This window comes from Streptomyces cinereospinus, assembly GCF_042430725.1.
GTDB classification, from domain to species: domain Bacteria; phylum Actinomycetota; class Actinomycetes; order Streptomycetales; family Streptomycetaceae; genus Streptomyces; species Streptomyces cinereospinus.
Genome location: NZ_JBHMCY010000073.1, coordinates 1 through 40909, shown reverse-complemented (window position 1 = coordinate 40909; position 40909 = coordinate 1). Strand labels below are relative to the sequence as shown.

Sequence of the window (40909 nt, the reverse complement as noted above, 5' to 3'; positions counted from 1 at the left end):
GGGGGACGGGGCCGCCCGGTACGTGCTGGCGGTGGTGCGGCCGTGATCGTACGAGTTCTGGACGAGCTCCACGTGGGGGAGTGCGCCGGGGAAACTGGCCGACTTGCTGGCCGGTGCGGTCGACAGCGGCGCGTCGGTGGCCGGCTGGACGGACCGGCCTGTGCGTCCTCGACCTGCTCGCCGGCGGCTCGTCACCATCGACGACACGGGCCGGGCCGCCCGCCGCGTCAACGTCGGACCGGTGCCCGCCATGGCCCGCAGCACCCCCGGCCATGGCCGACGAGTCGCATGCGAAGATGTCGCTCGTGACCAAATCGCCTTCCTCGCCTGTCGACGAGGCTTGCCACCACGGCCTGGGGTCCCGTGCCGCTGCGGTGATCGTGTTCGGGTCCTCGGCTTCAGTCCTGGTGGTCGAGATCGTCGCTTTGCGGCTGCTGGCTCCCTACCTCGGCCTCACCCTCGAGACCAGCACCATGGTGATCGGCATCGCCCTCACCGCGATCGCCCTCGGCTCGTGGCTGGGCGGGCGCATCGCCGACCAGATCAGTCCGCGCCGGCTCATAGGCCCCGCGCTCGGGGTGTCGGGAGTGGTCGTGGCGCTCACCCCTGTCCTGCTGCGCACCACAGCCGAGTGGGCACCGGTGGCGCTCATGTTGATCGCTTCGCTGACCATCCTCGTGCCGGGTGCGCTCCTCTCCGCGGTGACGCCGATCGTGACCAAGGCACGTCTTACCAGCCTCGCCGAGACCGGAACGGTTGTCGGCCGACTGTCCGGCACCGGCACCGTCGGCGCCATCGTCGGCACGGTACTCACCGGCTTCGTCCTCGTCTCGCGCTTGCCGGTCAGTGGCATCCTGATCGGCCTCGGAGCACTGCTGCTGGCCGGCTCGGCGCTGGTCGAGTGGCGAACGCGCGGGTGGAGCGGCGCCCCTGCCCTCACCCTCGTGGTCCTTGCCGGCGGCCTCGCCACCCTGGTCGCGCCCGGTGGCTGCGACGTGGAGACCAGGTACCACTGCGCGCGGATTGTCGCAGATCCCGACCGCAACGGTGGTCGCACTCTCGTACTCGACGGTCTGCGGCATTCCTACGTCGACATCGACGACCCGACCTACCTGGAGTTCACGTACGTGCGCGCCATCGCGTCGGTGGTCGATGCCGCCTTTCCCGAAGGTGAGCCACTTGCCGCCCACCACGTGGGCGGCGGCGGGCTCACCATCCCCCGTTACCTCGCGGCCACGCGGCCCGGGACCCGCAGCATCGTGTCCGAGATCGACAGCGGAGTCCTGCGCATCAACCGCGACCAACTCGGTCTGAGATCAGAAGCCGGTATGGACCTGCGTGTCGAGGACGGCAGGCTCGGTCTGGGACGACTGGACACCGGCAGTCGTGACCTCGTCGTCGGTGACGCCTTCGGAGGTGTCAGCGTGCCGTGGCACCTCACCACGGTGGAAGCGATGGCTGACGTACGGCGGGTACTCAACCGGGACGGCCTGTACGTCGCCAACCTCATCGATCACGGTGAACTGGCCTTCGCACGCGCCGAAGTAGCCACCCTCAGCGAAACCTTCGAGCACGTCGCCCTCATCGGCGAACCCGTCGATATCGGCCTCGACCCCAGCGCCACCCCCCGGGGCGGCAATCTGGTGGTACTCGCCTCCCACCGGCCGGTCGACCTGCACGCGACGCAGGAAAGGCTGGACGCCCGGCAGACCGGCTGGGAGATCGTCACCGGCGAGGACCTCACCGCCTGGACCGGCGATGCCCAACTCCTCACCGACGACTACGCGCCCGTCGACCAGCTCCTCCAGCCATACAGCCCACGGAGCAGCCAGTGACAAGACACGTGTTGTTGCGGCTCTCTCGGAGGTGAGCAGTTCTCACTCGCCGGCCAGCTGTGGTACTCCAGTTGCAGTTCGCTATCTCTGCTGGTCAGGAGCCGCCTTGATTCTCTTCGGCTGCCGTGGTGTCAGGCGCCGGAAGTTCCTAACCTCCGCCGTGGCGGTCCGTTGTGATTGTCATGCAGGATGTGCGGCCCGAGATCTGGTCGGCAGTCGCGCCCTCGTCCGTGAGAAAGGCCATGAGGACACCGAGTCTGTTTCCGGCCAGTCGGCAGGAACCGTCAAACCTGTGACCTGAACTTCGCACGCCAGCGGTGGAGTCGTCCCGGTCGGCGCCTACCAGCGGGGGTTGCCGTGGGTCCAAGTAAGCGCAACCCACGACCGGGCACGTCAGATGGAAGATGACCGGCCCGGGCCGAGCGGTCACCGTGGTCCCCGAGCAGGCGTGGGCCGCGCCGGAGGAGCCCGTCTGCACCGACGGGACATCGTGCCATCGTGATCACCTTCGGCGTCCTGGCCTGCCGTTCCTGTCCCTTCCAGGAACAGTGCACCACCTGCGAGCTCGGTCGGCGCATGCTCACCCTGCGTCCCGACGAACCCCAGGAGGCCCTCGCCCAGGCCCGCGCCGAGCAGAAGACCGACACATGGAAGAGCAGGTACGCCCTCCGCGCCGGCATCGAGGGCACCATCAACCAGGCCCTCGACATCACCGGTATCCGCCACGCCCGCTACCGTGGCCTGTCGAAAATCCGCCTCCAGCACGCCTTCTCCGCCGCCGCGATCAATCCTGTCCGACTCGACGCCCACTGGGCCGACGGCCCACTCGACCGCCCCCGCAGCAGCAACCTCGAACGACTCCGCTACCGACTCACCGCCCGACGGAATTGAGCAACAGAGTCGAGGGGTCCACAAAACCGTTCAGGCCCTGGAGAAGGACATCCGTGCCTGGATCGCCGCATGGAATACCGATCCCAAGCCCTACGTCTGGACGAAGACCGCGGACGAGATCCTCGAACGCCTTGCCAGTTATCTGAACAGAGTTCCTGACTCAGGACCCTCATCTAGGAGTCGCGTCGATGCCGAGCGCCAGGCCCGCCCAGGTCCGTACCATCCCGGCGGGTGCCAGATCTGCGCTTCGCGAAAGCTACTCCTTACGACTCGACATACAGGGATTACGCGCGGTCGCCGTCGGGCTCGTGGTGCTCTCCCATGCCGGAGTGCCGCAGGTCAGCGGCGGTTACATCGGGGTCGACGTGTTCTTCGTGATCTCCGGCTTCCTCATCACGTCCCTGCTGCTGCGCGAACTCGCCGCCACCGGCCGCTTGTCGGTCCGCGCCTTCTACGCCCGCCGCGCGCTGCGCCTGCTGCCGGCGTCGTCCCTGGTCATCACCGTCACGCTGGTCGGATCCTGGCTGTTCCTGTCCAAGGCGAGACTCGCCGAGTACGCGGGCGACGCCCTCGGCAGCGCGCTGTACGTGGTCAACTTCCGGCTGGCGGCGACGGATACGGACTATCTCGCCCAGGACAGTCCGCCGTCACCGTTCCAGCACTTCTGGTCGCTCGCCGTGGAGGAGCAGTTCTACCTGGTGTGGCCGCTGCTCCTGCTGCTCTGCTGGCGGGCCGCCCGCGGTAGGCGCATATGGGTCGCGATACCGCTCGGAGCGCTGTGCCTCGGATCCTTCGTGTTCAGCGTCCTTCTGACGAACCACTCCGCGCCCTGGGCGTACTTCGGCTCCCCCGGCCGCGGCTGGGAACTCGGCACCGGGGCACTGCTCGCACTGGCCACGACCCGGCTGGAACGCCTGCCCGCCTTTCTCGCGGCCCCGCTGACCTGGATCGGCCTGGCCTGCGTCACGCTGGCGGCGTTCTGGTACGACGACCGGACACCCTTTCCGGGCCACCACGCCCTCCTGCCGGTCCTCGGCACCGCCCTCGTCCTGGCCGGCGGCTGCGCACCCGCCCCGCACGGTGTGGGACGGCTGCTCGGACTGCGGCCGCTGGTGCGCCTCGTCGAGAATCCCGTGCGCTTCCACCGTATATTCAGAGGACGGACCCGCCGGGCCCTGGGCCTCGGAGCCGCGCTGTCGGCAGGAGCCACGGTGCTGTCGCTCACGGCGGCAGCGGTCCCGCCGACGATCGAGGTCGGCGCGCCCGCACCTGAACTGACGGAGGAACTGGCCGGAGCGCCGGATCCTCAGGCGCGGTTGAAGGAACTTCTGCAGTCGCCCGCCGCCGGCCTGCCGAGCAACCTCAGTCCGGCCCTGCCGAAGGTGAAGTCCTCCCGGTCCGCGGTCTACCGGGACGGTTGCCATGTCGACTACGAGAGCACCCGGCCTCGGCTCTGCGTCTACGGGAAGCGTGCGTCCTCCCGGACCGTGGTGCTCTTCGGCGACTCCCACGCGGCCCAGTGGTTCCCGGCTTTGGAGCGGCTCGCGACCACGCGTGGCTGGAGGCTGGTCTCGATGACGAAGGCCTCCTGCAAGGTCGCCGCAGTGACCATCATCCGGGATCACCAGCCGTACACGGCCTGCGACGACTGGCGTTCCCAGGCCATCGCGAAGATCAACGCTCTGCGACCGGCCCTGGTCGTCGTCTCCTCCTCCGACGCCGGAGACCCCGCTCACCCCACCGGCGACCCCCTTGGGCAGTGGACCACCGGCTTCGAGACCACCTTCCGTGGCCTCACCGCCTCCGGCGCCCACGTGGCCGCCCTGCTGGACACCCCCTGGCCGAAGGGTGACGCCGTCGACTGTGCGGCGGAGAACTCGCTGCAGCTGCAGACCTGTGCGAACCATCTGTCGGACGGGAAGCCCGACACCACTCGCCACACAGCCGTCCGCAGGGCCGCGGGCGCCACCGGCGTATCGGTCATCGACCCCGCCCCCTGGCTCTGCGCCGCCCGCACCGGCATCTGCCCCGTCGTCGTCGGCAACACCATGGTCCATCGCGACGACAGCCACCTCTCCGAGGCCTACGCCAAGGCCCTCACCCCGGTTCTGGCCCCCACCCTGACCGGGCTCCTCGGCCGGGGATGACCAGGCCGGCTCGGTCTCGATCGCGCGGAGGCGTGCGGTGCCGGTGTGTGCCGCCTTGAGGTGGGTCGATTCACCCGTGGACATCGTGATCACCATGCCTCCCTGGATGCCCGCCGGCAGCGCGGCGGCCGTCCGGTCCACAGCAAGGGCCAGTGACGCCAGGCCGTTCTCAGGCTGGGGCGGGGCGGGCGGGTCGGTGGTGGCGAAACGCTGCCAGCCCTGACAGGTGGTCAGGGGCCAGGACGGCTCGGCCGCATCACTGTCGTCGGCGCCGACTGGTGTGCTGCCCGCACTCTGTGGGTTCGGGTTCACCATCTGTCGGCTCCTCGTGTGCGTCGTAGAGTCCGAATCCGGTGGCAGGGGCGGGGCTGAAGTCGCCGTCGGGCGCGTCGTCGGGATCGTCGATGCTGTCGTCCTCGCCGTGCTGCGCCGACTCGCCGGTGGTGGGGTCGGTGTCGTGCTGCGGATGTCGGGCGGCGGGGACCGGAGCTGTGGTGGCGCGGGCGACGAGAGCTTGTTCGCCTTGGTGGCGTGACCGGTGGTCACGCGGCGCATGAGCTGGTCGAGGGCGTCGGCCAGGCCGGCTTCGTGCTGCTGGCTGTCGTCGTGGTTGCTGTGCTGGGCGTGGGTGCGGATGTGCTGCCGGGTGTGGTCGTTGAACGGCTGGTGGACGTGGTCGCGGTGGATCCAGGGGATCTCGGTGAGGTCATCGTCGGGGAGGCGGATCCAGATCTGGCGGACGTCGTGGGGGTTGTAGTGGATCTCCCATTTGCCGCCCCGGCCGGCGACGGGGGAGGGCTGGCCGCGGTAGGGGGGCGAGGAGGTACGCGTCGTAGGTGCGGTGGTGGATGCGGATGCGGATGCGGATGCGGATGCGGTGATGGCCTGCGCGCACGGGCAGCAGTTCGAGGTGGTCGCGGCCGGCGAGCGGTACCGGCCAGTAGACCATCACCTCCGCGCTGGTGGTGCGCCGCTCGAAGTCGCGCACCAGGCGACGGCTTCGCATCAGATGGGCGAAGAACCGCTCGACGATCCACCGCTTGGGCAGCGCCACGCACCCTTTCTGGTCGTCGCTGCGTTTGACGATCGCCAGGACCAGGACGGACGTTGCCAGGCAGTACTCGACGAGGTTGCCGGTGTAGCCGCCGTCGGCCCAAACGAGGGCAAGGCGATGGTGTGCCTCGGCCACCTGCTCAGGCAGGACCCGGGCAGCGGTGCGGTCGCCGACATCCGCGGCGGTGACCATCACGCCCAGCAGCAGGCCGAGGGTGTCGACCACGACGTGCCGCTTGCGGCCGTTGACGAGCTTGCCGCCGTCGAAGCCGCGGCTGTCCGCACCGACGACGGCGTCCGCCTTGACGGACCGCGAGTCGATCACCCCGGCTGTCGGCTGCGCCTCCCGCCCCAGCTCCTCGCGGACCCTCGCGTGCAACCGGTCGTGGAACTCCTTGACCAGGGCGGTGTCGCGCCAACCCGTATGCCACCGCCACCCTCGTCAACTCCTCCGGCACGATCGCCGGCATCTCCCAGGAGACCCCCTCTACACCTACCTCGCCGGGCCGCACCATGCGGTGGTTTGGCGCCCCTAGTGTCCTGAGTTGGGAATTCGTTCAGATATCCGGCGAGGCGTTCGAGGATCTCGTCCGCGGTCTTCGTCCAGCCGAAGGGTTCAGGGTCTTCGTTTCAGGTCTTGATCCAGGTGCGGATTGTCCTTCTCCAGGGCCTGGACGTTCTTGTGGACGCCTCGTCGTATCTGCTTGTCGGTGAGGAGGCCGAGCCACCGCTCGACCTGGTTGAGCCAGGAGCTGCTGGTGGGGGTGACGTACACGTGGAAGCGCGGGTGTGCGGCCAGCCACCGCTGAATGGCGGGCGTCCTGTGCGTGGAGGCGTTGTCGCAGATCAGATGCACCTCCAGACCGGCTGGCACCTCCTTGTCGATCCGGATCGGAACTTCCTGAACTCCACGGCACGATGCCGGCGTCTCAGCGCGCGATGGTGGCACTGGTGTACGTGCGCGAGCACACCACCCTGGCGAAGATCGCTGCAGGGTTCGGGATCAGCGAGTCCACCGCCCACACCCACACCAGCGCGGTCATCCGCCTGCTCGCCCAGCGCGCGCCGGGTCTGCTGAAGGTCCTGCGAGGCCGGCCCCGACTTCGTTCTGCTGGACGGCACCCTCGCCGAGTGCGACCGGGTCGGCGACTCACGCGCTGACTACTCCCACAAGCGCCGCCGGCACGGAGTGAACGTGCAGGTGGTCACCGATCCGGACGGCCGACTGCTGTGGCTCTCACCCGCCCTGCCGGGCCGATCTCATGACCTGACCGCCGCCCGCACCCACCGGATCATCCGCATCTGCGAGCGCCAGGGCGTCCCCATCCTGGCCGAGCTCGCCTACCAGGGCGGCGGCCCCTGGCTGACCGTGGGCATCAAGCAGTGTTGCTCTGCCGGTGGCCCACCGCGGTGCAAAAGGTGGAGTTGGTCCACGACGTCCTCGTCTTCGCCGGCGACTCGACGAGCGCGACCTGGTCACGGCGCGGCGCACCTACCCAGGCCGCCGTCCGGTGCTCAATGCCGACGGTGGCCTGGCGGTCCACCCAGCCGCCCGGGTGTAGCCGCCGATCTCCAGCGGTAGGACCAGGCGTGCGCCCTCGGCCAGCTGCTCTCGCCGGGCTGGGGCGATGTCCCGGCAGCTGTAGGTGACCAGGCTGCCGTCGAAGCCGCCGCGGGGCACGAGGTGGGCGGGTGCTCCGAGGGCCGCGTCGGCCTCGATCACGGTGACGCGTCCGCTGCCGGCCTCCGTGAGGAACCGGTGGATGCGGCGCACGACCCACGGATCGATGTCGACCGTGACCACACGACCGTCGGGTGCGGTGACCTGGGTGATCAGCTCGGCGTTATAGCCGCCGGATCCCGCCTCGAACACGACCGCGCCGGCTTCAGAGGCAGGTGCTCGATCATGTCGGCCTGGAGCCACGCCGCGGACACGGAGCTGAGCGCCGCTCCGGTCTCGTCGCGCCGGGTGACAACCGCCCGGTCCCCGCCGTGGTACGCGGCCGCGAGGTGCACCTCCGGGGCAAAGTGGTGACGTGGCACAGTCCGCAGCGTGTCGCTGACCGGCTCGGACGGGGCCCAGCCGCCTGCCCCTGCCGCGCTCCGGCGCCGCTCGGTATGCCTGGGCGAGCTGTGCGTAGGGCTCCTTGACCTGACCCAGGAACCACCGTCCGTGTTCGGTGAGCTGCACGCGCCGGCTGGTACGGGTGAAGAGCTGGCCGCCGGCGGTCTGCTCCAGCGCGGTGATGGCCTCACTGACGGTCGAGGGGCTGCGGTGCAGGCGCATGGCCGCGCGACCGAAGTGGAGCTCCTCGGCCACGGCGAGAAAGCACTCCAGGTGGGTGAGGTTCACGGCCGCGCCCTCCGTCCCGATCGTTCGGCCTGACCGAACAACAGTATCGGGGAACGCCTCTTGATCAGAGTCCCCGCACGGCACAAGCTGCACTTGCGCCGCAAGCGCGTAGGGGGACAGCGCACTCGCGCGAGAACACTTTCTAGGAGCGTCATGAGCAGGTACGTCGAGCCGTCCCAGGTCACCGGCCATGTGGTGGTCCAGGACGTCACCGTGGTCGACCCGCTGGACGGGAGCCGCACCCGGGGCCAGGACGTGGTGGTCGACGACGGACGGATCGTGTCCGTGACGGCGACCGGCGCGCCGGTCGCGGGCGCGCGCACGGTCGAGGGACAGGGCCGCTTCCTCGTCCCGGCGTTCATGGACATGCACACGCACGCCCTCAACACTCCCGAGGACATCGACGGGACCTACGCGCTGATGCTCGCCAACGGCGTCGTCGGCTTCCGCCAGATGTCGGGCGACAAGGCCCTGCTGAAGTCCCGGCGCGAAGGCACGCTGCCGCGGCCGACCGGTGCTCCCGCGCTCCTGGCCACCCCCGGTGACCTGCTGACCCCCCTGAACGCGAGCACGGTGGACGGAGCCGTGCGGGCCGTACGGGAACAGCACCGGGACGGTGCGGACTTCATCAAGGCGGGCGCCACCACCCGCGTCACCTTCCTCGCCGCCCTGGAGGAGGCGAACCGGCTCGGCATCCTGCTGGGCGGACACCTGCCCCACGACCTCGATCCCCGGGAAGCGGCGCGGAACGGGGTGTGGTCCATCGAGCACCTCGGCCCGGGCGTCACCGTGTTCGCGGCGGCCTCCTCCCGCGAGAGCGAGGTCCGCGCCAAGAACGCCACCCGCAAGCTGCCGCCCATTCCGAAGGTGAAGTTCCCCGGTGCCGACAAGCTGATGATGAAGATGATCAAGGGGATGGCGGTGAACCCCGCGACGGGCACCTCCGAGATGGAGGCGCACGCCTACGAGCTCGCGGACGGGTCGTACGACCAGCGGAAGGCGGCCGAGCTGGCGGCCCTCTTCGTGGAGCACACCACCTGGAACTGTCCCACCCTCATCCGGGTGCACACACAGCAGTTCGGCGACTCGCCCGAGCACACCGAGGACCTGCGACGGCGGTACATGGCCCCCGTGGAACTGCGTGCCTGGGACAAGTCCGCGAAGAAGTTCTCCAAGCTCCCCGACGCCACCCGCAACGCCTTGCGCAGCCACTGGGACGCCCAGCTCCGGATGACCAAGACCTTCGCCGACGCGGGGGTGCCGATGATCGCGGGCACCGACTCGTGCGGCGCCGCGGGCATCATCCCGGGTTTCGCCCTCCACGACGAGTTCGACTACCTCGCCGAGGCCGGACTCGAACCGCTGACCATCTTGCGGATGACGACCACCGAGCCGGCCCGGTTCCTGGGCCGGGAGGGCGAGCTCGGCCGTATCGCCGCCGGGATGCCCGCCGACCTGGTGCTCCTGGACGAGGACCCGGTGGCGGACCACACCGCCCTGCACAGGATCGCCGGTGTGATGCGTGAGGGCGCCTGGTGGACCCGCGCCGACCTAGACGCCATCCTGGAGCGAGTCGCGGCCGAGCCCGGCGCCCACTGACCAGGCGGCGGCGCGACGCGGGCGGGCCCCGCTGCGCATCCTGCACGGGGCCTTCTCACCCTTACCCCTGCATCGATCCTGGAGTACGCCATGGCCTCACCCCTACGCCGACGACCGGTGCCGGCCGTCCTCACAGCGGTCCTCGCGGCCACCGCGCTCGCCGGGGCGTGGGCCCGGCGCGACTACCGCGCCTGGAGGGCCCTCGGCCCCGGAGGGCTCCCGTCCACACCCCGGGGCTGGCTGACCACCACCCGGCTCCGCCTCCGCAAGGCCGCTCCCCTCGACGTCACGGGGTACGGGGAACATAAACCTACGACCCCGCTGCTGTCGGGCCTCCCACGCCGCCACGGCCCGCGCCCGAGGATCGGCCCCTGGCCCATTCCCCACCGGCCGGTCGACCAGAGGATCAGCACCGCCATGCACACCGCGCTCGACGCCGCGTTCGCGGACCTGGTGTCCGCCCATCCCGCTTTCCTGACCACCCGCCGAAGCGTCCTGGAGGGCCACTGCGACGCGATGGCCCTGAGGGACCACGCGACCGCGCCCGTGGACCTGCGGACCACACAGGGCGAGATCGCGCACGTGCACCCCGGTGACGGCTCCCTGCACATGATCCTCGCGGCCTCCGACGCCCGCGCCGTGATCGAGGGGGCATGGGGTGAGCGTCACCCTCTTGCCGGGGTCGTACCGCAACTCCCGTCCACGTACCTGCTGGTCTACCCACCCCGCGACGAGGAGGAGCTGAAGATCGTGACCGGCATCCTCGAAGCCGCCGTACGCAACGCGGCCCCTGTCGAGCGCTGAGCGCACCCGGCGCACTGCGGGATCCTTCGGCACCGCCGAAGAGTGGTGTCGCCGCCGGATGCTCATCGATCGGCCACGTGCCGCACGCAAGCTGGAAACACGCCCCACGCAGCAGGTGACGCACGCACCGCCCTCGATCCTGTCCCGGGCGGACACCGGCGGCCGGGCGCCGCTGCGGACCCACACCCCGGTCCGGCGCGAGCCCGCGCCGGACCGGGCAGTGGCCTTCCCGTACGGTCACCTCTCGCGAACACCCGGGGGTGAGCCTCGTCTTCGCGCCTACCGGGCTGAGCGGCGGTGGAGCAGCCGTGCGGTGGTACAGGCCGCCCTCGCAGGCCATCAGGTCCTCGTGCGTGCCGTCTTCGACGACGCGCCCCTGGTCGAGGACATAGATGTGGTCGGCGTGGTTCAGCAGCAGGGCCGTGGGTGAGCGACCCCGACCGCGGCCCGAACGAACACGCGGATCAGGCAGCGCCTCGAAGACGTCAGTTGACCTGGCACTCGTGGGCCCGAAGTCCAGGTTCGACCGTCAGACGAACTCCGCGGTACGACCTCCATGTCACTGACCACCGACGTCAGCCGACGACGCTGTCGAGTTTGTCGGCGAGGGCACCGGCCTCGTCTGGGGTTAGTTCGACGACGAGTCGACCGCCGCCTTCGAGCGGCAGGCGCATGACCATGCTCTGCCCCTCCTCGGTGACTTCGAGCGGGCCGTCGCCCGTCCGCGGCCTGATCCCGGCCCTGACGCTCAACGACTGAGTAACTTCACTGTCGTTGACGGGGTTTCTAAGTTGCTCGGAGAGGGCGCCGGCCTCGTCCGTGGTCAGTTCCACCACGAGCCGACCGCCGACGTCGAGCGGCACCCGCATGACGACGCTGTACGGCTCGATGCCCTCCTTCTCGGTGACTTGGAGTGGGCCGTCGCCCGCCCGCGGCTTGATCCTGGCGCGCGGCTGTAGGAATCCAACGTCGTTGAGGGACAGTGCCCGCGTCAGGTTGCTTCCGGTATTGACTGCGCACGTCCCCAGAGCGGGTGTCGCGGTGGCAGAAGGCGCTAAGACAAGCGTGGCCCCCAGGACCAACGATGAAGCGATGAGCGAGGTGACGGCATTGAGCCGGATGCGCCGGGCCATGATGGATGTCCTCCCTCGCGATGAATGGAGTGCGCTGCGGAAACACGGAGGCAAGTCGCTGCGCTAGCGCTCGGGGATCCTTCCAGCCGCAACGCGACAACGGATGTACGGCTGTTGCGCCGCTGCGGCGCCGAGCTGATCGGAAAGGCGCCGCTCCAATCATCCTCACCCCCTCCGGCTCGGGTGTCGACCGGACGGCCAGGTGAGCCAGCCTGACGGGCTGTGCGGGGCGTCCTCACAGAGCGCGCACGGCGCGGCCGCTGCTGGGCGAACAGGTCTTCCAGGCAGGCCCGGCGCCGCCGGTGGGGCCACCTGGTCGTGACGGTGCCCGCCAGGCGCAGCAGGTCGACGGCGGAAGTGTGCAGGCCGCTCATCAGCCAGCCGGCCAGACTCCCACACGACCAGTTCCCCGTCGAGCGCGGTCGCGTCCGGAAGCTGCGCGGCCCCGGCGCGGACCTCCGGAAACGAGCCGGCGAGGTCGGTGCCGTTGCGGGAGCGCAGCACCAGGCGCCTGGCGTTTCAGGCGGGTTCCGGCGATCGGCGTGCACCGGTCCGAGCGCCCGAAGGCCGGAGCAGCTTGACCGGGCTCGCGGGGTTGCGACAGCGCCATGTGAGCTCGCTGTTCGCCGAGGAGGGTTCGCCTCACGTGCCCCGCCCTGCAGTCCTTGGCCGGCGGTGGGGTACGTCAGGCGGCGATGACCGCGACGGTGGTGCGGCCGCCGTCGACGTCGAGCACGGTGCCGTGTACGAACGACGACTCGTCGCTACCGAGGTACACCGCGGCCTGGCCGATGGCGTCCGGCGTGCCCGTGCTGCCGTACGGGGTGCCCTTCATCATCACGCCGGCCGGGTGGCTGCCTGCCTCTTCGGGGTCGATGTCCAGGACGACGCCGGGCGAGATGGCGTTTACGCGCACTCCGCGGGGGCCGAACTCGGCAGACCACGCGCGGGTGAGGGTCTCCAGAGAACCCTTGGAGGCGCTGTAGGCCACTCCCTGCGGGAGCCCCTGGCGGACGGCCCACGAACCGAGGTTGATCACTGCACCTCCGCCGGCTTCGACCATGCCGGGCACGAGGGCCGCGGTGAGGAAGAACGGCGCCTTGACGTTGACCGCGAAGACGCGGTCGAACGTGGCCTCATCGGTGGCCAGGGTGCCCTGCGCGGGGAAGATGCCAGCGTTGTTGACCAGAATGTCCACCTGCCCGCCCAGAACAGCGCGGGCGTCGTCAGCCAGGGCCTGAGAAGCGGCAGCCGAGCCGTCGAGGTCGGCGGCGACGAAGTCCGCACGGCCGCCGGCCGCCCGGATCTCCTCCACGACCTGCGCGCCTCGCTCGGCGCTGCGGCCCGAGACGACGACGTGCGCGCTCTCCCGGGCATACGCGAGGGCGACTCCGCGGCCGATGTTGCTCGTGGATCCGGTGATCAGTGCCGTCTTGCCCTGCAGGCGGTAACCCATGACTCGGTTCTCCTCAGTCGGTGCGCAGTCGGTGGGAGTGGCTGGACGCGGTGCTCGCGGCCGCCGGGATGCGGCTGCACCCCAAGGGAAGAGCGGCAGTTCCCACCAAGCTGACCATGCGGTCATCTTTACTGTAGGAAAACATGACTCTGCGGTCAAGTTGAGGATGGACCGCCTTCCCGCAGGTCGCGCCGATCGCCGCACCGGCGATCGGCAAGAACATGACCAAATGGTCATGTTGAGGTACGCTTCCGAGGGGATGAATGGAGAGAGATGACCAACGCGCCCACGACACGGCCCTTGCGCAGCGATGCCGTGCGCACCAGGAAGCTGCTCCATGACGCGGCGACGTCGGCCTTCGCCGAGCTGGGGACCAACGTCTCCATCGCCGAGATCGCGGAACGAGCCGGCATCGCGAAGGGAACCGTGTTCCGCCACTTCGCCACCAAGGAAGACCTGGTCGCAGCGATCGTCTGCGAGAACATCGACACCCTGGTGGCCACCGGCGAGCAGCTTGCCCAGGAAGCTGACGCTGGCGAGGCGCTGCGCGCGTTCATGACCGCGATCATCGAGATCGAGGCGAGCGACCGGGCCTTTTGCGAGATAGCGAGCGGTGCCATTCACGACCAGCCGTCGATCCAAGCCGGCACCAACCGGCTGCGGGCCATCGCCGAGACCCTCGTCGACCGCGCCCGCGAGCAGGGCGCCATCCGTCCCGAGATCACCGGACAGGACATCATTCTGCTGGTCAGCGGCATCTACCAGACTGCTGCTCCGCTGGCGTCCGCGCAACCGGACCTGTGGCGCCGCTACCTCGGCCTGGTCCTTGACGGCATGCAGGCGCACAGCGTCCCGGAGTTGCCGCATCCCGCTCCGGCCGGCTGATCGCCCACGTGGAGCCAGGTGGAGTGCTCTGCTCGGGCCCCGTGTGCGCCGGGAGCGCCGGTGCGGATTGAACCGTCCACCCGATGTCGCCGTGAACCATGACGGCACCCCGCCCGGCCACCCGTAACGGCCAGTCAGCGGTGCGCGGACCGCGGCCCTGGCCTCGAGCGGCGGCGCGGTGCCCCGGCGGCGCCGGGCCGTCAGCTGCGCTGGCAGCTCACCGTCGACGACACCCTCGCGCACCACCCTCCCCCAGGCCACCGCCGGCTGCCCGAACATCCTCGGTACAGGTCACCTTCGCCCGGTAGTTGCACCGGCCGCACGGCACTTCTCAGGAGGCGGCAGTCGACCCGGGCGCGGACCTTTCGGTGGGATGCATCGTGTTCCTCTCACCGGGCCGGAATTCGGCCTGGCCGTGCTCGCGGCGGTGCGGGATGACCAGGCCGGTGCCGCGGTAGCCCCCGTCCGCGATCACCGTGGTGCGGCCGACGGCGTCCTTGGCGCCGGACAGTTCCCACGCCGTGCAGTCGTTGCGGTTATCGGGCAGCGGCCGGCCGACGGCGACGACGAGCCGGGTGTCGGCGTCGATGACGACCTGGTGGTTGGTCGAGTACCGGTAGTTCTTCGACTGCTCGGCGATGCTGTGGTCACGGGTGGGGACCAGGGTTCCGTCCACGATCAGCACGGTGTCCTTGCGGAACCGCCTGCGCTGTTGCAGGCCAGCGCGGGCCCGAGGTGGTCGACGATGCGGTCGGCGGCCGACTTCGACACCCCGCACAGGGGCGCCAGCTGCCGCAGGGTGAGGTTGGTGCGCCAGTACGCGGCGACCAGCAGGACCCGGTCCTCCAGCGGCAGGCTCCAGGGCCAGACCGTGCGGACCGGGTCCGCACCCTCGCGCCGCAACGCGGAGATCAACTTGCTGAACTGACGCGGGCTCAGCGTGGTGGACGGCCCTGTCCAGGATGGCTCGGACGCCGTGATCACATCAGCCACACCAAGATCATCTCACTCGCGACCAGCTGTTACGGGACAGCCCCAGACGTCGTTTCTGATGGTGTGATCGCTCGTTGAGCCGTGCATGACGGATCTGGTTGAGCGGTTGGTGCCGGACGAGTTGTGGACGCTGTTCCGGCGGGTGGTTCCGCCGTCGCAGGTCATACGCCCACAGGGCGGGGGGCGACGGCGGGCCGGTGACCGTGAGTGCCTTGCGGCGATCATCTTCGTGGCCACATCGGGCTGTTCCTGGCGGCAACTGCCCCCGGTGTCCGGGCCGGCCTGGCCGACGGTCTACCGGCGCTTCGCCCAGTGGAGCCAGGCCCGGGTGTGGGCCCGGCTCCACCGCGTCATCCTGGACGAACTCGGAGCCGGAGGTGAGCTGGACTGGTCGCGGCGCGCCATCGACTCCGTCAGCGTCCGTGCGGCAAAAGGGGGCCACTGACCGGACCGAATCCGACCGATCGCGGCAAGAACGGATCGAAGATCCATCTCATCACCGACCGCAACGGACTGCCGCTCTCGCTGGGCATCTCCGGCGCCAACCTGCACGACAGCCTCGGCCTCAAGCCGCTTGTGCAGGGCATCCCGCCCATCCGCTCCCGGCGCGGACCGCGCCGGCGGCGACCGGCCAAGCTGCACGCCGACAAGGGATACGACTACGACTGCCTGCGGAAATGGCTTCGCGAGCGTCACATCCGCCGTCGCATCGCCCGCAAGGGCATCGAGTCCTCCCAGCGGCTCGGTCGCCACCGGTGGGTCGTCGAGCGGACGGTGTCCTGGCTCGCCGGTTGCCGACGCCTGCACCGCCGCTACGAGTGCAAGGCCGAGCACTTCCTCGCCTTCGCCGGCATAGCCGCAGCCCTCATCAGTTACCGCCGCCTCACCAAGTGACACGACGTCTCAATGCGGCGATGTGCGGGAGCCACCGTAAAATCACGCGAGCCAAGTGTCAACACTTTGCCAGAGCGCTGTGCCATGTGTCTACGTGAGCCAGGGGGCGCTGACCGGTCACCGTCGCCGCCGCTCGTGGCGTTCGAAGCCTTGCACCTGCAGAGAAACGCCATGGCACGACTGTCGATGCGGGTGCTGGCCTTGCTCCACATCCTGACCGGACCGCATCCCGTTCCCTTCGAGGCGACGAGAAGTGTTGACAGGTTACCGAGGTGCCCCGAGTATGGCGCCTATGTCCGCCACCCCTTCGGCTGCGAGCGCCGATGATCCACTCGCCTACGGCGATGAGAATGAGCGCCTGCCAGGAGACGGCACCGGGCTGGCATGCCGTCGGAAAGGGAACGGCCGCGGGTTAGCAGCCGATGCCTCGTCGACTTCCGTACGGTCCGACGGCGAAGCGCTTTGATGGCGCCGTAGCTCTCCCGTCCAGTGTTTATCCGAGTACACCGACACGGTTCATATGGGACAGTCAATGAGAAGCCCTGACGGAGATGCGATGAGTGGCATCCCTATTCCCGAGTTCCTTATTGAGCAAGCGTGGACCCGGCACGTGCAGAGCGGCAACGCGGCCATCGCCGAGATGCGCGCACCCATGGGCGGACTGCCTGTCGAGAGCCGACTTCGGCACCCGGGAGGTGTCAGCACATAGGTGGTGACACCTCCCGGGTGCCGAAGAGCACAGCGACTCGCGCTCACAACTCATGCCCGACAACGCGCTTTACGCCACCGGCGCGACCTGTTCCTGTCGCACACCATTCGCATGCACCGGAAGCTCCGAGCTGCGGGCGGGCAAGCAATCAGGTCAACTCCCATCGGTGAGCGCAGGATTGCCTTGAGGCTCCGGTCGAGGTCGCTGGTGCCGGCCGTTGCGATGGCATCGGCGGTCGAGACGATGACGGCCCGACAGCACCATCCCGGCTCGGGTCGACCAATGCCTTGAAAGCACCGGTTTGCTCATGACGGCGCGAGCGGCAACCCCACATCGCGCCTTGACCCCGAGTAACCGCGCTCCCGGAACACGCCCATCACGGCTACGGGATCGCGCCTTTCCCACTCGCCGTTGTGCCGTCGGGCTGCGCTCACAAAATCCTCACTGGATACGTTGCGCTTCTCCGGGAATGCGTTTACCGTCCTGCTGAAGACAAGGTTCTTATCTCACGCAAGGCCTATGGCAAGACCTCTCGACAGGTCGGGCAGCGTAGAGAAAACCCTCGGAAGTTTCGGATCAGATCTCTTGGCAGTCATGGACGTCACTGCCAGTGTCATTACCTCCCTGGACCGCGTCGTAGCCCCGATGCTCCAGATATCAATGCCGAAGTAACTCCCCCACAGTGCCACATCACGCCGCCATCCCCCGATGGCAGTGCTACGTCACAAGCCCTTGAACAAGATGGGGATTCATGAGAGTTCGTAGAGCCGCCCTATACCCCGCCCTGGCTGTTCTGATCGCCCTGAGTGGCACGGCCTGCGGTTCCTCCGAGGGGAAGAAGACCGGGGCCGACGGCCTCGCCAAGGTCAACATCGCCGTGATGGCGATCGGGCAGACCGCCCCGATAGTCGTGGGCAAGGAGAAGGGCATCTTCAAGAAGCACGGTATCGACCTGCAGATCTCCTACGTCGAGCCGGCTGCTCTGGTGCCCACCCTCATGAGCGGAGAGGCCGACTTCATCTGGTCCAACCCGCCCGCGTTGCTCGCCGCCCGTGCCAACAAGGTGCCGATCAAGTCTGTCACCGCGGTCTCGGTCGCCGGCACCTCCCCCCGCACCTTCCCGATCCAGGTGATGGTCCCCGTGGGCAGCAACATCAAGTCGCTCAAGGATCTCCGGGGCAAGTCGGTGGCGACGGCATCGCTGTTCCAGCTCAACGACCTTGCACTGATGCAGTCGCTCGACAAGGCAGGTGTCGACGCTCAGTCGGTCAAGTTCATCGAGGTCCCCTTCCCGAACATGGGGGAGGCGCTGGCGGCCCACCGCGCGGACGCCGTCATCTCGACCGAGCCCTTCGTCACCATCATGAAGTCCGAAGGCAAAACGGTCCCCTTGGTCTCCGTCTCGGAGGGCCTGGCGCCGAAGTCGCCCATCTCGGCCATCGCGTCCTCGGAGAAGTTCATCGGCGCCAACCCCGAGGTGATCGAGGACTTCCGTGCCGCGGTCGACGAGACCGCGAAGTACGCGGTGGCCCACGACGACGAGGTCCGCGCGAAGATTCCGACGATCACCGACCTCACGCCCGCACTCGCCGACGTCATCTCCCTCGCGCCGACCGACACCACGGACGACCCGGCCGCATGGACCGCCTGGGCTGACCTGCTGGTCCAGGTCGGCGTGCTCGACGAGAAGGTGGACGCCGCAGATGCCTTCCTTGCCGACTGAGCTCTCGACGGGCGCGCGGCGGACGTTCAAGGCGCTGGCAGGGCTCGCGTTGCTCGTGGCCACCTTCGAGGTGCTGCGGGCCACGGGAGTGATGCCCTCGACCAGCGTGCCCTCGACCACAGCGATCTTCGACGCACTGATGACCTCCGTGAGCGAGGGCGACATGGGGCCGGCAATCGGCAACACCGCACTCGCCTGGTTCGGTGGACTCCTGCTGGCCTGCGCCATCGGCATCCCCCTCGGTATCCTCGTCGGCCTGTCCGACTGGGCGGACAGCGCGACCCGGCGAGCCGTCGAGGCCCTCCGTCCCGTGCCCGCCGTAGCGCTGGTGCCGATGGCCATCGTGCTGTTCGGCATCGAGCTCGAAATGCAGATGTTCCTCATCGCGATCGCCTGCGTATGGCCGTTGCTGCTCGGCACCCGTGGCGGAGTGCGCGCCGTCGACCCGCAGCAGATCGACACGGCCCGATCCTTCGGCCTCGGCCCCGTCGCCACCGTGCGGCGGGTGGTGCTGCCGGCGGCAATCCCCGCGATCGCGACCGCCCTTCGGCTCAGCGCGAGCCTCGGCCTGGTGGTCGCGGTGGGGGCACAGCTGATCTCGGGCAGTCCCGGACTGGGCAACCTGCTCGTCACCAGCCAGAACGCCGGCCGGAACGACGTGGTGTGGGCCTGCCTGCTCGTGACCGGGGTGTTCGGGGTGACCATCAATCTTCTGCTCGCGGCTGCCGAACGTGGTGTCGCCGGCTGGCAGCAACTCTCCACGGAGGGCCGGCGATGAAGCGCATGACAGCGCGATCGTTCTCGCGACAAGTCCTGGGCTGGGCATGCGTCATCGCCTTGCTCGGGCTGTGGGAGGCGGTCGGACGGCGCGACACCAGCGGACTGTTTCCGCCGTTCTCCGACGCGATGGTCGAGACCGTGGACCTGCTGCGCTCTGATGCGCTGACCGACGACATCCTGCCCTCAGTGGTCAGGGCGCTCATCGGCTTCGTGATGGGCTCCGCCGTGGCGATCGCGCTGGGAACGGCGCTCGGCTGGTGGCGGGCACTCCATCCCTGGACCACGGCCGCGTTGGAGTTCCTCCGGGCAGTCCCGGTGCCGGCGCTGGTCCCGCTGGCGGTCGTCCTCTACGGCTCGACCGACGTCATGAAGGTCGCCATCATCGCACTCGGCGCGTTCTGGCCGGTCCTGCTCAATACGGCCGACGGCGTCCGCCGCGTGGAACCGGGCTACATCGAGAGCGCTCGCATCTACACCTCCGGATCCAGCCTGGCAGTGCTGCGCCGTGTTGTGCTGCCGGCAGCCACACCGCAGATCATGGTCGGTCTGCGGATCGGCCTGGCGGTCTCCTTGATCCTGATGGTGGTCAGCGAGATGTTCGGGGCCTCCTCAGGTCTGGGCTACCTGATCCTGCAGTCCCAACGGCTCTACGCGCTCACGTCGATGTACGCCGGTGTCGTGATCCTGGCTCTCATCGGGCTGCTGCTCACCGGACTCTTCTCGGCGATCGAGAAGCGCGCCATGTTCTGGTTCGACGGAATGAAGGGCCGCACGCCATGAACCACCCCACCACTTCCGAACTGCTTCGAGCCGACGGCATCGGCAAGACCTACACCGGCGAGAAGGGAACCCGGACCGAGGCGATCGGCTCGGTGTCCTTCACGGTCGGCGACGGGGAGTTCGTCGCCATCGTGGGCCCCTCCGGCTGCGGCAAGACCACCCTCTTGCGCACCATCGCCGGCCTGCTGAAGCCCAGCCGCGGCGAGCTCACCTTCGACGGGCAGCCCATCCGCAAGGTGCCCGACGGGTTCGGGATCGTCTTCCAGGAGTACAACCGCAGCCTGTTCCCTTGGCTCAGCGTGCGCAAGAACGTCGAGTTCGGGCTGCACGGACTGTCACGGCAGGAACGCCACGAGCGTGCTACCGAGAGCCTTGAGCAGGTCCAACTCAGCGATGTCGAGGGTCACTATCCCTGGCAGCTGTCGGGCGGCATGCAGCAGAGGGTCGCGATCGCGCGGGCGCTCGCCACGCACCCTCGGGTGCTCCTGATGGACGAGCCGTTCGCGTCGGTCGACGCCCAGACCAGGATCAAGCTGGAGCTGATGACCGCCAAGATCTCGAGCAAGCTCGGGCTCACGACCCTTCTGATCACCCACGACATCGACGAGGCCATCTTCCTGGCCGATCGCGTGATCGTGCTCAGCGCACGACCCAGTCACGTGGTTACCGAGGTCGCGATCGACCTTCCACGTCCGCGGGACGAGCTGGGCGCGAAGGCCGACCCGCGGTTCCTGGAGTACCGCCGCATCATCTACGACGCGATCGTTCACCCGGACGAAAGTGGAGCAGTCGTCGAGCACGCCTCTGCCGTGGGTACCTGACGGATCCTCTCTCATACGGGAGCCTGACTGGCGCCCCTCGGAATGGCAGCCTGACCTGGACCTGTTCAACGGCCGAAGTGACAGTCCGGCGACCCGGGTCCGGGAGTGCAGCATCGTGGGCTGCTCCGGGCTGTGCACCACCGAGGCGACCTGCTGCTCAACCCGCGCCAACGCCTTCACCGCCGGCGGCCCAGGCTGGGAGGAGTTCCTGATCTCCCACACGCCCCGGGCCGGGCCGGCGGATGTCGGCGGAAGAGCGGTGCGTGATCGAGCGGGACGGCATAGCCTGCGGCCGGCAGCGCCACTGCCAACGGCTGTGTCTCTCGCATTACTCGCTCTGGAAGAGCGTGACCTGGCGTGACATGACGCTGCCCGAGTGGATCCTTCTACAGAAGCCGTATGCCGCGCTGCCAGCCTGTGCGCGTCGCGGCTGCGAACACGACAAAACGCCGTCGACGCCCCTGTGCCGCAAGCGCCGAATCGAGTGGGCCAGGTACGCCAAGGCGAATCGTCTCGTCGGCACCGAGGGAGAACACGAGGTAAGGGGCATCAGCTGGCTCTGCCCCCTACCTGACGCAAATTCACTTCTCCTTGGCACCGCTGAGACCAGTGGCACGATGGGAGATTCCTTTCGTCCCCCAGCAGAGGGATGCGCGGGGCCAGTCTCTCAAAATCCCTCATTGGTCCGATGACCGGTGAGGCAGCTGACCGGCCTGCCCAGTATCACCCTGGCCGAGGGGGCACTTCCCGCTGCGGAGACACTCAGCCGCGGGCCGAACCTGGTCGCCTTCATGCGCGGCACACGCTCGACACTGAAGACCGCTCGGGACGACTTCCGCGGGATCGACCCGAAGGACAAAACCGTCTGGGACCTGGCCGCGGCGGGGAACCCTTCTCGATTCACGGCTATGGGACGGCGTCGGGCAGCGGGCACGGCCGACTTCGAGCCGATCAGACGTCCTTGGCTAGGGAGAGGTGCCTTGGAGTGGGCCCGCGCGACAGACCCGGACAGCATCGTGCTGATGGGTGGGCTCGGGGCCTGCGTCGTCGCCTCGGAAGCCTTGTCCCTGCGGTCTGCGGGAGGCCACGACGTGATCTCAGGCTCATGTCCCTCGGAGCCAAGGCGCTCTTCGGCGAAGTTGGCCAGGTGCGCGGCGTCGTCGTCGCTGTAGAGGAGCTTGGAGACCAGGGCCTGGAGGTCCTTGCCGGCACGCTCCAAAATGATCGGGAACTGTCCGTCGGGGGCGAGCCGGTGCCGAACATGAGGGTGACGGTGACCTCGCGTACGACTTCCCGCTTCCGGTCGGCGACGTCGTCGTCGGTGAACGGGTCGGGTAGGGCGGCCTGCGCCAAGAGGTCGTGGATGCTGTGCGGCAGAGCCGGGTGACGTGGCGAATGAGACCGAATGAAGCAGCGTGGTTGTCACGAATGAGGCACGCGGCTTGTCACCACTGCTCATTCAGCAGCCTTGCTGTCACCAGTCCCGCGACCAGCGGCTGGAGGAGTACGTGGCCGTAGACGTTCTCCCTGAGGCCCGAACATGATCAGATACTCGACCGGTCGGTCGGATCCGGCGTTCGCGACTCCATGGGGGATGCGGGTGTCGAACTCGGCGGCGTCCCCGGCAGCCAGGACGAGGTCCTGGTCACCGAGTGCCAGCCACAGCCGCCCGTACAGGACGCACAGCCACTCGTAGCCCTCGTGGGAGACCTGACGGGGCCGCGCGGGCGGCCCCTCAATGGTGGGCAGGACATGCTTGTGGGCGTGCAGGCCGCCGACGTACCGGGTGAGCGGCAGCACCACCTTGCCGTCGCCGAAGCTCAGCGGCGCCGAGGCGCGCGGCTCGGCCGCTGGGACGGTTGCGGTACCGGCCAGCTCGTCCAGGGAGACGCCGTACTCCTTCGCCAGCCGCAGCACCACCTCCAGGGTGGGCTTGCGCCGGCCGGTCTCGATCCGCGACAACGTGCTCGGCGAAATGCCGGTCGCACAGCTGATACCGGCGAGCGTGGCGCCGTGCTGCTCGCGCGCGGCTCGCAGCCTGGGCCCCATGGCCGCCAACGTGCCGTCCACCTCGTCGACTGCCACCGTGACCGTTCCTTCCGACCGCGCCGCTCCACCGCCCATCCTGCGAGTTTGCCAGGCTGGCAAGGCTGATCGCGTCGGGCGGGCGTCGCACCGCATGATCGATGGGTAGCCGCGTCCGCCCGCGAACCGAGGAGAAGCCCCCATGCAATCCGAGCCGACCGCCGCGCTCCGCCACCGCATCGTCGAGGCCCCGGCCGGACGCCTGCACCTGGTCGAGCAGGGCACCGGTCCGCTGGTCCTGCTCGTGCACGGCTTCCCCGAGTCCTGGTACTCCTGGCGCCGCCAACTCCCGGCCCTCGCCGCCGCCGGGTACCGGGCAGTGGCGATCGACGTACGCGGCTACGGCCGCTCCTCCAAGCCCGCCGCGACCGACGCCTACCGAATGCTCGACCTGGTGGAGGACAACGTCGCCGTCGTGCGCGCCCTCGGCGAGGAAAGCGCGGTGATCGTCGGCCACGACTGGGGCTCCAACATCGCTTCCGCCTCCGCCCTGATCCACCCGGAGATCGTCCGCGCCGTCGGCCTGCTGAGCGTCCCCTACGCGCCGCCCGGCGGGCCCCGGCCCACCGACATCTTCGGCCAGATCGGCGGCCCCGAGCAGGAGTTGTACGTCTCCTACTTCCAGGAACCCGGCCGCGCCGAAACAGAGATCGAGCCCGACGTACGGAGCTGGCTCGCCGGTTTCTACGCCGCGTTGTCCGCTGACACCATGCCTGCCCATGACGAGCCCGACCCTCACTTCGTCGCCCTGGGCTGCCAGCTGCGCGACCGCTTCCCCGCTGGCCCGCTCCCAGCTTGGCTGACCGAGGACGACCTCGACGTCTACGCCGGGGAATTCGAACGCACTGGCCTGACCGGCGCCCTCAACCGCTACCGGAACATGGACCGCGACTGGGAAGACCTCGCCCCCCACCGCGGAGCCCCGATCACACAGCCCGCCTTGTTCGTCGGCGGCGCACTGGATGCCTCCACCACCTGGATGGCCGACGCCATCGACGCCTACCCCACCACCCTCCCCGCCTTGTCCGCCTCCCACCTCCTGGACGGCTGCGGCCACTGGATCCAGCAGGAACGCCCCGACGAGGTCAACAGCCTGCTGACCGACTGGCTCGCCACCGTCCAGGATTGAACCGGGCGGACTGCCTGGGCAACTTGACGGTTCGATCGGGTGGCAGGCGCTTTCGGCCGCTGCGTGAAGATGCGGTCTCGAGCCGTCGCCGGGCGCGCCGGCCGGGACGGTGCGGATGGTCACCCGCACCCGGGGCGCGGCAGGTGAGCGACCAGGAGGCCCGCGACTTCGGGATCTCCACCGACCGGGTGTGCCTGGAGATCGAGCAGAACCTCTTCGACGCCGACGACGTGCTGCGGCACACGGCCACCGTCGACTTCAGCGGCCAGCTCTGTACCTCACCCGGCACGTGCCCACCCCCGAGGAACTCGCGCGCCGCGAGTAGGCCGGCCCCTCCTGCCCGGCCGCTGCTGCTGATCGGCGGGTCCGGCTGGGCGCGGCCGGCGCGGTGCCCACGACGACGTCGACAGCAGCAGGGGAGAGCGTGGTAAAAGTTCGAGACCGTGGCGAGGTGCTGGGCTTCGGGGTACCAGCCGCGCTCTTCCTGCCCGGGGTCGCCTACCTCGGTATCACCAACGGCCACCAGTTCATCGCCAACGACTTCTTCGCCTTCATGTACTGCCTGGCCAGTGTCGGCTCCGCCTCGGTCCCGCTGATGGCATGGCGCCGGGGCGGAGGCCGCTGCGCCGACCCGGGCTTCGTCCGCTCCGCCTGGTTCCCGTGGCTGTTCACCACCGGGCAGGGCGTCGCCTACAGCGCCCCACGCGGCGACGCGATCGTCTTCCCGCTGATCGTGGGCTGGGGCGCCTTCACCTACGCCGGGACCGTCGCCCTGTACTTCCTCGCCCGCGCGCTCTGGGCCGTTGACGACGACCAGGCCGCCTCAGTGCGGCGTACCTGTTGCCCAGGCTGAATGATTTTGGTTGTGACCTGCTGTCGCTCAGCTGTACTGAGTGGTACGTCTGCATCCCGGGGGAGGCTTACGCCGGGCCGAAGCGTTGACGATGGGCGATACGTGGGTTGAGCTGGCCGTTTTGCTCTGCGCAGTGAGCTGAGCGTCATGCCGGCTTTTGCGCAGTGTGGTCGGTACGCCTTTGGGCAGGGGGAGTTGGCGGCTGTTCCCGGCTGGTGCAAGCGAGTTGTTCAGCGGGCGTGCAGGCGTCGCCAGAGCAGGTCGTGGTCGGCGGGTGCGAGGCGGGGCGGCCGGAGGCGGCCGGCGAGGCGGTGGAGGAAGGCGGTCTGCTGCGCGCGTGTCAGGGGGTGCGGGGGCAGATTCCGCTCGACGGCACCCTTGGCGGCCGGCGAGCGCGGCGGGGCGGGCTGCACACTGACGCCCAGGGTCTCGCAGGCGGCCAGGAACGCGGCGGAGACGAACACCCGCCCCCGGTCGATGACGATCGTCTCGGGCACCACCACCGGCCGCGCCGCCGCCTGCTCCAGGCGCGTATCGAGGGCGAACAGCCGGTCGTAGGGGATGGCCGCATGGGCCAGGCGCAGTTGGCCGGGCCAGCCGGGCCGCGCCGGGTGGGGCACGGCCATCTCCGCCAGCAGCAGGGCTGCGTCGACGGCCTTCGTGCTCTCCTCGCGCAGCACGGCCGCCACCACCGAACCGCGTCGCCACGTCCAGGGCGATGGACAGCTCCGGGCGCACCGGGCGGCCGTCCTCGCCCACGGCCATCACATCCAGGAGGGTGGTGTCGACCTGCACCAGTTCGCCCGGCCGCAGCGCCACCGTCGGCGTGAACGGCCGCACCGGCGTGGCGGTGGCGGTGCGGGCGGTGCGGCCGGGATGCTCCAGCGGGTCGGCCAGTACCCGCACCAGCCGGTTGAACGTCGACGGCGCAGGCAAGGCCACCACGCCCGGACCATGGGTGTCGGCGAGGATCTGCCCGGTCAGCTCCCGTAATCCCTTCAGCGTGCCCTTGGAGCGGCCACGCCGGCGGCGCAGCGCCTCCAGCACGGCGGCCACCACCCGCTGATCGGCCCGCCCCGTCGCACGCGACGGCTTGCGCTGCGGGACCAGCCCCATCAGGCCGCCCGCGTGGTAGCGGGCACGCATGCGGCGCACGGTGGCCCCGGCTGACCTGCGGCCAGCCCAGCCGTGCGAGTTCGTCGGCCTTGGCCTGCTCCCGCTCGGCCATCGACTTCCGCTCGGGGTCGTAATCGGGCCGGGGCATCCCGCTGCTTGCCGGACCGCCGGGCGGCCCGGTCTCGATCTCGCGGATGTGCCGCTGCCAGGCCAGAGCCCGCTCCCGCACGGGCACCGACTTCATGAGCCCCCACGGCACCACCCCGGGTGCGGGGGAGTCCACCACCGCGAACGTGGGATCGGCGAACAGGAACGAGGCCCGCACCGACGCCGTCTGCCCGTCCTCGTCGACCCCGAACGGCCTCGAGATGGAGAACATAGAGGCACCTGCCGTTGACGGAGGGGTACACGGCTGGGGTTCGGGCGGTATACACGGACTCCCATCGGGTGCGGTGCGGTACAGGATGGCGGGTCGTGATCCGGGGCGAGGGGCGCCTGCAATCAGGCGATGGTGAGCGGCCCGTCGGCCAGGTACGCCGCCAGCGGACCGGTCATCTGGGAACGTGCCGGCGGATGCAGGATCAGCCCGTTGGCGCAGGCGGCGAGGTGGCCGACCTCATCGGACGCCATGACGTCGAGGTCACCGGGCAGTTCGACCGCACGCGGGACCACCCGGGAGAGGATGTCCTGCACGCAGTACCGGACGTACAGCGAGTCGGCGAGCGTCGACTCGTCCGGGCTGCCGTCGTCGATCCGGCGGGCGACGCCCTCCGCGGCCGACATCGCGCCCTCAATCTTCACCAGCAGCCGGACCCGCTCGGACTCGGGTATCCGGTTGTCGAGCAGCACCCGCTCGACCAGTGCGCTGGCGGCCCCGAGGTAGCTGCCCGTCATCAGTAGCTGGAACCAGGCGAAGCCCGCGGTCAGCAGTACGTCCAGCTGCCCGTCGACGTCCGCTGTGCGCACCAGCAGCTCCGGCGGCACCAGTACGTCGTCGAGGGTGACCTGCTCGTTCCCCGCCCCCTCCCCGCTGACGCTCAAACCCTCGCTTTCCGCGGGCACCAGCGCCACCGCCAGTTCCTCGCCCCGGCCGTCCACGCGGGGGACCATGACACTGGTGATGAGCAGGTCCATTGACCGGGCCAGACTGTACGGGCGCGTCACCCCGCTGATCCCCACCCCGTCGGATCCCTGCGCGGCGGTCATCGAGGGGGAGAGGAGTCCAGCGCCGGGGCGCCCCTCGGCGAAGCCGGACGCCATGAGGCGGTTGCTGGAGGCCACACCCTCGACAAGCATCCACTCCGGGCCATCGTTGCTGGCGGAGACCAGACCGACCAGAGTGGCCATCGAGAAGTGGTGGATGGTGGCGGCCACGGCCAGCGACGGTGACCTGCTGCCCAGTGCGCGCTGCACCCGCAGGGCGTCCACGGCGGTGGCTCCCTGACCCTGGTAGGAGGTCGGCGCCAGCAGCCCGGGGCCGCCGCTGTCGCGGAAGAGCCGGATGCCGGGGGTACTCGGGCCCTCCAGCTCCATGAGGGGTACCTCCCGCAGGCTCTCGTCCAGCCCCGGCAGCAGCTTCTTCATAGTGGCGCGTTCCCGCTCCAGAAATCGCATGTCCTCCCCTGTCTTCCCCGGGATGACCACCGGTCGGTGGCCCAAGGCGGCTCACAGCACCCGGGGGCGCGCAGCAGCTGCCACACCGCCCCGGGACCGGACCGGACTTGGAAGGCAATGTACTCGGGCAGCACCGCGTGCGGCGCCCACTGCTGCTTGTCATCAAGCTGCGTAGCGGCCGGACAGATCCGTTCGCCGTGCCACTAACGCAGTGCCGGGATGAACGGAAGCGTCCAGGCCGCGCCCAAAGAGTCCTGGTGGAGGCGAGTGCCGATCTTGCTGGCCCGGATAGCCTCCAACCGCGGGAGCGGATCCATGCCGACGGTGTCCATGGTCCCCGGAAGGGGCGACGATGCCGTGGACGGCGTAGCCCTTCGACACGAGCAGGTCGGTCAGGTACGAGCCGTCCTGGCCCGTGATCCCGTTCAGGAGTGCGGTCTTGGTCGTCATCGCCTCTCCCATGTACTGCCGGCCTTCGCAGCCCGGCGAGACGTAGGCACACCACCGGCCCGCCTTCCCCGGCCCGGTCCCGGCGCGGCTGCGCGATAGACGTAGCCGCTGTCGGATACGGTGGAAGTCGAAGCCCGCGAGGACGGTCGACGACCGTGGCCCGTACCCCGTTGGACCTGGACGGCCTGGTCGAGCACTGGACGCTGCTGAAGGACGAGCAGCAGATCGTGTCCGGCAAGCGCGGTACTACGCGACTGAGGTCGCCGTGCTGCTGAAGTTCTCCACGCAGTACGGACGGTTTCCCGGGGCAGATTCGAGTTGCCGGGCGAGGCGGTGGAGTTCGTCGCCCGGCATGTTGATACAGGGGCCCGCCGCCCGTAGCGCGCGTCTGGTGCGGTGCGCCGGCACCGATGGCGCGCACCGCGATGGACAGCGCGGTGCGGTGGTGCGCGCCGCGCGGGAGTGGCTCGAAGACTCCGGGCGCGCGCCGTACACCTTCACTCGGAGGCCGGCGCGGAAGGCCCTGGCGCGGAGGTCGTCGACGAAGGCCGCCACGGTCTGGCGGCAGCGGCGGCGCTGTTCTGGGGTGAGGCGGTCCAGGTCGGTGGTGAAGCGGGGGAGGGTCTCGTAGGTCGGCACGTCGGTCCTCCAGGCAGCACGAAGCCCCCGGCGTTGCCGGGGGCGGAGAGTCGGTGACGTGGTGCAGGGCGTGGCGTCTTTGGCCGTCGGGTGGGGGAGCGGTCCGTAGATGTGTGCTCGTTGACGGTGGAGTCGTCTGCTGGCGGTTTCCGGGGCGTGTGAGGCACGTGTGACCGGGCGCCGCGCAGTATTTACATGGCCCGGGTGGTGTCCGCCGGGCGGGCACGACGGTGCCGAAAGCGCCCGCCGTACGGGTTCGGCCGTGAAGTTCCGGTGAACTATCCCGCCCCACGGGATTGGGCTTTCTTGCAGGCCAGAGCGGGTTTTCCCTGTGGGGATGCTGAGTGTCGCGAAGGTTCAGACGCGTAACGCGTGGCGGTACTACGAGCGCGGAGTCGCGTTCGGAGACGGCCGCCGTCCGGTCGGCCAGTCGTTGAAGGACGCCCAGGAGATGGTCAACCTCCCGCCGGGGAGGTGGTCGGGGCGCGGCCTGGACGCGCTCGGGCTCATCGAGGGCGCGGAAGTGTCCGAGCGGCAGATGGGGCTCGTCTTCGAGCAGGGCCGGCACCCGGACGCCGACCGCATCGAGCGCGACCTCCTGGACGACGGCGCCGACCGGGCCACCGCGCGCCGGGCGACCGTGCTCGGGCAGCCGATCGAGGAGATCGAGGCGCGCAAGCAGACCCCGCTGCTCGCCCTCGACTTCACCTTCCAGCCGCAGGCGTCCCTGATCGTGCTGTGGGCGCTGGGAGACGCCAGGACGCGCCGGATCATCGAGCGGGCTATCGCCAAGGTGCTGCGCTGGCTGGAGGATGAGGTCGCGGAGACCCGGTGGTCCTCGGGGCGCGGCCGCGCGAAGACCCCGGCCCTCGTGGTCGCCGCCTTCCGGCATCTCGACAACCGGGACGGATTCCCGCTCCTGCACGACCACTGCCCTTCAGCAACAGGGCGTGCCTGTAGGCGTCCATGATGCCGGCGAGCGACTGCTCGGCCGTGCGCAGCCGCTCGGCCACGTACTCCTCGCGCCGCTCCAGCATCCGCTCGGACAGGGCGGTGATCAGTTGTTCCTTGTCCTCGAAGCGGCGATAGATCGTGCCGACCGAGACGCGGCGCGTTCGCGACACCGGCGATCGTCATCTCCTCCAGGCCGGCCGAGGAGGCGATCTCCTTGGCCGCCCGCAGTACGCGGGCCAGGGTCGCGGCACTGCGTGCCTGCCGGGGTTGCCGGCAGGGCGCCTGGCGGTCCGGCTCGTCGGGCATGTGCCGCACGGTAGCGGCGGCGGCCTCAGAAGGTCTTGTTGACAAGTGGTGCACTCTTCGGCGTAGCATTATGCGAACGTAAATTCACATTCACATTTTACGGAGGTTCGACCATGCCCGACAACCCGACGCGCCCGCCCGTCACCGTGACGCTTGAGGCCGGGCCCACGGGCACCGGGAGCATCGACGACTTCGAGCTCTTCTACGCCCGCCGCGTCCTGGACCGCCTCCGGGCGCGGCTGGGGCGCCAGGGCCTGCTCGACCTGCTGGCCGCGGACATCGAGAAGGGAAACGCCTTCCTGCGGGAGAGCGCCCTCACCTCCGACGGCGGCTTCACGGCCGGCACGACGGTGCTGACGACGCGGGGCCTCACGTCGGGTCAGTTCCTGGCCTGGATGGAGAAGACCTTCGCGAACGACGAGAACGCGCGGCTGGCCGCGCACCCCGAGCACTACGCGATGTTCCCTGGGGTCGACGGAACGTTCACCGTGGTGGAGAACATCGGCCCCCACGTCTGCTCCTTCTTCATGGGCGGCTGGGGAACGGACGCGATGGCCTGGGCCTCGAACGCGGACGAACTGCTCCCGGAGTCGGAGTTTCCGCACAAGATGTCCTCGAACCTCTTCCTGGCCGACGGCACCGTCGTGGGGCGGGTGCTGACCCAGTTCGGTGACACCGCCGACGGCTTCACGGCCAACCTGACGGTCTACTTCCCTCTCACGTGCCCGGACGAGGTCCTGGACCACCACCTGCGGCATTTCGCCGTCGAGTTCAGGAACTGGATCGTCGCCGCCGCGGCCGCCCGCGCCTGACTGCCTCCCGCCGGACGCCGGGGCAGCCCCGGAGTCCGGCGGGCAAGCCGCGCGGGCCGCCCATCCGCGCGCACCGTATCCGGCTCGCGGCACCGTGCGGCCTTCTCACCCACCCCTCCGGCAACGGGCTCCGCCACTCCTCGCGCGCGGTCCGGAGCCTCCGTGTTCGGCCCATCTCATTCATCGGAGACCACGATGCCATCGACCCATCAAAACCGTGTCGCTGTTGTGACCGGAGCCGCTGGCGGAATCGGGCAGGCCGTCTGCCGCCGGCTCGCCGATCGCGGTGCCCGCGTCGTCGCCGTCGACCTGGAGGAACCCGCCGAGACACTGCGTCTGCTCGAAGCGGCCGGGCATGGCTGCATCGGCCTGCGAGCGGATGTCTCCGACCCCGACCAGACGCGCCGCGTCGGTGAGGAGGTCCGCAACCGCCACGGACGCTGCGACATCCTGGTCAACAACGCCGGTATCTACCCCCGCTATGACATCGACGCGCTGGACTATGCGACCTGGCGCCGGGTCCTCGCCGTCAACCTGGACTCCCAGTTCCTGATGGTGAAGGCAGTGCTTCCGCTGATGAAGGAGGGCGGCTGGGGACGCATCGTCAACCTCACATCGAACTCGATAGGCCTGGCCAGCCCGGGAGTGTCCCATTACATGGCGAGCAAAATGGGCGCGATCGGTTTCACCCGAGGACTGGCCAACGACGTGGCCGCCTTCGGAATCACGGTCAACGCCGTCGGCCCGACCATGACGCGCACCCCTGGCATCGTCTCCGCGGTCCCCGACGCGGCGCAGCAGCAGATCGCTCAGCTCCAGGCCATCAAGAGAGTCGCCGAGCCGGACGACGTGGTCGGCACGATCGCCTTTCTCACCGGCGAGGACTCCTCGTTCGTCACCGGGCAGACGATCATGGCCGACGGCGGCCTCACGCGCATGTGACAGCAACGTTCATGGCGAGCGGGCCGAGACCGCGAGGTCAGTCGGTCCGGTCTCCGCAGCCTGACCGCACACGATTTCGCGGCACGGTCAAGACGACCGGACATCCCTATGACTGCGAGGAACAGCAATGCCAGAGTTCGATGACAAGGTGGTCCTGATCTCCGGGACCGGCGGGCGCCAGGGCAGGGTCGCTGGGCTGATGTTCGCCAAAGCGGGCGCGAAGGTGCTGGGCAGTGACATCGCCGCCGACAGGTCGGCGCAGACCACTGAGCTCGTGCGGGAAGCCGGTGGAGAGATGGCGTCCCTGGAATCTCTGGATCTGGCCGATCCGAGTCACGCGGAGCGCTGGGCAGATGAGGCGATTTCTCGATGGGGGAAGATCGATGTCCTCTACAACAACGCCGCAGGCGTCGGCTTCGCACCTTTTGAGGATGCGTCGATCGACCATTGGGACTTCACGATACGCAATGAACTGACCATTGCGTACGTCGCTGCCCGCGCAGTCTGGCCGCACATGGTCAAACGTAAGTCCGGAGTCATCGTCAGCGTGGCCTCGGTGGCCGGGCATCGCGAACTCTCAGGTTTCCCCTGCGTGGCGCACGGTGCGGCCAACGCAGGGGTCCAGGCCCTGGCCAGGATGCTTGCCGCTCAGGGCGCGCCACACGGTATCCGCTCGGTGAGTATCAGTCCCGGCATCGTCCCGCTCGCTACCGCACCTCAGAACCCTGACGTGCCGGCGAGCAGCGAGGACGTACCGAAGGTCCGGGCGTCGGGGGCGCGCCCGTTCTGGCAGTACGCTGCGCTGGGCCGGTCGGCCGAACCGGAGGAGATCATCGAGGCCGCCCTCTTCCTCGCATCGGACAGGGCTTCCTACATCACCGGCACCGACATCGCGGTGGACGGTGGAATGTCAGGCATCATGTGGTCCGGCGATCGGTGACTGAGTCCGGGCCTCGGAATTTCGTGAGGGTGAACCGTTCCGGGTTTGATCGAGACTCTAGGTCGTGACTGTGACCTGGGGTCCGTGGTTGCGCGGTAGTACTTGGCTTCGTATTCGGCGGGTGGGATGTCGTGGCAGTATCAGTCGACCCATTCGGCGGTAGCGACTTCGACCTGCGAAAGCGTCTTCCAGGGCCGGCGGGGCTCGACCAACTCGGTCTCGAACACGCCGGTCATGGACTCCATCAGGGCGTTGTCGTAGGCGTCGCCGACCGAGCCGATCGACGCGGCGATGCCCGCCCGGTCGAGGTGCTCGGCGAGTGCGACGATGTGTACTGCGGGCCGGCGTCGGAGTGGTGTATCAACTCGCCTTTTGCGTGTGGGTGTTGGTTTCGGTCCCGCTGCCACAAGGCCATCTCGAGGGCGTCCAGGCCGAGCCTTGTCTCCTTCGATGGAGCTTCCCCTTGATCGTGGACGCCTGGAGACTGGGATCTTGAGGTTCCAGAGGAAGTAGCACCAGGTGGGAAGCAAGTACACGAAGCGGTACACCGAGGAGTTCAAGCGGGACGTGATCGCGCTCGTCGATTTCTCGGGCAAGACGGTCACCGCCGTCGCCCGGGAACTCGGCATCAGCTCCGAGTCCCTTCGCAGCTGGTACCGCCGGGCGAAGGCAGACCGGGGCGAGAGCGGATCCGGTGAGCTGACCAGCGCCGAGCGCGAGGAGCTCAAGCGGCTGCGCAAGGAGGTCCGCGAACAGCAGCAGACGATCGAGATCATGAAGAAAGCGACGGCCTTCTTCGTGAAGGAGAACGACCGGTGAGCGAGCTGTACCGGTTGATCCATGCGGAGAAGGCGACCTGTCCGATCGTCCTGCCGTGCCGGGTGCTGAAGGTCGTCCGCTCCTCCTGCTACGCCCGGCGCGAGGGCGGGGCGGCCCGCCGTGCCCGGCAGGCCGCCGACGACGCGATCGCTCACGAGATCCCCATTGTGCACATCGCTTCCCGGCACACCTACGGTGTCCCGCGCGTCCACGCCGAACTGCGCCGTCTGGGGCGGCGGGTGAACCGCAAGCGCGTCGCCCGCCTGATGCGTGAGCGCGACATCCGCGGCGTCACCCGGCGCAGGCGGCGTTCGTTGACCCGGCCTGATGGGAAGGCGAAGCCGGCCCCGGACCTGATCGGCCGCGACTTCCATGCCGAGCGCCCCGGGATCAGGCTGGTCGGCGACATCACCTGCCTGCCCACCGCCGAGCGCTGGCTCTATCTCGCCTGCTGGCTGGACCTGGCCACCCGCGAGGTCGTCGGCTATGCCATGGCCGACCGCCACCGCGCCGAGCTCGTCGTCGACGCTCTCGACATGGCCCACGGCCGGGGCGGACTGGAGCCCGGCTGTGTGGTTCACAGCGATCGCGGCGGCGAATACACGTCCACCCAGTTCCGGGAACGAAGAGGGAAGTCCGGGCTGCGGCAGAGCTGCGGACGCACCGGATCATGCTTCGACAACGCTGCCGCGAGAGCTTCTGGGCCCTGCTCAAGGAGGAGATCGGCACCCGTACCTGGCCCGACCGGGCCACTGCCCGCACGGAGGTCTTCTCCTTCATCGAGACCTTCTACAACCGCCGCCGACTGCGCAAGCACAAGACCTTCGGCTACCTCACCCCGGCCGAGACCAGGCAGCGGCATCAGCACGCCCTCGCGGCACAACGATCACGTGTCCGAGATCACGGGAAACTTCAATGGGCACGTCGGCCTGGCGCAGCGAGCGCAGTGTGGTGCCTTCGGCGACCTCGACGGCCACCGGCCCGCCCTCCTGGCCGTCCACGATGCCGTCGACGACGGCATCACCTACCGGGCGGAGCTGCCGGTCCGCGTCGATGACCCGGTCCTGTCCGACGACCCGGTCCTCCAGCACGAGGCCCAGCTGCCGGACTCCTGGTGGAACGACCTCGCCGGGACGCTGGAGAAGTGGCGGCCACAGGCACCGGCCGCGTCGCCGTGCGGCAGCAGTACATGGAGCGGGCCATCCCCGAGTTCGTGGGCATCCCGGCCCCGGCCGTCTCCTGCTGGACCACAGCCCACGCGGATGTCCACCGGGCGAACCTCACCGAACCGCTGCGCCTGCTGGACCGGGAAGGATGGGGCATGGCCCCGGAGGGGTTCGACGCCACCACTCTCAACGCCTACTCGCTGCTCCAGCCGGACACTGCCGCCCGAGTCCGCGCCGCCTTCCCCGTGCTGGGCAGTCCGGCTGGCCTCGCCGCCGAAGCGACCTTGTGCGCCCAGCTGCTCCAGACCGTGGCCCGCGGAGACAACCTGGTCCTCGAAGGACCGCTTCGGAACTGGGCTGAGGAACTCCGTCGCCGCTGAGCCAGCGTGGTCGCCCCTACCATGGAGCACGACCTCGACGTGAGCTCGCCCCCGACCTGTGACTGAGCGCTTCAGTTGGCCCCATCGGCCATGTAGAGCGCTCAGCTCGCGAGGCTCTGCCCAGGGAAGCGCCCAGCGGCGCATCCATATCCGGAAGATGGATCTTCGCGGAGACTGCGGCCTGGGAGGGCGTACGTGGACTGACCTGCGACGGTTCGGAGCCAGGTGGGCCGGGCGTCCTGACGTTGGCCGTTCGCCTCCCCTACTAAGGTGTCGCTCCGCGCCCGTCGGCGCCGGCCTGGTTTTGTCCAGACCGGCGGACGGGGCGACGTCATGCAGGGACGCCGAGCGGCGGGTGTTCGAGCACGCGGGGCTTGTACTCGACCAGCTGGATGCGGCCGTCGAAGGTGCGGTGTTCGATCATCTCCAGGGCAACGTCCGGATAGCCGTCGTAGATGCGTTCTTCCCCCGTGGCCCCGGTGATCACCGGGAACATCACGACCCGGAAGCGGTCGACGAGTCCTGCTCGTAGCAGGGACCGGCACAGGCTGAGGCTGCCGATCGTGCTGAGGAGCCCCGAGCCACTCGACTTCATGGCGCGGACCGCCTCGACGGCGTCGTCGCGGACGAGCGTGGAGTTGGCCCACGTCAGTGGCGCCTTGAGTGAGGCGGAGAACACCACCTTGGGCGCTTGCGTGAGCTCGTCGACGGACGCCTCTTCTTCGGGCCTGAACTCGTCTTGGCCATTCGGGACCTCGCCTGCGGCGAAGCCCGACATCAGGCGGTAGGTGTTCGCTCCCATCAGGTACGTGGCCTTGGGCTGCTCGCCGAGCCATGCGAGGTACTCCGGGCCCTCGAGGCCCCAGAAGCCGGGCCATCCCTTTCCCGATGCATGGCCGTCGAGGGAGGTGATGAAGTCGACAAGAAGCTCCGACATGGTGGTGTCCTTTCATGGGGTGTCGCGAGCTTGGACCGACCGGGAGCAACAAACTCATCGGCCGCGCTGTGGAGTAACGAGGAAACGGCTTGGGCCAACCATCACGCTCAGCCGGGCCAAGTACGACACTCAGGGGCCAACTGAAACGCTCAGTCACACGACCACGGCGCCGGTCGGGGCGTGTCCGAAGTGACACGAGTTTCGAACAAGTAATCTAATGCCGGTATGGACGTGACCGACTTCCCCGACGATCTGGTGCAGACGCAAGCCGCCTGGAACGCCACCTACGACGCGCTCGCCGCACCCAAGCCCCCGCGACACCGCCGCCCTGCGCCGCCGCCTGCTGCGCCAGTCCGTACGGCTGTGGTGCCACCTCTACTGGGAAACCGTCCCCTCGGTGCCGGCGGCACGCTCCGAGCTGCGCCACCTCGCCCGCGTCCACGGAGCCGTCCGAGCCGCGTGACCGGCCGCCCCGGTCGACCAGGAGCACGAGTTGTGCCAAGGGGTGCGCCTACTGTTGCGCACCGCGCAGGAGCGCCCTCGCGTCCGTGCAGGTCACCACGCGGTTTCGCCGTGGTCGGCCCGCTGACATCCCCGTTGCGGCCGCTCTGCCCATGTCCCCTGGCAGGAGTGAAGGAGTATGGGACGGGAGGGGCGGGCGGCGCTGCCGCGGCCGGGGGCTGGGGTGCGCTCAGCCGGTTGCGCGTCGGCCGTGCCGCCGCTCCGCGGCGCCGTCAGCGCGGCGGCGTCAGGCGGGGGAGAGATCCGGCTGAAAGACGTTGCTCAAAAGCAGTGCGGGGCGGCACCCGCATGGGGTGCCGCCCCGCACTCTGTGTGTCCACGAGCCGGCGTGTTGACGGCACTGGCCGACCAGTCGGCCGGAGCTGCCAAGGGCGATGACGACGCGGTGGGGCGGTCCTGGCCGGGTTGCCCCACCGCGGGGATGGTGGTTGGTCAGTTGCTCGGCTGGGTCGTTTTGGGCAGGGGCTGGCCGAGGCGGTGGACGGTGGTGACGGTGTCGGTGTTGGTGCGGTTGCCGTTCTTGTCGATGCCGAAGTGGCCGCTGGCGCCGGCGACGGCGTTGTTGCGCAGTGCGTACAGCTCGTTCCTGACGGCGTAGCGGTTGGGCAGGCTGGACGGGCTGTGGACGGCGGCGTTGTGCAGGGCGGTCGCGGCCGTGACGACGGCGTCGTAGGCGACGATGCTCCAGTAGCTGCTGTTCAGGTGCTCTGCGGGGAACTGCCGGCCGTGGTGGGGGGAGGTGAAGGCCTTGGCGAAGGCCTCGTACAGGCCGCGGCCGGGGTTGTCGGGGGCGCGGAACTGCTCCGCCTTGGGGAAGGACGCGTACAGGACGGTGATCGGCGAGTCCGGGTCGTTGAGCGCTTCCGTCTTCGGGTCGAGGGCTGCCGCGTCGGATCCGGTGATGACGGTGATCGGCTGGGCGTGGCAGCTGCGCTTGGTCAGGGCGTCGAGGAAGTCGGGCAGGTACTTGACGCGGGCGGCGTAGTAGACGGTGTCGATGGTCTTGCCGGTGTTGCAGAAGTTCTGGCTGATGGTCGGCAGGATGGCATCGGGCCCGCCGCGGGGGTCGAAGGCGAAGTCGGAGTGGTCGTCGAGATGCTTCCTGAGGCCTTCGATGGTGCGAAAGCCCCGGTTGAGGGACTCGGTGTAGAGGTCCCTGGTGCCGTTCGGTGTCACTGAGGTGCTGACCAGGGCCGCGGTGCGCCGGCCGGGCGGGAGCTCCTCACTGATCGCGGTGAGCTGGCCGCTGTTGGACAGGGCGACGCGGGCGAGGCCTTCGATCCGCCCCTTGCCGTCGACGGCGCCGGTGGCATCGAACCCGTCCGCGGTGATCAGGTCCCCGACCATCGGAAGATCAGCCTTGCTGAGCTTACGGGCGGCGTCGACCGTCTCCTGCTGGCTCAGGCCCATGCCGGCCACCGCCACCAGACGGTCGCTGTCCCTGCGGGCCACAAGCTGGTCGACGGCGCGCTCCCAGCGCTTCTGGCTGCTGCCCATACTGGCCACGAGCAGCCGGATCTTGGGCCTGCTGTCCTTCTTGTTCTCCTCCGCGACGGCGGTGTAGGCGCCCTCGAGCTCGGCGACGTACTGCCCCACGGTCAGGCTGTTCGCGTCCCCGGACGTCAGCGGCGTCAGGAACGCGAACGTCACGTAATCCCCGCCTGCGACCACGTTCTGGTTCTCCGCACCGATGGCGGTCATGACCGGTTTCAGATCACTGCCGAAGACGGCCGCGCCGTCACTGCCGTCGCTCACACCCGTGCACTCCCCCCCGTCGGCCTCTGTCACCAGACTGGGATTCATGGTGCCGCAGTGCTTCCTCTTGAATTCGTCCTCCTCGCTACGCTGATGCAGCTGCCACGCCACCAGGCCGACGGCGAGAGCGAGCGCGGTGCCGACTGCCAGACCCGCGCGCAGCCGCCTGCGGCCACCGGCCATGGGAAGCGTCCAGCGCCTGCCGTGCCTGGCGGACGGTTGGGAGTTCAGGGTGTCCCAGCACTTCAGCCACGGCTTCTGCTCTTCGGCGGTCAGTCCGCAGCCGCGCAGGTACTTGACCACGAAGTCCCGGCTGGGCAGCGCGTCCATCCGCAGCACCGTCGAGATGGTGCTCGTCGACAGCCCGCCGCTGTCCTTCGCCACTTCCGCGAAGCTCTTGCCTTCGCGCAGGTCGTCGCGCAGTGTGCGACGGAAATCCTTCTGGTCTCGCACGGTCAGCGGGTTGGGCCCCGCCTTGTGCTGGCCCGTCGTGCCGCGCCGGTCCTCTGGCTGCGTCATCACACGCCTCCCGCGCAGCCGGCGGCCGGACGCTGCCCGCTCAGCCACGGGCCGATCTGCGCAGCGGCGGCGCCGGCCGCCATGACCAGCCCGAGCACGTCGCAGACGGGCTGACCGCTCGACACGAGGACGAGGACGACCAGCAGGACCACCGTGAGGACGATGATCCGCTGGACGGGCGTGAGAGACGCGCCGCACAGCGCTTGCTCCGACGACGCCGCCTGCCGGCGCCGCGATCGCCTAATACGTCGAGACACAGTTGTTTCCCCCTCCTGGGCGCGGCGAAGATCGCCGAATACGGCTCGCAGCACGGTTACCGGCCGTGCTGCGGACATCACCCAGTCTTGCCTGAGCCGGGACGGAGGAACACCCTTAAACGCGTTTGGGATCAGCCCGAACAAACGCCGCTCAGCGAAGCTTCCTTTTCTGCTCGAATACCGCGGCGTGCTGACACGTCCTGACGGCTCATCCGCTGACGACCGAACCGTCCGGGCCGGAAGACGGCCCGTGAAGCAGGCGTCCACGTCACCACCGGAGCCCACCGGCACAGGCTCTGACCAGGAAATTTCCATTTCAGAACGCACCCGAACGTGTCCCGAACGCGGAAGATCTTGCCTCGTGGGCGGGAGGATGGTGAGCTGAACATGCGGAACCCCCGCCCCCGAAGTACGCCGTCACCCCCTCCTTGGGCGCGGCAGTCCGCCAGCGGGGGGAAGAGGGGATTCCTGTTACCGGCTGGGATCCCCTCACCGCGCCTATCTCCACGTGACACCGATCCCCGTATTCGAGAACGACGGACTCTTTAGCTGTCGCGCTGTGTCCGGCAAGGCAGTCTGAGCCACCAGAAAATGGCTTCTCCGGTTCGTCTGGCGGAGGCGATGGTGGTCTCCCGTCGTGCCGCCGATCACTGCGGCACCAGCACGATGCCGACTACGACGGCCATCAGCACCGCGGCGCCGGTCAGCGTGACGGTGGGCGGCGTGCCGAGGGACGGGTGACGGTTACGTGGGCCAGGTCGCGGATGTAGCCGAGGCGACCAGGACCAAGAGCAGCACGACGAGCAGGGCGGTCCTGGACATGAGGCCCCTCGCTGCCGAGTACCTGCCCACCATCCTGTCCGCACCCACAGCGGCGCTGCCTCCGGCGGGCCGCCGCGTCCTGGGCGCAAGCCCCGAAGTGTGAGTCGGGCTGCTGGGCACGCCGACGGGCAGGGAGGATACGGACTCATAAGCACCACTCGTCCTCTGCTGACCCAGCGCGAAGCCGCCGCCGCGTGCGGCGTGAGCCGTTCGACGATCCGGCGCCGCCGGGAGGCTGGCGAACTGCCCGGGTCCGTGCTCGACGAGGAACACGGCTGGCTCACCCCCGTCGAGGACCTGCTCGCCGCGGGCTTCCGCCTCAACGCCCCCGCACCGCCCGACAAGAGAGCCGGTGACCAGGCACCCGCCGGGGAGCACCCGGACACCGCACCGGAGAAGACGGCGGCGGCCTTGCAGGCCGAGCTGGACCGGCTGCGCCACGAGCACGCCCTGGCGCTCGCCGATGCGGCGCCCACATGGTGGAGACGATCAGCGATGGCCGAACGGCCGGCCTGCGCCCGGACCAGGGCATAGAATTCACCCACAAGCACACCGGGCTCCAAGATCTTGGTGCTGGCACTGCTCGTGGCTCTTCTTCGGGCCAGGATCATAAGCCTGGCTTCAGGGACTCCATGAAACCGGGGTCAGTTCAAGTCCCTCGCCGCCGAGGCTGGGCTTCGCCGTAACAAGCTCACCCACAAGCACACCGGGCTCAAAGATCTGTTCCATGCCCTGGTCCGGGCGCAGGCCGGCCGTTCGGCCATCGCTGATCGTCTCCACCATGGCAACGAGGCCCTGTGTGCCGCTCTGACCCGTGCGAAGGAAGAGCGTGACCAGCTCAAAGCGCAGGTGCAGCAGCTCGCCCGCGTCGTACAAGTGCTGGAAGTGGAGAACGAACAGCTCCGTCGAGGCGACATCGATCGCCGGACTGTCCGGGCGTCCCCGGCCCGCGGAGCGGGGCCGGGGAACGCCCGGACAGTGCCTAGTAGTGCTTGGTCAGGTCGGTATCGGTTGTGGCATGTCGCGGTGACAGGTG

The 40909-nt window shown here is 69.1% G+C and carries 38 protein-coding genes and 7 pseudogenes; 26 read left to right on the top strand and 19 right to left on the bottom strand.

The window, feature by feature from the left end:
• Window positions 1-272 precede the first annotated feature (272 nt).
• From ACFF45_RS28875 to ACFF45_RS28860, 4 genes and pseudogenes are all read left to right on the top strand, one after another.
• On the top strand, window positions 273-1835 hold the full coding sequence (locus tag ACFF45_RS28875) for a fused MFS/spermidine synthase (RefSeq protein WP_446697138.1): 1563 nt from the start codon (window positions 273-275) through the stop codon (window positions 1833-1835).
• A 498-nt stretch (window positions 1836-2333) separates the two neighbouring features.
• A complete protein-coding gene (locus tag ACFF45_RS28870) occupies window positions 2334-2726 on the top strand; it encodes a transposase (RefSeq protein ID WP_381349595.1) in 393 nt (130 codons plus the stop codon).
• Window positions 2725-2889, top strand: a pseudogene (locus ACFF45_RS28865) (IS630 family transposase); the annotation flags it as partial. The gene ACFF45_RS28870 and the pseudogene ACFF45_RS28865, both read left to right, overlap by 2 nt.
• 145 nt (window positions 2890-3034) lie before the next feature.
• Entirely contained in the window at window positions 3035-4873 is a 1839-nt protein-coding gene (locus ACFF45_RS28860; RefSeq protein WP_381349593.1) for an acyltransferase family protein, read from the top strand.
• Window positions 4874-5579: 706 nt separating this feature from the next.
• Here the strand turns inward: ACFF45_RS28860 and ACFF45_RS28855 are convergent.
• The gene (locus ACFF45_RS28855) at window positions 5580-6305 is read right to left on the bottom strand and encodes a transposase (RefSeq protein WP_381349592.1); all 726 of its coding nucleotides are present in this window, start codon (window positions 6303-6305) and stop codon (window positions 5580-5582) included.
• Between the two features lie 237 nt (window positions 6306-6542).
• Window positions 6543-6800: a transposase gene (locus ACFF45_RS28850; protein WP_381349591.1), complete on the bottom strand. Its 258-nt coding sequence runs from the start codon at window positions 6798-6800 to the stop codon at window positions 6543-6545.
• Between the two features lie 53 nt (window positions 6801-6853).
• On the opposite strand from ACFF45_RS28850, the pseudogene ACFF45_RS28845 reads away from it, so the two are divergent.
• Window positions 6854-7310, top strand: a pseudogene (locus tag ACFF45_RS28845) (transposase); the annotation flags it as partial.
• Between the two features lie 147 nt (window positions 7311-7457).
• On the opposite strand, the pseudogene ACFF45_RS28840 reads toward ACFF45_RS28845, so the two are convergent.
• Window positions 7458-8014: pseudogene (locus tag ACFF45_RS28840) on the bottom strand (SAM-dependent methyltransferase); the annotation flags it as partial.
• A 139-nt stretch (window positions 8015-8153) separates the two neighbouring features.
• Window positions 8154-8213: pseudogene (locus tag ACFF45_RS28835) on the bottom strand (hypothetical protein); the annotation flags it as partial.
• Window positions 8214-8432: 219 nt separating this feature from the next.
• Here ACFF45_RS28835 and ACFF45_RS28830 point away from each other — a divergent pair.
• Entirely contained in the window at window positions 8433-9878 is a 1446-nt protein-coding gene (locus ACFF45_RS28830) for an amidohydrolase family protein (protein ID WP_381349589.1), read from the top strand.
• Between the two features lie 90 nt (window positions 9879-9968).
• On the top strand, window positions 9969-10682 hold the full coding sequence (locus ACFF45_RS28825) for a luciferase domain-containing protein (RefSeq protein WP_381349587.1): 714 nt from the start codon (window positions 9969-9971) through the stop codon (window positions 10680-10682).
• Window positions 10683-11257: 575 nt separating this feature from the next.
• Here the strand turns inward: ACFF45_RS28825 and ACFF45_RS28820 are convergent.
• The 4 genes and pseudogenes from ACFF45_RS28820 to ACFF45_RS28805 all read right to left on the bottom strand — a co-directional run bounded on the left by ACFF45_RS28820 (window position 11258) and on the right by ACFF45_RS28805 (window position 13494).
• Window positions 11258-11434 carry a DUF3117 domain-containing protein gene (locus ACFF45_RS28820; RefSeq protein ID WP_381349596.1) on the bottom strand — a complete coding sequence of 59 codons (177 nt, stop codon included), beginning with the start codon at window positions 11432-11434 and terminating at the stop codon, window positions 11258-11260.
• 24 nt (window positions 11435-11458) lie between these two features.
• A pseudogene (locus ACFF45_RS28815) lies at window positions 11459-11665 on the bottom strand (DUF3117 domain-containing protein); the annotation flags it as partial.
• Between the two features lie 835 nt (window positions 11666-12500).
• On the bottom strand, window positions 12501-13271 hold the full coding sequence (locus ACFF45_RS28810; RefSeq protein ID WP_381349586.1) for an SDR family NAD(P)-dependent oxidoreductase: 771 nt from the start codon (window positions 13269-13271) through the stop codon (window positions 12501-12503).
• A gap of 13 nt (window positions 13272-13284) precedes the next feature.
• Complete coding sequence (locus tag ACFF45_RS28805) at window positions 13285-13494, bottom strand: hypothetical protein (protein ID WP_381349584.1); 210 nt, start codon at window positions 13492-13494, stop codon at window positions 13285-13287.
• 50 nt (window positions 13495-13544) lie between these two features.
• Here ACFF45_RS28805 and ACFF45_RS28800 point away from each other — a divergent pair, with 50 nt between their 5' ends.
• The gene (locus ACFF45_RS28800) at window positions 13545-14156 is read left to right on the top strand and encodes a TetR/AcrR family transcriptional regulator (RefSeq protein ID WP_381349583.1); all 612 of its coding nucleotides are present in this window, start codon (window positions 13545-13547) and stop codon (window positions 14154-14156) included.
• A gap of 200 nt (window positions 14157-14356) precedes the next feature.
• Here the strand turns inward: ACFF45_RS28800 and ACFF45_RS28795 are convergent.
• Window positions 14357-15149: pseudogene (locus ACFF45_RS28795) on the bottom strand (transposase).
• 85 nt (window positions 15150-15234) lie between these two features.
• On the opposite strand from ACFF45_RS28795, the gene ACFF45_RS28790 reads away from it, so the two are divergent.
• From ACFF45_RS28790 to ACFF45_RS28770, 5 genes are all read left to right on the top strand, one after another.
• Window positions 15235-16043 (top strand): IS5 family transposase gene (locus ACFF45_RS28790; RefSeq protein ID WP_381349582.1). Its coding sequence is split into 2 segments (ribosomal slippage): window positions 15235-15577 and window positions 15577-16043, totalling 810 coding nucleotides; the frame shifts between segments, so codons are not numbered across the junction.
• Between the two features lie 1460 nt (window positions 16044-17503).
• On the top strand, window positions 17504-18475 hold the full coding sequence (locus ACFF45_RS28785; RefSeq protein WP_381349581.1) for an ABC transporter substrate-binding protein: 972 nt from the start codon (window positions 17504-17506) through the stop codon (window positions 18473-18475).
• On the top strand, window positions 18456-19253 hold the full coding sequence (locus ACFF45_RS28780; protein WP_381349580.1) for an ABC transporter permease: 798 nt from the start codon (window positions 18456-18458) through the stop codon (window positions 19251-19253). Before ACFF45_RS28785 ends, ACFF45_RS28780 begins: the two co-directional genes overlap by 20 nt.
• Window positions 19250-20035, top strand: coding sequence for an ABC transporter permease (locus tag ACFF45_RS28775; protein ID WP_381349579.1), 786 nt, complete (start codon window positions 19250-19252; stop codon window positions 20033-20035). The genes ACFF45_RS28780 and ACFF45_RS28775 overlap by 4 nt, the downstream gene beginning before the upstream one ends.
• Complete coding sequence (locus ACFF45_RS28770) at window positions 20032-20856, top strand: ABC transporter ATP-binding protein (protein ID WP_381349578.1); 825 nt, start codon at window positions 20032-20034, stop codon at window positions 20854-20856. The genes ACFF45_RS28775 and ACFF45_RS28770 overlap by 4 nt, the downstream gene beginning before the upstream one ends.
• Window positions 20857-22311: 1455 nt before the next feature.
• Here the strand turns inward: ACFF45_RS28770 and ACFF45_RS28765 are convergent.
• Complete coding sequence (locus tag ACFF45_RS28765; RefSeq protein WP_381349576.1) at window positions 22312-22941, bottom strand: helix-turn-helix domain-containing protein; 630 nt, start codon at window positions 22939-22941, stop codon at window positions 22312-22314.
• A 142-nt stretch (window positions 22942-23083) separates the two neighbouring features.
• Here ACFF45_RS28765 and ACFF45_RS28760 point away from each other — a divergent pair, with 142 nt between their 5' ends.
• The 3 genes from ACFF45_RS28760 to ACFF45_RS28750 all read left to right on the top strand — a co-directional run bounded on the left by ACFF45_RS28760 (window position 23084) and on the right by ACFF45_RS28750 (window position 24923).
• On the top strand, window positions 23084-24070 hold the full coding sequence (locus tag ACFF45_RS28760) for an alpha/beta fold hydrolase (RefSeq protein ID WP_381349575.1): 987 nt from the start codon (window positions 23084-23086) through the stop codon (window positions 24068-24070).
• Between the two features lie 143 nt (window positions 24071-24213).
• On the top strand, window positions 24214-24501 hold the full coding sequence (locus tag ACFF45_RS28755; RefSeq protein ID WP_381349574.1) for a hypothetical protein: 288 nt from the start codon (window positions 24214-24216) through the stop codon (window positions 24499-24501).
• Entirely contained in the window at window positions 24495-24923 is a 429-nt protein-coding gene (locus tag ACFF45_RS28750; RefSeq protein WP_381349572.1) for a hypothetical protein, read from the top strand. The genes ACFF45_RS28755 and ACFF45_RS28750 overlap by 7 nt, the downstream gene beginning before the upstream one ends.
• A 230-nt stretch (window positions 24924-25153) precedes the next feature.
• Here ACFF45_RS28750 and ACFF45_RS28745 read toward each other — a convergent pair whose 3' ends face one another.
• Window positions 25154-25603, bottom strand: a complete 450-nt coding sequence (locus ACFF45_RS28745; protein WP_381349571.1) for an integrase catalytic domain-containing protein — start codon at window positions 25601-25603, stop codon at window positions 25154-25156.
• 101 nt (window positions 25604-25704) lie between these two features.
• Here ACFF45_RS28745 and ACFF45_RS28740 point away from each other — a divergent pair, with 101 nt between their 5' ends.
• The gene (locus tag ACFF45_RS28740) at window positions 25705-25989 is read left to right on the top strand and encodes a hypothetical protein (protein WP_381349570.1); all 285 of its coding nucleotides are present in this window, start codon (window positions 25705-25707) and stop codon (window positions 25987-25989) included.
• A 551-nt stretch (window positions 25990-26540) separates the two neighbouring features.
• Here the strand turns inward: ACFF45_RS28740 and ACFF45_RS28735 are convergent.
• Both ACFF45_RS28735 and ACFF45_RS28730 read right to left on the bottom strand, forming a co-directional pair.
• Window positions 26541-27653 carry an acyl-CoA dehydrogenase family protein gene (locus ACFF45_RS28735; RefSeq protein ID WP_381349569.1) on the bottom strand — a complete coding sequence of 371 codons (1113 nt, stop codon included), beginning with the start codon at window positions 27651-27653 and terminating at the stop codon, window positions 26541-26543.
• Window positions 27654-27815: 162 nt separating this feature from the next.
• Complete coding sequence (locus ACFF45_RS28730) at window positions 27816-28103, bottom strand: GDP-mannose 4,6-dehydratase (RefSeq protein WP_381349568.1); 288 nt, start codon at window positions 28101-28103, stop codon at window positions 27816-27818.
• 976 nt (window positions 28104-29079) lie between these two features.
• Here ACFF45_RS28730 and mobF point away from each other — a divergent pair.
• The 4 genes from mobF to ACFF45_RS28710 all read left to right on the top strand — a co-directional run bounded on the left by mobF (window position 29080) and on the right by ACFF45_RS28710 (window position 32696).
• Window positions 29080-29712 (top strand): MobF family relaxase, encoded by a 633-nt coding sequence (gene mobF / locus ACFF45_RS28725; RefSeq protein WP_381349567.1) that lies wholly within the window; start codon window positions 29080-29082, stop codon window positions 29710-29712.
• A 403-nt stretch (window positions 29713-30115) separates the two neighbouring features.
• Complete coding sequence (locus tag ACFF45_RS28720) at window positions 30116-30814, top strand: hypothetical protein (protein ID WP_381349565.1); 699 nt, start codon at window positions 30116-30118, stop codon at window positions 30812-30814.
• 195 nt (window positions 30815-31009) lie between these two features.
• Window positions 31010-31756: an SDR family NAD(P)-dependent oxidoreductase gene (locus ACFF45_RS28715; protein ID WP_381349564.1), complete on the top strand. Its 747-nt coding sequence runs from the start codon at window positions 31010-31012 to the stop codon at window positions 31754-31756.
• A gap of 127 nt (window positions 31757-31883) precedes the next feature.
• A complete protein-coding gene (locus ACFF45_RS28710; protein ID WP_381349563.1) occupies window positions 31884-32696 on the top strand; it encodes an SDR family NAD(P)-dependent oxidoreductase in 813 nt (270 codons plus the stop codon).
• Window positions 32697-32836: 140 nt separating this feature from the next.
• Here ACFF45_RS28710 and ACFF45_RS28705 read toward each other — a convergent pair whose 3' ends face one another.
• Complete coding sequence (locus tag ACFF45_RS28705) at window positions 32837-33103, bottom strand: integrase core domain-containing protein (protein ID WP_381349561.1); 267 nt, start codon at window positions 33101-33103, stop codon at window positions 32837-32839.
• A gap of 112 nt (window positions 33104-33215) precedes the next feature.
• On the opposite strand from ACFF45_RS28705, the gene ACFF45_RS28700 reads away from it, so the two are divergent.
• Window positions 33216-33515: a transposase gene (locus tag ACFF45_RS28700; RefSeq protein ID WP_381349559.1), complete on the top strand. Its 300-nt coding sequence runs from the start codon at window positions 33216-33218 to the stop codon at window positions 33513-33515.
• A pseudogene (locus ACFF45_RS28695) lies at window positions 33512-34177 on the top strand (IS3 family transposase); the annotation flags it as partial. The gene ACFF45_RS28700 and the pseudogene ACFF45_RS28695, both read left to right, overlap by 4 nt.
• A 171-nt stretch (window positions 34178-34348) precedes the next feature.
• Here ACFF45_RS28695 and ACFF45_RS28690 read toward each other — a convergent pair.
• Window positions 34349-34606, bottom strand: coding sequence for a hypothetical protein (locus tag ACFF45_RS28690; RefSeq protein ID WP_381349600.1), 258 nt, complete (start codon window positions 34604-34606; stop codon window positions 34349-34351).
• 53 nt (window positions 34607-34659) lie between these two features.
• Here ACFF45_RS28690 and ACFF45_RS28685 point away from each other — a divergent pair, with 53 nt between their 5' ends.
• Entirely contained in the window at window positions 34660-35061 is a 402-nt protein-coding gene (locus ACFF45_RS28685) for a hypothetical protein (protein ID WP_381349598.1), read from the top strand.
• 331 nt (window positions 35062-35392) lie between these two features.
• On the opposite strand, the gene ACFF45_RS28680 is transcribed toward ACFF45_RS28685, so the two are convergent.
• Window positions 35393-35998 carry a dihydrofolate reductase family protein gene (locus ACFF45_RS28680; RefSeq protein WP_381349557.1) on the bottom strand — a complete coding sequence of 202 codons (606 nt, stop codon included), beginning with the start codon at window positions 35996-35998 and terminating at the stop codon, window positions 35393-35395.
• 250 nt (window positions 35999-36248) lie between these two features.
• On the opposite strand from ACFF45_RS28680, the gene ACFF45_RS35750 reads away from it, so the two are divergent.
• Window positions 36249-36461 (top strand): DUF8825 domain-containing protein, encoded by a 213-nt coding sequence (locus ACFF45_RS35750; protein ID WP_512701204.1) that lies wholly within the window; start codon window positions 36249-36251, stop codon window positions 36459-36461.
• A gap of 491 nt (window positions 36462-36952) precedes the next feature.
• Here ACFF45_RS35750 and ACFF45_RS28675 read toward each other — a convergent pair whose 3' ends face one another.
• Together ACFF45_RS28675 and ACFF45_RS28670 are read right to left on the bottom strand one after the other, a co-directional pair.
• Window positions 36953-38794 (bottom strand): hypothetical protein, encoded by a 1842-nt coding sequence (locus tag ACFF45_RS28675; protein ID WP_381349556.1) that lies wholly within the window; start codon window positions 38792-38794, stop codon window positions 36953-36955.
• Complete coding sequence (locus ACFF45_RS28670) at window positions 38794-39051, bottom strand: hypothetical protein (protein WP_381349555.1); 258 nt, start codon at window positions 39049-39051, stop codon at window positions 38794-38796. The genes ACFF45_RS28675 and ACFF45_RS28670 overlap by 1 nt, the downstream gene beginning before the upstream one ends.
• Before the next feature lie 1023 nt (window positions 39052-40074).
• Here ACFF45_RS28670 and ACFF45_RS28665 point away from each other — a divergent pair.
• Window positions 40075-40407: a hypothetical protein gene (locus ACFF45_RS28665; RefSeq protein ID WP_381349553.1), complete on the top strand. Its 333-nt coding sequence runs from the start codon at window positions 40075-40077 to the stop codon at window positions 40405-40407.
• Between the two features lie 87 nt (window positions 40408-40494).
• Here the strand turns inward: ACFF45_RS28665 and ACFF45_RS28660 are convergent, their stop codons facing one another.
• Window positions 40495-40749, bottom strand: a complete 255-nt coding sequence (locus ACFF45_RS28660; protein WP_381349551.1) for a hypothetical protein — start codon at window positions 40747-40749, stop codon at window positions 40495-40497.
• Between the last annotated feature and the right edge of the window lie 160 nt (window positions 40750-40909).

Excerpts from the sequence above, each read along its gene's own strand:
- ACFF45_RS28875 (WP_446697138.1), top strand. The coding sequence starts at position 273 with ATGGCCGACGAGTCGCATGCGAAGATGTCGCTCGTGACCAAATCGCCT.
- ACFF45_RS28830 (WP_381349589.1), top strand. The coding sequence starts at position 8,433 with ATGAGCAGGTACGTCGAGCCGTCCCAGGTCACCGGCCATGTGGTGGTC.
- ACFF45_RS28825 (WP_381349587.1), top strand. The coding sequence starts at position 9,969 with ATGGCCTCACCCCTACGCCGACGACCGGTGCCGGCCGTCCTCACAGCG.
- ACFF45_RS28810 (WP_381349586.1), bottom strand. The coding sequence starts at position 13,271 with ATGGGTTACCGCCTGCAGGGCAAGACGGCACTGATCACCGGATCCACG.
- ACFF45_RS28805 (WP_381349584.1), bottom strand. The coding sequence starts at position 13,494 with ATGTTCTTGCCGATCGCCGGTGCGGCGATCGGCGCGACCTGCGGGAAG.
- ACFF45_RS28800 (WP_381349583.1), top strand. The coding sequence starts at position 13,545 with ATGACCAACGCGCCCACGACACGGCCCTTGCGCAGCGATGCCGTGCGC.
- ACFF45_RS28785 (WP_381349581.1), top strand. The coding sequence starts at position 17,504 with ATGAGAGTTCGTAGAGCCGCCCTATACCCCGCCCTGGCTGTTCTGATC.
- ACFF45_RS28780 (WP_381349580.1), top strand. The coding sequence starts at position 18,456 with ATGCCTTCCTTGCCGACTGAGCTCTCGACGGGCGCGCGGCGGACGTTC.
- ACFF45_RS28775 (WP_381349579.1), top strand. The coding sequence starts at position 19,250 with ATGAAGCGCATGACAGCGCGATCGTTCTCGCGACAAGTCCTGGGCTGG.
- ACFF45_RS28770 (WP_381349578.1), top strand. The coding sequence starts at position 20,032 with ATGAACCACCCCACCACTTCCGAACTGCTTCGAGCCGACGGCATCGGC.
- ACFF45_RS28760 (WP_381349575.1), top strand. The coding sequence starts at position 23,084 with ATGCAATCCGAGCCGACCGCCGCGCTCCGCCACCGCATCGTCGAGGCC.
- ACFF45_RS28735 (WP_381349569.1), bottom strand. The coding sequence starts at position 27,653 with ATGCGATTTCTGGAGCGGGAACGCGCCACTATGAAGAAGCTGCTGCCG.
- ACFF45_RS28730 (WP_381349568.1), bottom strand. The coding sequence starts at position 28,103 with ATGACGACCAAGACCGCACTCCTGAACGGGATCACGGGCCAGGACGGC.
- mobF (WP_381349567.1), top strand. The coding sequence starts at position 29,080 with ATGCTGAGTGTCGCGAAGGTTCAGACGCGTAACGCGTGGCGGTACTAC.
- ACFF45_RS28720 (WP_381349565.1), top strand. The coding sequence starts at position 30,116 with ATGCCCGACAACCCGACGCGCCCGCCCGTCACCGTGACGCTTGAGGCC.
- ACFF45_RS28715 (WP_381349564.1), top strand. The coding sequence starts at position 31,010 with ATGCCATCGACCCATCAAAACCGTGTCGCTGTTGTGACCGGAGCCGCT.
- ACFF45_RS28710 (WP_381349563.1), top strand. The coding sequence starts at position 31,884 with ATGCCAGAGTTCGATGACAAGGTGGTCCTGATCTCCGGGACCGGCGGG.
- ACFF45_RS28680 (WP_381349557.1), bottom strand. The coding sequence starts at position 35,998 with ATGTCGGAGCTTCTTGTCGACTTCATCACCTCCCTCGACGGCCATGCA.
- ACFF45_RS28675 (WP_381349556.1), bottom strand. The coding sequence starts at position 38,794 with ATGACGCAGCCAGAGGACCGGCGCGGCACGACGGGCCAGCACAAGGCG.